The sequence below is a fragment of the Acinetobacter sp. CAU_H_S170_2 genome (assembly GCF_058890445.1).
On sequence record NZ_JBZYAE010000001.1, the window covers coordinates 3279530 to 3337200 of the forward strand.

Consider the following 57671-nt stretch of genomic DNA (forward strand, 5'->3'; position numbering starts at 1 on the left):
AAGTGCTGGCAAAAATAAATAGCGCCCCGAGACTCATAAAGACAGGATAGAGTTTAAGCCACGCATGATCTTTTAAAATCAAACTCAGCCCGCCACATAAAATGGCAAAACCTGTCAATGGCCACAGCAGGGCATTGCCCTTACTCAATAAGCGTAAAATGCCCAGTGCAATCAATACCACACTGACCCAGACATACTGTCCATGCGCTAAAGCATAAGCCACAAAAAAAGGATAGAGGATCAATCCGACCCCTGCTATCCCTTTTAAAATGTTGTTCATGCAGCCGACATATTCTGAATCACGAGCACCACATCTTGAACGGTACGCACGTTTTTAAAGTCTTCAGGATTAACTTGTTTACCTGTCAGCTCTTTAATTTTTACAACCAAATCAATGGCATCAATACTGTCGACATCGAGGTCTGAAGCTAGGTTTGATTCTAACTGCACATCTTCAGGTGCAATTTCAAACAGCTCTTCCATCCACTCACGTAATTTTTCTAACACGGTTTCTTGTGCAAGCATAGCAACCTCTTATGCTGTTTTCTGTGCTTCAACCAAAGCCACTAAACTTTGAATTGATTTAAAATGTTCTTTGGTCTCTGCAGATTCTGCATTCAAATGAATGCCATAACGTTTTTTTAATGCTAAACCTAACTCTAAAGCATCGATCGAGTCCAAACCCAGACCATCACCAAACAAAGGTGCGTCTGTATCAATGTCTTCAATACGGATATCTTCAAGGGCGAGGACATCAATAATCATTTGCTTTAATTCGTCAGCAAGATTGCTCATTTAGGGATAACTCTTGGTTAAAAAACCACTGTAATTGTTGATTTAATTGACGCACATTTTTTGGATTGACCGTTACATCATCCAATACGTCTTCCACTCGGATCGCATCCAACACCTTCACATGAATATGAAACGGCTGTTCAGGAATGTGATACCACTTTTCATTTTTGGTCAGGGTCGATGGCGTACAGCTAATCAGCACAGGACGAATTGGTACGCCTGCACGTAAGGCAATATTGGCCGCACCGCGCTGAAACTCGTTCAACTGCTCACCTTTTGCTGTTCTTGTTCCCTCAGGAAAGATCAACAAGGACGCGGCATGATCCTGCTGCAATTTGTGTACACAGTCCTGAATAAATTGTTCAGAACCCGCATTTAAAATATAGCCCGCACTTTGCACAGGACCTTTGGTAAATGGATTTGACCACAGTGCCTGCTTAACGACACAGTTTGCTTGCTCCATTAAACCAATTAAAACCACCACGTCAATCAGTGTCGGATGATTGGCAATCACCAACTCCTGTTGACTGTTTTTTAATTTCTCTAAACCTTCAACCGTGTAAGTCATAATGCCCAGTTTCACCATCATTTCGGTGAAACCTTTAAAACTGTGTTTAATCACCTTTTGAGTGCGCTGTTTTCGGACATCCAGATCAGATGAACTCAGCTTAACTAGCGGCGCAACCAAACCACCAATCGCCACGCCGCCTAAGCCAAAGCTGGCAAAGCTAAATCCTGTCGCTCCAACCCGCCATGCATAGTTAGCTTTTTGCTTGATTCGATTTAATTTCAGCATTTCGTCCACGCTTCAGATTCAGTTTGCTCAGGATTAGTCCAAAACGTGTTAAATGCTAAAGCTTGCTGATAGGCTGGCGTTGCATTCGTATGCTTTGGCGTCAATATCAAATTTGCAGGCGCTAATGAAATCATCGCTGCCATCGCAAAAGCAGAAAATGGCTGATGCTCGATATAAATGTCCGGCAAGGCTTCATCATAATACACCAGCAAAACCTGACGAGCTTCTGGCCTTGTTTTTAACCATGCATAGGCTTCAATCAACCCATCATTCCACGAACCCGCCAAACTGGTCGCAGGTGTCGCATCCTGACATAAAATAGAATATAAGCCTGAAATTGCATTATGTACCGACGTTGAAAATTGAGTCGGTGAAGGGGTTTGCTCGCGTAACACATCTGCTAAAATATTCAGTGTTTTTGCTTCATCGCCATATTGCGACACCCACACAATATAATCGACTTTGTGGGTATCTAAAGTCTGCATTGCGCTATTCAAAGCCAGCTTTGCCAGACGCGATAAGCGCCGGCGTTGCATCGCAGGAATGTACTCTATAGCTGATAATTCTTGATCAACCAAGCTCATATTCAAGCGGGATACGTGGAGTTGCATCATCATGATCAGTGTTTAAAAGTTGACAAATTATCAGGCGCGCAATTATAGCACTGAGCCACATTTTTCACAAAAAATAACAAGCGCTGATAGGTTCAAAAAAGGAGGATGCAGCAACACTGATCCCCCTCCTTAAAACAAGAGCAACTAGATATAATATTGCGTTCTTTTCTTGGCAAATTTATCCAGTTGTTTTAAAAAGCCTTCGAAATAATCCTTCTCTTTTTCCTCAGTACGATAGCCTGCATAAAGAGTACGACGCAAACCTTCAGGCGCTACGCAGTCCAAACGACGCGAAGTCACCCAACCCTTTTGTTCATATTCGTTCACCACCCAATCGGGTAATGCCCCAATACCACGCCCACTTGCCACCAGTTGAATCAACATTTGGGTGAGGTCGGTGGTGCGGATCTGTTTCGGCAGGATATTGGCCGGAATAAACAGACGCGACATAATATCTAAACGGTGCTTATCCACTGGATAGGTCACCAAGGTTTCTTCTGCAAGTTCTTGCACGGTAATGTCTTTGGCACGAACCAAAGGATGGGTATTGGATAAGACCAAACGTGACTCGTACTCAAAAATCGGAAAATACTCCACCCCTTTTAACGCAATCGGGTCGGCTGTAATCAATAAATCAAACTCACCCGTCTGCAATAACTCATGCGGGTTCGCCTCAAAGCCTGAAGCAAAGTCCAAATCAACATCAGGATATTGCTGACGATATTGATTTAATAACGGCATTAACCAATCGAAACAGCTATGACACTCTGAGGAAAAAGTAATACGTCCAGTTTGACCATGCACAATACGGGTGATGTCGCTTTGTGCAATTTGCACCTGCGGCAACACTTCATCAGCCAGTTTTAACAAACGCTGTCCCACATTAGAAAAGCTAACGGGACGGCTACGACGGTTCACCACTTCAACCCCAAACCACTGGTCTAACTCACGCAACTGGTGCGACAAAGCTGAAGGCGTTAAGCATAGGTCTCCCGCAGCAGCCACCAATGAGCCATGCTCTCTTAAAGCGGTTAAGGTTTTTAAATGGCGGAGTTCTAACATCTGGCGCGGCCCAATTTTTTAATCTTGATGAATACGGTATAGCTTAACCTATAAAAGTGAGATTCACTTATTTTTTTTCACCTTAATATATTTTTAATTAGTTTATTTCATTTTAATATCTATGATCTGCAACAAAAACACTCGCCCCATTTACAGAGAATGAAAAAATTTAAGCATTCAAATTCACAATCTTCATGATCCGTACATGTGCGCCAATCGAGAAGTAAGGCTTTCTTTTATAACTGTGGATGACTTTTAAGCCCATCTCTTAATCATGCCTAGGTTGAAGCGTGATTCCTTCAGTTTTTTGAGAGGTACAACGACCGAATCCAGCCCACCAACTGTCCTATTTAACTCGTGGCTATGCATCGAACTCTTGTGATATCTCTACTTTGATACAACGAAATCATGTGAGAGCAAGCAGCATGCTCTTGTACCTGAGTTAAATTCAGCTCAAATATTGAGAACTGATGATTCTGATCTTCTATCCAAATTGAGCAGGCTAAAGCGCTGAAAAAGCATACAGTGCTGACAGCAGAACTTCTCACCACCCTAGTCTTCAGGCTTTTTTATGTTCCACGTGAAGCATTATGTAAATATCGAATCAAAGTCGCTTGTCTCTCAAACTGGTGCGATACAAAACAGAACATGTAAAAACAAAAAAGCTTCCGACTAGGAAGCTTTTTTTAGATCTTAGATTTAACCATCAATCGTGAGCTTTAAAATCTCAGCTTTGGTATAACCCCGTTCTTTTAAAAGATGTTGAATGGCTTTTTTCTCATCTTGATCTTCAAGGAATTTACAGCGTTGGATCAAACGCATATCGGTCTCATACTGAAAGTTATGACGACACTCCAATTCCTTATTGGAAGGCGTAGTAAAAAAATGAAGCACAGCTAGATACTCTCTTTCTTGCTGTTGAAGTGGCCCGCCTTCAACGAATACCTATCTAACACAACTGTTAAACACCCTTTGTGTAAATGATGACGAATCTCGCTCCATTATGCAAGTTTGGGCCTCTCAAATGTTCTCTCTCTACTCATCTACAGCACTCAAAACAGCTCTTAATCATCTGCCAAAGTCGATTTTAATCATGAAAATTCATCAGCTCATCCTGAGAATTCTTCATCCAATCGCCGTTGATCCGCTCGTTAGACGTTTTAAACTGTCTGGTTTAAATAGATAAAAACCATTCAATATGTCGAAGCTCGAACGTCAGAAACTTAGCCTCCCCACAGGTCATGACAAACTGCTCTTGCATTCCTGCTGCGCGCCTTGCTCAGGTGAAGTCATGGAAACCCTGATTGAATCGGGTATCGATTTTTCTATCTTTTTCTATAACCCCAACATTCATCCTGTAAAGGAATATCTGATTCGCAAAGAAGAAAATATTCGCTTTGCAGAAAAACATCACATTCCATTTATTGACTGTGATTACGACACAGACAACTGGTTTGCACGTGCTAAAGGTATGGAAAATGAGCCAGAGAAAGGCATTCGTTGCACCATGTGTTTTGATATGCGGTTTGAACGGACAGCGTTATATGCGGCAGAACATGGCTTTAGCCTGATCAGCAGCTCTCTCGGTATTTCCCGTTGGAAGAATATGCAGCAGATCAATGAGTGCGGGCACCGTTCTGCTTCACATTACGCAGGCATTCACTACTGGGACTATAACTGGCGCAAACATGGCGGTGCGGTACGCATGCTGGACATCAGCAAACGTGAAGAGTTTTATCAACAAGAGTACTGCGGCTGTGTGTATTCACTGAGGGATAGCAACCGCTGGCGCATGAGCCAAGGCCGTGAGCGCATCAAACTCGGAGAAAAGTTCTATTCAAATGCTATGGATCAGGACAGCTGATTTTAGTCTGCAGACTCCACATACCAATTTTTCCAAGAGCTGGTTCCACGTACCGCAATCGACACGGTCGGAATCAGCTTTTCTTTTAAAATCGCTGTTTGTCCAACCGCTTTGGCTAAGCGTGCTTTGACGGAATGAATGCATTCACGGTCACCAAATTCACAGCGGTCTAAGCTGGTTCCACCACAAGGCCCATTAGCCAAGCCTTTGGGGCAAGTTTCTGGGCAAATGTACAGGGTCTCGCCTAAACGGCATTGACCACAACTCTCACAGCCCACCACCGCATGCTTACTCAAATGTTCCGTTTTCAGTAATGCATTGTTGGCTTTCGTTCGATCCCAAACATTAAAATTAAAAATAAACCGCCCTACTCCTTTAGCCAGTTTAGATTCAAATAAAGCATCGTGCATCAAATGCAGATGTTGGTATTTAATAATCTGACTTGAAGTCGCAGGCCGTGAATAATAAGCCAGCTTTGGATGAAACTCTGTACTGGTTTGCACCTGCCAAAGCGTATTCCAAAGTTGTTCACACTCAGCAAAACTCAAATGCCGATATTCTTCAATATAGCTTTCTAGCAACACTTGCTCTTCAGGCTGATGGCAAGCCGATAAATGCACCCCCGCAAAACCCAAATGTCGACACATTAGAATCTGCAATGCACAGCGCACATAAACACGATCACTTAAACCCTGTTCTTTTTCCTGTTGCAACACCTGCAACATATGCGGGGTGATCACAATGCCAGCCACTTTATGTTTCAGCATAAACTTAGCCCGTGCCAAGGTCAGTGGCATGACACAGGCTAACATTTTTTGAGCATACTGATGCCGCGCTAAAAATGCATGTGCATCTTGTAAAGCAGCCATGTCATAGCCCAATTGGGTAATCACATAATCGGCCCCTGCTTTCATTTTTTTATGCAGTTTTAAATATTGCGCCTCTTTTTCCGCTTCCGCATATTTAAACGGGTTAAACGCGACACCGATATGAAAACCGCCTTGGCGTTTGGCTTCCATGACAGCATTCACCGACTCCAAATAACGTGTTCGGGGTTCTAGGTCGTGGCTATAGCAGTGCTGTTTTAATTTATCACCTGTTAAAAGCAACAAGTTCTTTTGACCCCGTGTTTTTGCATCTTGCAAAAACTGCTCAAAGTCTTGTATATCGCGTGCCTTCCCCGAAAAGTGAATGACTTTCTCAATCTCTTGTGGATACTGTTTGGCGACTTGCAAAGGCGCTTCATCATCATCCGCATGCACCCGATCAGCCAGAGTCATAGCCGCAGGAAAACCTGCAAATTGAGCTTTCACAGGCCACTGGGCTTGGTGCGAGCTTAAGTATTCAACCAATACGCAAAATTGTTGCTGTGCAAAATATTGAGCAAGTAAGGACATCACAGAAGAAATAATCCAGAGGATTAAAAAAGAAGAATTATAGTACAAATCAAAAATAGATGACGAATCGTCTGATTATTCACTCGGCATATTCAATATTTTTTGACTCATCCTCCACCCGATGAGTGAACGCAAATATCCACCCCGGTCTGATTCATTAGTTGCAGTACCCTGCTAAAACTGAACCTGATGGTCAAATTCAAAAAAGAAGGTACTCCAACGCTCAACCACTCGCCATCAATAGCGCAACATTTGTCTAGACCCCTTATTTACTACACCGATTGACTTATTTTCGATAAGATTGTTCTTTTTTATGCTTTTCAATCGCTTAAAGACTAAGCACATTTCAGCTTTTTAAAATAAAGGCATCTTTTCAAGCTGGGACTGACTGTGTATAACAATGGACGACTCAAGGAAATGATTCGCACATAGGCAAAAGCCTGAAAAAAGCTTAAACTATGTGCCAATGAAAACAAATGATATGTCGTCCATGGCGACAACGATGAAGGTGAAGGTTGATGCCGCTCAATACCGTTGAAGAGCTAGTTGCAGATATCCGTGCAGGTAAAATGGTCATCCTGATGGATGACGAAGATCGTGAGAATGAAGGTGATTTAGTTATCGCAGCGACCCATGTTCGCGCAGAAGACATCAACTTTATGATCACCCACGCACGTGGTTTGGTGTGTTTAACGCTCAGCCGTGATCGCTGTAAACAATTGAATCTTCCATTGATGGTCGATGCCAATGGCGCACAACATGGCACCAACTTCACGCTTTCAATTGAAGCGGCAGAAGGTATTTCTACAGGGATTTCACCTGCGGAACGTGCGCATACCATTCAAACGGCTGTAGCGGCACATGCCAAACCATCAGATATCGTTCAACCAGGACATATTTTCCCATTGATGGCGCAGCCTGGTGGTGTTCTACACCGCGCAGGTCATACCGAAGCAGGTTGTGATTTATCTCGCCTAGCAGGTCTAGAGCCGGCATCGGTCATCTGTGAAATCATCAATGAAGATGGCACGATGGCGCGCCGTGCCGATCTTGAAATTTTTGCTGAAAAGCATGGTTTAAAAATTGGCACCATCGCGGATCTGATTCACTACCGTATGACCAATGAGCAAACAGTTGAACGCATTGATCAGCAAAGCATTGATACCGAATATGGGACTTTTGACTTATATCGTTACCGCGAATTAGGCAATCCAGATATACACTTGGCTTTGGTGAAAGGCGAACCAAAAGAAGGTGTAACGACCGTCCGTGTCCATGGTTTCAACCCTGTTCGCGACCTGCTCAAGCTCAACAAAAAAGACGGTGAGCCAGCATGGAATCTCGACAAAGCCCTGCAAGAAATCGCAAGTAGCGATCGTGGTGTTTTAGTCTGGATTGGTCAGCGTCATTTACAAGACTTAGGCCCAGCCCTAGACAGCCTTACAGCACCAAAACCAACCAAATCCAATGCTGCTTTATCTCAGCAGTACCAAACCATTGGGGTAGGCGCACAAATTTTACGTGATTTAGGCGTAGAAAAGATGAAGCTTTTGAGCTCACCTTTACGCTTTAATGCACTCTCTGGGTTTAATTTAGAAGTGGTGGAATATATCACCGCACATCAAACAACTTAAAAAATCATCGAGGTTGCTATGGCAATTCGCCGTATTGAAGGTATGTTACATCTCGCTAGCGAAGGCCGTTATGCGATTTTAGTGGGTCGTTTTAATAGTTTTGTTGTCGAACATCTATTAGAAGGTGCAATTGATACATTGAAACGTCATGGTGTATCAGAGGATAATATCACTGTTGTTCATGCACCAGGCGCGTGGGAACTTCCTGTCGTGGCTAAAAAATTAGTGGCGTCTGAACGCTTCGATGCCATCATTGCACTGGGTGCTGTGATTCGTGGTAGCACACCGCACTTCGACTTTGTTGCAGGTGAATGTGCCAAAGGTTTAGGCGTGGTTGGCCTAGAATCTGGTCTTCCAGTGATTAATGGTGTATTGACTACGGATAGTATTGAACAAGCGATTGAACGCTCGGGTACAAAAGCAGGTAATAAAGGTGGCGAAGCTGCTCTTACTGCAATTGAAATGGTTAACTTGTTAAAGGCTATTTAACGCTATGTCGCAAACATTGCAAGCAACTTATGCAGCAAAACGTAAAGCACGTCGCTTTGCTGTACAAGGAATTTACGAATGGCAAATGAGCCACAATCCAGTCCATGAGATCGAAGCACGTACGCGTGTGGAAAATGCCATGCACAAAGTGGATCTGAGCTATTATCATGAATTGTTAACCCAAGTGGTTGCCAATCATGAAGCATTGGATGCGCTCTTAATCCCTGTGCTTGATCGCGAAGTTTCTGCGCTTGATGGCGTTGAACTTGCGACCCTTCGTTTAGGCGCATATGAACTCAAGGAACACCTTGAAATTCCATATCGTGTGGTTTTAGACGAAGCGATCGAGCTTGCTAAACATTTTGGCGGTGCAGACAGCCATAAATACATCAATGGTGTATTAGATCGTTTAGCAACAACTTTACGTGCAGCAGAAAAGCAACAAGCGAACTCACAGTAGTAGATTTGTTGTATGGCTGAGTTTTCGATCATTGATACCTATTTTAATCGTAAGAGCCCTCATTCTGTCGATTTAGGCGTCGGTGACGACTCAGCCTTGCTCACCCCACCACCGCAGCAACAATTGGTCATTTGTGCCGATACCTTGGTTGCTGGACGTCACTTCCCGCTTGATACCAGCCCACATGCGATTGGCTGGAAATCTGTCGCAGTCAATTTATCTGATATCGCCGCAATGGGCGCGAAACCTCAGAGTATTTTACTGGCCTTGAGCTTACCCCAAATTGATCATGACTGGCTCAAAGGCTTTAGTCAGGGTTTATATGATTGCTGTGATAAATTTGGAGTGAGTTTAATTGGTGGAGACACCACCCAAAGCCCACATCTCACCATTTCCGTGACTGCACTGGGCTGGGTCAATATCGGTCAAGCCGTCACCCGTTCTGCCGCTCAAGTGGGTGATTTGATTTGTGTCAGTGGTACTGTCGGCGATGCTGCTTTTGCCCTGCAGCACTTAGGCCACCCTCTCCAACACCGTTTGGACTACCCTACCCCACGCTGCGAACTGGGGCAAGCACTCAAAGGCTTAGCGCACAGTATGATTGATGTGTCGGATGGCTTAGCACAAGATCTCGGTCATATTTTAAAAGCATCCCATGTGGGCGCGACCCTACAGCTTGATCAATTGCCCATCAATACCACGCTACAAGATTTAACACGAGAACAACAATGGCAATATGCTTTGGCGGGTGGCGATGACTATGAATTATGCTTTACAATAAGTCCGCAGAATTATGAAAAACTTTTGCAACAACAAAACCATAGCAGCATCAGTGTGATTGGAAAAATTGATGCCGAAAGTGGTCTGCGTTTTCAACAAAATGGCTTAGACCATTCCTTGCAATTTAATGGATATCAACACTTTGCATAAGCCCCCTATCCTCTTTCGTCAGATGTCTTGGTATGACCGTTTCATCGTATTTTGTGGTGTAGGGTTTGGCTCAGGGCTAGCACCCAAAGCACCAGGAACGTTTGGTTCTGCATTCGCACTGCTGTTCGTCCCGATTTGGCTTGCAATTGGCTTATCGAACACCATTATTGCCATCATCCTCATGTCTCTAATTGGCATTTATATCTGTGGGCATACTGCCAAAGTGATGGGCGTCCATGATGATGGGCGTATTGTATGGGATGAGTTTGCTGGCCAGTCCATCACCTTTTTGCCTGTCCTGTATTTAGGGCAAATGAATTGGCTCTGGCTGCTGCTGGGTTTTATTTTATTTCGTATTTTTGATGTGTGGAAACCGTGGCCGATTCGTGTCATTGACCAAAAAGTCGAAGGTGGCTTTGGTATTATGCTCGACGACCTGATTGCAGGACTTTGGGCTGCACTTTGTATTTGGATTTATTTTTATTTCACTGTGGCTTAGGCCATTTTTAGGATTAGAACATGTCAACGACTGTTATTATTCTTGCTGCAGGTAAAGGAACACGTATGCGTTCTTCTTTACCCAAAGTACTACAACCACTTGCAGGACGTCCTTTACTTGGTCATGTCATCGACACTGCAAAAAAATTAAATGCAGCCAATATTATTACAATTTATGGGCACGGCGGAGCACGAGTTCAAAAAACATTTACTCATGAAAAGATTGAATGGGTGGAACAAACTGAGCAACTCGGAACAGGTCATGCAGTGCAAATGACACTCCCCGTCCTTCCACAGGAAGGCAGCTCACTGATTTTATCAGGTGATGTACCTTGCATCTCTCAAAACACGCTACAAAAATTACTCAATGCGACAGCCGAGACAGGCATTGGCTTAGTGACTTTAACTTTAGCCGATGCAACTGGTTATGGCCGTATTGTGCGTGAGAATGGGAAAATTCAAGCGATTGTTGAACATAAAGATGCAACCACAGAGCAGCATCAGATTAAAGAAATTAATACGGGTATTTACTGTGTCAGCAATGCCAAATTACATGAGTGGTTACCTAAACTCAGCAATAATAATGCGCAAGGTGAATATTACCTGACTGATATTGTAGCAATGGCCTTAGCCGATGGGATGCAAGTCGCATCGGTTGAGCCTGAACAAGCCTTCGAAGTTGAAGGAGTGAATGATCGTGTTCAGTTCGCCGCATTAGAGCGTCAATTCCAAACCGATCAAGCCAAAAAGCTGATGCAGCAGGGTGTTCATCTGATTGACCCAAGTCGCTTTGACCTTCGTGGAAATTTAACCGTTGGGCAAGACGTACGCATCGACATCAATGTGATTATTGAAGGCGAATGTGAATTTGGCGACCATGTAGAAATTGGTGCAGGTTGTATCATCAAAAACACCAAGATCGCAGCAGGTACAAAAGTTCAGCCGTATAGCCTCTTTGATAATGCTATGGTCGGCGAAGATGCGCAGATTGGTCCTTTTGCTCGTTTACGACCAGGTGCAAAACTGGCTGCTGAAGTGCATATTGGTAACTTCGTTGAAGTCAAAAACACCAGCGTTGGCTTCGGTTCAAAAGCCAACCACTTTACCTATTTAGGTGATGCTGAAATTGGTGCAGGCTCGAACATTGGTGCTGGGACTATTACCTGTAATTATGATGGTGCAAATAAATTTAAAACCATCATTGGTGATGCTGCATTTATTGGTTCCAACAGCTCATTGGTTGCACCTGTCACCATTGGCAATGGGGCAACCGTCGGTGCGGGCTCCACCATTACCCGTGATGTTGCAGAGAATAGTTTAGCGGTAGAACGCTCTAAACAAGTTGAAAAAGAGAACTATCAACGTCCACAAAAGATGAAGAAATAAGAGGATTAGATTATGTGCGGTATTGTCGGTGGCGTTGCAGAACGTAGTATTACAACTATTTTAATTGAAGGTTTAAAACGCCTTGAATATCGTGGCTATGACTCTGCGGGTTTAGCGCTGGTCAATCAAGGCCAAGTTTTACGCGAAAGACGTGTCGGTAAAGTTTCAAATTTAGAAGAAGCCGTTAATCAATCCAATATTCTCGGTTCTCTGGGTATTGCGCATACCCGTTGGGCAACCCATGGTAAACCCACTGAAGATAATGCACATCCGCATATTTCTGGCGATGTTGCTGTAGTCCATAACGGCATTATTGAAAACTACCAAGAACTTAAAGATGATCTTGAAGCTTTAGGCTATGTATTTACCTCACAGACCGATACCGAAGTGGTCGCTCACTTGGTTAAGGATGCCCTAAAGTCAACTCCAAGCTTGCTGGAAGCTGTGCAACAAGTCGTGCCTCAGCTTAAAGGGGCTTATGCACTGGGTATCGTACATACCGACCATCCAGATGAACTGATTACCGTGCGTGAAGGTTCACCTTTGGTCATTGGCGTCGGCATTGGTGAAAACTTTATCAGTTCAGATCAATTGGCTTTACTGCCTATTACCAATCGTTTTATTTACCTTGAAGAAGGTGATATTGCTCGTTTAACCCGCAATAGCATTGAAGTTTTTGTCGCTGGTCAACTGGTCGAGCGCCCAATCAAAGAATTAGATGCTGCCGTCAGCAATGCATCTAAAGGTGAATATAAACATTACATGCTCAAAGAAATTTATGAGCAACCTGAAGCAATTCAACAAACCATTTCTCAAGCTCTAGATGGCAATGCACTGCGTGAAGACTTTCTTGCCAATGCAGTTGCTGATTTCCAAAAAATTCAGCAAATCCAAATCATTGCCTGCGGGACAAGCTACCATGCAGGCATGATTGCCAAATATTGGTTTGAACAACTGATTGATTTACCGTGCCAAGTAGAAATTGCGAGCGAATTCCGCTATCGCAGCCCTGTCATTGTCAATCACACGCTTTATGTCTGCATTTCACAATCTGGTGAAACCGCTGACACTTTAGCCGCACTGCGTGATACCCAAAAGCGTGCTGCAGCAAAAGGTGCTGACATTACCACCATGACTATTTGTAATGTCGCAACATCGTCTATGGTACGTGAGACCAATCATAGTCTGCTTACACTGGCGGGTCCTGAAATTGGTGTAGCATCGACCAAGGCATTTACCACACAGCTTGCAGCACTGATGTTATTGGTACTCAAAATCGGTACAGTTAAGAAAAGCATTTCTGTACAGCATGTGGCTGAGATTACGTCTGAACTTTGGCATACCCCTAAAGTAATTTTAGATACCTTACGTAATGACCCTGAAATTTTACGTTTATCTGAACTTTTCGTAGAGAAGCAGCACTGCTTATTCTTAGGTCGTGGCACGAATTTCCCGATCGCACTCGAAGGGGCGTTGAAACTCAAAGAGATTTCATATATCCATGCTGAAGGCTATGCCGCAGGTGAACTTAAACATGGTCCGCTCGCTTTAGTCGACAATGACATGCCTGTGGTCATTCTCGCACCGAAAGATGACATGCTCGATAAACTCAAATCGAATATGGAAGAGGTTCAAGCTCGTGGTGGTGAACTCTTTGTCTTTGCCGATGAAAATAGTGGCATTAAAGCCAAAGACCGTCAGCATGTGGTTTATGTACCAAGCATTAGCCCAATATTGGCTCCAATTGTTTATAGCGTACCTGTACAACTGCTGTCTTATCATGTTGCAGTTCTTCGCGGTACGGATGTCGACCAACCTCGAAACCTCGCTAAATCGGTCACCGTAGAATAATTATTTAAATAAAGGCTGGGTATCCTGTTTTTGGACAATATAGTTTTAAACCTACCATTAAAGTTCTAAACTGTAACAATATAGTTCTAAACTATACATTAAAGTTGTAAACTGGATAAACCCAGCTATACTGATTAAAAAGTAGGCTGGGTTTTTCTATGAGTAGAGCACCGAGATTCTTCACACAAGAACAAATTAGCAAAAGAATAAAAGATGGTCGTGGACAAGGTATGGGAAAAGATTACCAACCATGGCTGACTATTCAGGATGTACCCTCTCGTGGGGTCTCTCATCGTATTTACTCTCATAAAACTCAAAGAGTTCATCATTTACTTTCTAATTTAGAACTGTATGTTTTTTTGATTTTAGATTGGTCTAGTTCTGTTCAGGATATTCGGGAACAATTTCCTTTGAATATAGATGACACAAGAGAAATCTGTTTAGAGCATGGTTTGAGACATCCCAGCATACAGGGCTCAGAACAAGTCATGAGTTCCAATTTTCTGATTGATACAAATGATAAGAACAAGCCTCAGTTTGCGATTCAGGTAAAGCCTTTAAAAGAGCTATTAAAAGAAAGGACAATTGAAAAACTTGAAATTGAACGTCGTTACTGGAAACTCAAAGAAATCCCGTGGAGTATTGTGACGGAACAAAATATTCCTATAACTGCCCGAAAAAATCTCGAATGGTTAAGTCCCTTTATTGTAGAACATTTAGATCCTGATATCTGGGATAAACTACATTCAATTTTCTATTATTTTTCAAAAAAGCCAGGGATTTCTATCATTAAACTTTGTAAAGAGGTTGATATTCAGGAAAGAACTACGGCTGGAATGACCCTACAATATTTAAGAACACTTATAGCAAATCGTTCAATTAAATTTGATATCCAACAGCCATTCGATAAATTAAAAGGGTCTGACCTAGTGTTTGATTTAGAGGTGTCTTATGTGGCAAATCAATGAGGTCGTTAAATTTGATGAAAGCCACTATCGGGTTTTATTCTTTCAATCTGGCGAAATCATATGGATTCATATGGAGGAAGCCAAAGGCGTTCCCTCTTTAGTTCTTGAAGAGCAACTTTCAAAATGGATTGATGAAAAACGCTTATTTAGAAGTTCAGACCCTTTTGAGTATCTTAAGTCTCTAGAGCCACCTGTAAACTCAGTCACTTTTGAAAAACGTGATCAGGCTTACCGAATTATTGAACCAATTGTATATGATACAGGCTGTTTTGATGAAGAGATTAGGGCTAAGCGGATTCGTTTGGTAGAACAGACAAATATTGTAACTAAAGCCACAATATACAAATACCTACGCCGCTATTGGCAAAGAGGTCAAATTCCAAATGCTTTATTACCAGATTATAGAAATGCTGGTGCACCAGGTAAGCCAAGAACCTTGGTAGGTTCTAAAAAGTCAGGGGCAAAGCGTAAATTTGGTGACGGAACTGGTATTAAAATTACGCCAGAAATTGAAAGGCTCTTTAGGTTAATAGTTGAATCTGAATTATTAAATGACAAGAAAATTAATATCACATCTGCTCATCGACAATTTGAAGAACTTTTTGTCCAACATTACCCATGTATAAAACAGGCAGATATTCCAACACGTAGACAGTTTGATCATTTCTACAAACGTGAATACAAGCTTCCGCAAAGAATAGAGGCCAGAACATCTGTCCTAAACTTTCAAAAAGATGTACGACCATTAAGTGGGACTGCTACAGCGAATACAATTGGACCTGGTAGTCGTTATGAGATTGATGCAACTATTGCCGATATCTATTTAGTTGCTGATGATGATCGAAGCAGAATTCTAGGTCGTCCTATCCTATATGTAGTGGTTGACGTTTTTAGCAGAATGGTCGTGGGATTCTATATTGGGTTTCATAATCCATCATATGTTGTTGCCATGCAGGCAATTGTCAATGCTTGCAGTGATAAAGTCAGTTTATGCAAATTACTTGGAATTGATATCCAGCCAGAACAATGGCCGACCATAGGTTTGCCTGATACCATTCTTGCTGATCGTGGTGAAATGATGAGCCATCAGGTCGAGCGCTTAATCCATGGTTATAATATACGTATTGAAAATGCACCTGCTTATCGAGGGGATGCGAAAGGTATTGTTGAACGTTATTTTAGAACATTACAAGCAGAATTCAAACCTTATGCCCCTGGTGTAGTAAAAGGGAATCGTATTCAAAAACATGGCGAAAGTGATTACCGTCTTGATGCGGTTGTACCCATTTCTGCCTTTTCCAAGATGATTTTAAAGACAATACTTTATCGGAATCAGCATCATGTATTGGATACTTATGACAGAGATGCAGATTTTCCACCAGACTTACCCTCTATCCCATTACACATATGGAACTGGGGAATTCAAAACCGTACAGGCCATCTTCGTACTGTAAATCCAGATACTTTACGGATCATGATACTGCCTCGTAAGAAAATTTCTATTTCCACTTCTGGCGTCAATTTATGGGGACTGTATTACATTGGATCAGAGATACTCAAAGAAGGCTGGTTACATCGTAGTAAAGAAGTCACTCGCCCACAGGATCTCCAAGCTGCCTACGATCCCAGTTGTGTAGATAAGATATATTTATTCCCAAAACATGATAGTACGATCTATTGGGAATGTTCTTTATCAACTAAAAGTCGTCAATTTACAGGTATGTCATTTTGGCAAGTCTGGGAAATACAAGATCAAGAAAAAAATCTACATGCAATTGAAAAAGATAATAGTAAAACTGCTCGTAGAGAATTAGATCAATTTATTCGTGACACCATTGCAGAAGCCAAAAAAATGGCGACCAACTCTGGTGTATCCAATCGCCAGCGTTTATCTGAAATTAAATCGAATAAAAATTCTGCTCGTGAAAATGAAAAACTTTCTAATACTTACTTGAAACCTGATAAGCAGCCTAAAAATCAGGGAACAATTATTTCATTTAAGCCGAAACAAGATGAGTCAAGCTACCCACAGTTCGTTCCAGGGCTTTTTGATGATGAGGATGATCAATCATGACAATTGATATAATAAGAAATGCAGAATATCAGGACACAGGTGTTCAGGCTTATAAAGATAACCCGCTCATCGAAGCTTTACCTCCTATTCAGGAACCTTTTGAAGATACAAAAAATCTCATCTCAAAAGTAACGCCTACCCTTGACGATCTAAAGCAAAAACGAGTTATTCGAGCCCATAATATCCATCAGATTACAGGCTCATTTTTCCAACCTTTAGCAATGCATATGCTACTGAGTGAGCGTATTTCTCTCATGATTCGTGGAGGATATGTCGGCCGTAATCCAAACACAGGAAAGTTGCAACAGCACCTACAAAATGGTTATGAAAGATTGCAAAAAGGTGACTTAGATGCCAAACGCTTTGATGGAGCTGAATCAACTGCTCATAGCATGGCCATCATTGGGTGTTCAGGTAGTGGTAAAACGACATCTTTACGAAGAATACTAAACACATATCCTCAAGTCATTTTTCACCCTACATTAAATCGTCATCAGATCGTCTACTTAAAAATAGATTGCTCCCATGATGGATCGCTTAAAGAGCTTTGTCTCAATTTTTTCCGAGCAATTGATAAAGTCATCGGTTCAAATTATGAGAAAAAGTATGGTATGAAAAGACATGGCGTAGAAACCATGCTTGCACTTATGGCTCAAACAGCTAATATGTTTGCTTTAGGTCTCTTAGTCATTGATGAAATTCAACATTTGAGTCGGGCAAAGTCTGGTGGTTCAGAGAAAATGCTCAACTTTTTTGTCACCATGAGCAATACCATTGGTATTCCTGTACTTTTTGTGGGGACACCTAAAGCAAGAGACATTTTTGATCTTGATCTACGTTCCAGTCGACGTGCTGCTGGCTTAGGATCTATTTTTTGGAACCCAATATCACAATACCTACCTGATCAAACTAGTCAAAATCCTGAATGGATTGGATTTACCAATACGCTTTGGAAATTGCAATACTTGCAGAAAAGAAACCCTATTTTAAGTGATGAGATTCGTGATACTTGGTTTGATCTAAGCCAAGGTATTCTCGATATTGTAGTGAAAATTTTTATTTTAGCTCAATTACGTGCTCTCGCAACGGGAGCAGAAACGATTACTGTAGAGCTACTGAAACGTGTTTATGAGGATGAACTGAAACTTGTACATCCTATGCTCAGTGCATTACGTTCAGGAATACCTGAGCGAATCGCTCAATTCTCTGACTTGGCTGTACCCGATATGGATAAGAAAATTATTCATCTTATTCAGAAAATCTCCGCAACTACCGTTGAATCTGAAGAAGACCGAGCCTTAAAACAGCTTAGTAATGATGATCAACGACGTGTCTATCTGATGCTAAAAGATGAGTTTCCATCAGACTCTATCCTCTTTGCCATTCAACAAATTGTAGCGTTAAAACCCCAAATATCCAGACAACAGCTCTTAGCTGATATTATTCAGACAATGGAGATAGATAATACAACGTCTCAAATTCCAGTAACCAAAAAGAAAAACCAACGGATTAGCTTAAAACACTGGAATGAGCTGGAGGATATAGATCTTCGTCATATTTTTTCGATGAATCAAACCAACTCAGAAAATATTTATACCCAATTAGACCATCACGGTTTAATTCTGCAAATGTCAGACCTATTGTCATAGCATGGGATAAGAATCATGTGGAATTTTCCAACACCGCTCCCCGATGAACTAATTTACAGTACCATCGCCCGTGCTGGATTACACCATGGTATTCAAAGTCCTAAACAGCTACTTGATGAGGTCTTCAAAGATAGAAAAGTCGTTGCTACATTAGATTTGCCTAGTCATTTAAATGCTATCGTACATTTATTACAGCGAACTGGTCATTTTAGTTTAATAGACCTAATTTATAAACACACTATGTTTGGCGTATATGCTCCCTTTGTTCAGGAATCCCATCGACAGAAAGCAATCGCTTTAATGGCTGAGCAGGCATCTGGATCTATTCATCTTATGCTTGGTCTGAATGCTTCCCGAGTCCCCAACAACACCAAACTCCACTACTGCCCAATCTGTATACAGCAACAACGAGAAACTTATGGGGAGTATTTCTGGAATAAGGTCTGGTTTCTACCCAACCTTTCAATATGCCTGAAACATAATTGTTCACTTCTGTCTCAGGATTATATTCAACAACAGCATCGACATCTTTTCTTACCCTTATTACCCAATCAAAATCAGGACACTCCTCATCCCTATTACAAGGAAGATTTCATACTAGGGCAAATGGCTGTAGAGTTATTACGACTTGATCCTCAACCAACTCCAAGCCACGAAAAATGGACTAAATTCTATTTGGAAATGGCTGATGCAAAGAATTTTCGTAGAGGGAATCATGTTTGTCATGAGCAAACTTATGAGCAAGTGATTAAGAAATTTACATGCGATTATCTTGATTCTAAAAATTTAGGTATTGATCCTGATCAAGATTCTTCTTGGCTCAAAACTATTTTTAGAAAGCATCGTAAAACCTTTAGTTTTTTAGAACATTGTATTGTATGGTCCTCGTTTATACCTGAGATGGCACCTAAAGACATTCTGCAATATGTCAGCTCGATTCCAGCAAATCTATATTTTGTAAAACGACCTATTTTTGCTGATGATGCCCCCTCTATAAAAAAAGAAGAGATACGACAGAAGTGGCAAGATATCGTACTACTGCAGGGTGTAAAAACTGGCCGTAACATTAAACCAGGTTCAGCAATTTATATGTGGCTTTATAGAAATGATCGAAATTGGCTATTGGCATTTAATTCAAAACATATATCATGCCCCCCAATTAGAAAAAATAAAATAAATTGGTCCATACGTGATTTTTCAATAACCAAAGAATTATTTAAAGTTTTATACCGTTCAAATGATGACTTAGCTTGTCCGAGAATGTCAAAGAGTTGGTTTCTCCATCAATTATCCAAAGGAAATTCCATTTCCAAAAATTTGCACCAACTACCTTTAAGCTCCAAATTTCTTTCAACTTATTCTGAAGATACAATTGCTTATCAAATACGGAGAATTACCCATGCTATGATCAGGCTTGGTTATACAGAATCCAGTACTAAAGATAAATGGCGGATTTTGCGACTTGCAGGATTAAGTAAAGAAAGGATTACGCAAGAAGCCCAAATTTTCCTAAATATGATTTGTGAGAAGAAGATTTATGCATATTAAAAGCTTTCCTTTAGATACATTGATTACAGGCATAGGACAACTATTTAAATATGATGATAAACCCTGGTTTATTAATCTGTGGGGAGAGACCCAAGAGTCTAAAGCAAAATATAACACCTCATTTTCCCACATGCATTTGCTGGCCAAACGTCGAATTATCAACTCCACCAAAAATGAGCATCGAAAGTCTGGATTTCACCTAAAATTTAGATGTCCTTTACCAGCAGAGTGGATGTCTTTTGCCCAGTCTAAATCAAAATTTCAGTTTTTCGGGTTTGATGCTCTGGCAACCTTTTCAAATGAAGCACAAACTGTCAAGCAGGTCCATATTCAATTGCCACAGCTTGAGTTAGCAAGAGCTTTGTTCTTCCGGAATGCTTACCTCACTCGATCTGCGCTTGAGTTGAACGTGCTGGAAGACGACTTTGATATTCAGAACAAGACTGATCATTACCTAATTAATGTTCTTCCATCATGTGAACGTTCACTTGCACTTTCTCATTTTAATAAACCTGGGTTTCGTCGATTCATTGCATATCTACTTCTAAATAAAAATATAAGAGCTTCATATGAAAGCATCGCTCAACAGTGTCAAGCCTTTGAAAGCATTAATAATAAGGTAAGAACATGGAACTTTAGTTTCATTCCTCCAAATTTAACAGACGTAAACATCGAGGCACATGGTTATTACGACAGTTTAACCAATACATTTAAGATTGATGAAATCATTGGCTTTTCTGGGCTCTCTACCCATATTAATAAACCAGTTTATTTTCATAATGATAAATTTTCTAAAGCAGCAAAAAAATCGGGTAATACCAGTACCATACCACCGAAACCGAATCATGCAGAACCCAAACTCAATGATGAGGAAGAAGCAACGCCTAGCAATAAGCCTACTATTGTAGATGGTCCAACCACTTTACTTGATTTTGATGATCCATTTGAAACTGGGAAAGTTGCAGATAAAACTGGCTCAAAAAATGCTGTTATCGTTGATGATGCCCAAGAGTATATTGATGAATTGATCGGCGATGTTAATGCAGATGAACCAGTGATAGGTGGTTCAGTTAAAGCTGGTGATTTTGAGGGTGCAAAGGATCAAACCAATGATGCTCATTTATATCTAGACCGTTTCTCAGCTTTTATACAGATGCTTTATAAACTTGAGGAAAAGTACGGAATTCAATACACACTAACTTTAAAGGTTTTGCCTGAAGTAGAAGGATTTACCAAACATCTAAAGGTTGATGATAACCCACGCTGTATTGCTGAAGTGCATTTTCTTCATCAAGGCCAGCACTTCATTTTACTAGAGGTTGATACATCTGATAATGCGACTCGTCTTTCAACCCAATTATTAAAGCTAAAAGATCTGAACTGTTGGGAAGAAGATTATAAAAAAATTCGTAAATTTGTAGTTCAAAAAACCCTTAATTGGCCGAATAGCTTTATCAAAAAAATAGCAATTCAACACGTCAGATTTAATCATCCACGTATTGATGAGGGTCAAAAAGTCGCTATTGAAGATTTAGAAAGATGGGCAAATCGCATTTATAAGCATCTACATTCTTAGTCTAACTATAACCAAAATTATCTCCGGACATAGATGAAATGTGTTATTTATTGATTTTACTGTATAATTTTTGATAATTAGATTTACTGGAAATCAAACGAGTGTAATTGTAGCTTTAAAAAATTCAACTAGAAAATGTCAAAGGTATATCTAATCGAACTTTTGAACCTGACATCTTACCTAATAAGGCCTAGTTTACTTGTTGTTCCAAACGGTTTTGGAAAGAGCTCTTTTGCTTGCGCCTTTATTAGCTTATTATGAGCCTGAAAGTGAGAATGATATTGCTCTTAGTTGTTCAAATCTTAAGGAGATGTTTTATGTTTACCTTATAAAACATCATAGAACTAATAGCCAGATTATTATTGAGAACCAACATCCACTATTAAATGTTCAACGCCAAATATCATTGACTGTTTTCACAAAAAATCCACATGAAGGGTGCTTTGGTCTTCTTTAGTTTACAACTTTATTGTCTAAAAAAGAATTAAAACCTTGAACTTAGTTTAAGACTTTAATGTAAAATTCTTAATGATCTAATTCTTTAACTCATTGATTTTATTAAATCATAAGTTTAAAACTTTATTGTTCAAACACATCAAGCGACAGGATTTATCTAGAACCAAATATAGAAGGAAAAGTGAGGTTCAGCAAATGCTTACCATATGTTTAAATACCTTAAAGTTGGAAATTATTTTCAGGAATCTCGAGAGATCACATGACTAAACTCACATGCTTTAAAGCCTACGATATTCGTGGAAAATTAGGTGAAGAATTAAATGAAGACACTGCCTACAAAATTGGCCGGGCTTATGGACAGATCTATCAACCTATAACAGTAGTAATCGGTTGTGATATTCGTCTCAGCAGTGAGGGCCTGAAACAGGCCACTATTTGCGGTTTAAATGATGCAGGTGTGAATGTCTTGGATTTAGGCATGACCGGTACGGAAGAAGTTTATTTTGGAGCATTCCACCTGGACGTTCAAGGCGGTATTGAAGTCACTGCCAGTCATAATCCAATGGATTACAACGGCATGAAACTGGTGCGTGAAAATGCCCGCCCGATCAGTGCCGATACAGGTTTAAAAGAGATTCAAGCGCTGGCTGAAACGGGCACTTTCAAAGAGGTTGCAGAAAAAGGCACAAGCAAAAAATATAATATCCTGCCTGAATTTGTCGATCATCTAATGACCTATATTGACCCGAAAAAAATCCGCCCATTAAAACTGGTCGTCAATGCCGGAAACGGTGCTGCAGGGCATGTGATAGATGCAATTGAAGACAAATTTAAAGCTGTAAACATTCCGGTTGAATTTATCAAGATTCACCATGAAGCGGATGGTAACTTCCCAAATGGTATTCCGAATCCAATTCTGGTTGAGAACCGTAATAGCACCCGTGAGGTGGTCATTCAGTATAGTGCGGATATGGGGATTGCTTGGGATGGCGACTTTGACCGCTGTTTCCTGTTTGATGAAAAAGGACAGTTCATTGAAGGTTATTATATTGTTGGCCTTTTAGCACAAGCCTTCTTACTCAAACAATCAGGCGAAAAAATTGTCCATGACCCACGTCTAATTTGGAACACCTTTGATGTCGTAGAGAAATATCAAGGTATCCCTGTTCAGTCTAAATCAGGACATTCCTTTATTAAAGACAAAATGCGTGAGCACAATGCTGTTTATGGCGGTGAAATGTCTGCACACCATTATTTCCGCGATTTTTCTTATTGCGATAGTGGAATGATTCCATGGTTGTTGGTTGTTTCCGTACTGTCTGAAACTGGACAATCATTGTCCTCATTGGTTGAAGAGATGATCACTAAATTCCCTTGCTCTGGGGAAATCAATTTTAAAGTCGCAGATACTCAAATCACGATTCAAAAGCTTTTTGACCATTTCGCAGATCAAAATCCAAGTATTGACCACACAGATGGCGTAAGTTTAGATTTTGGTGCTTGGCGCTTTAACGTACGTGCTTCAAACACAGAGCCCCTGTTACGTTTAAATATTGAAACTCGTTTAGACCAACATCCAAAGCCGATGCAAGACTATGTTGATGAATTGACTCGGTTGATTCAAAATTAATTTCTCGGTTTTAAATATAAAAATAGGCACCTTAAGTGCCTATTTTATTGTGCGGAAAAATATTATAGAAAATTATGCTTTGTAGCCTGTGGGATTCTGCTTTTGCCAATTCCAACTGTCTGCCAACATATCTTCTAGTTTATATTTTGGTTTCCATCCCAGTTCACTCACCGCTCGAGCATTATTCGCAAAAGATGTTGCCACATCACCTGAGCGGCGTGGTGCAATTTCATAAGCAACAGCAATGCCGTTCACTCGCTCAAAAGTATTCTTCACTTCCAGAACAGACGAACCATTACCGGTTCCCACATTCCAAGCTCTACAACCTTTAGCTGCCAAACGATTATTCAATGCACATAAATGCGCATTTGCCAAATCTACAACGTGGATATAATCACGAACACCAGTACCATCAACCGTATCGTAATCATCGCCATAAATTGAAAGTTTTTCACGACGACCAACCGCAACTTGCGTCACATAAGGCATCAAATTATTTGGAATACCTTGTGGGTCTTCGCCAATACGACCACTTTTATGCGCACCAACTGGATTGAAATAACGTAAAAGTGCGATTGACCAACGCCCATCAGCAATAGAAAGCTTTTCTAATAATTGTTCAACAATCAGCTTGGTATAACCATAATTATTGGATGGCATACCTGTTGGCATTAATTCATCCAAAGGAGAAATATTCCCTTCATCATAGACTGTTGCTGAAGAACTAAATACCAAATTAAATACATTGGCACGTTCCATTGCTTGAACCAGCTGTATTGATCCTGAAATATTATTATCAAAGTAAGTCAGTGGTATTTGCTGGCTTTCACCTACCGCTTTTAACCCTGCAAAATGAATCACAGCATCAATAGCATACAGAGAGAAAATTTGATCTAAATCACTTTGATTACGTATATCGCCCTGAATAAACTTAAGCGTTTTTCCAGTTAACTCCTGAACACGTTTTAATGACTCTTCCGAGCTATTTGAGAGATTATCTAAAACAATCACATCATGTCCAGCTTCAAGGAGTTCAACACAGGTATGTGAACCGATATAACCTGCCCCACCAGTCACTAAAATATTAGCCATCTAATTTTCCTAATAAAATTTTTAACAAACCCTGAGTCGAAACATCTAATGCCGATAGATCTTGTTGTTGACGATTTAAAATGGGCAATAACTGGTTGGCAATTTCCTTGCCCTTTTCAACACCCCATTGATCGAAAGGGTTAATATTCCACAGCACCGATTGTACAAATACTTTATGTTCATACATCGCGATGAGCATACCTAAGCTATAAGGATTCAGCTCCTGCATTAAAATTGTTGTGCTTGGTTGATTTCCATCATATTTTTTATATTCAGGCAAAGAGGCTAATTCGCTCTGATCTAGTGCTTGATTGCCAAACGCTAATAAACGTGACTGTGCTAAACAATTGGAAAGTGCCAAATGATGTTGTTCAATTAATGCCTCAGCATTATCCACATAGGTAAACTGATTTGCGTTATAACGTTGTATTGGTGCAATGAAGTCACAACTCACCGAATGTGTCCCTTGATGCAACAGTTGATAAAATGCATGTTGCGCATTCGGTCCCACCTCGCCCCATACAATCGGACAGGTATCCCATTCAACTTTTTCACCATTGCGTTGGATCGACTTACCATTCGATTCCATCTCAAGCTGCTGTAGATAGGATGCAAAGTACTTGAGGCGACCGTCATACGGTAAAACAGCATGGGTTTGAATGTCTAAGAAATTATTATTCCAAGCGCCTAAAAGCCCCATCAAGACAGGAATATTCTGCTCAAAAGGAGCATGTTGAAAATGCTGGTCAATGGCATAAGCACCCGCTAAAAACTGCTTAAATCCATTAACTCCAATAGTTAAAGCAATTGGAAGTCCAATACACGACCATAAAGAATAACGACCACCCACCCAATCCCACAATAAAAATTGATTCTCTGGCGCGATCCCCCAAGCAGTCATTTTTTCAGGCTTGGTCGAGACACCAATAAAATGGTGCTTTAAGGTTTGAGCCTCTTGACCTAATGCTTTTTCAAGCCACAGACGTACCGTTTGCGCATTGGAGAGGGTATCAATCGTACCAAATGACTTTGACGAGATAATAAATAATGTTGTTTCTGGACGCAGCTTATGCAGAAGTTCTGAAAGCTGACTGCCATCTATGGTTGAAACAAAATGCAGATTTAAAGGCTTTTGTGTCGATTTTTTAAAGTCAGATAATGCATGGCTGACCATCAGTGGTCCTAGGTCAGATCCCCCCACACCAATATTCACCACATCTTGAATCACTTCACCCGTCGCACCCCGATATTGGCCCTCGTGAATTTTGTTGACCAATGCATACATTTTTTGCAGTTGTTCATGAACCTGATCGGCAATAGCTTGATGCTGTTGATCACATTTTGGTAAACGTAACGCCCAATGCATGGCTGAACGGTGTTCAGTATAGTTAATCGCTGTACTTGAAAATAAGGTTTTAATCCAATTGGTTAAATCTCGTGCCTGCGCCCACTGTACTAAAGAATCAACTACGGTTCGATCAATACGATGTTTACTAAAATCAAAAATAATCGGCTCTAATACGACAGAGAGCTGCTCAAAACGAGTCGAATCATCTGCAAAAAGATCATTCAGATGATGCTGTTCAAAATGATCTTTCAAGCCCTGCAGTCGGGCAATGGCTGTATTAATATCTTCAACGGGATATGGTTTATTTTGATGCTTCATCGCCCTACTCCCTGATAGGCAAAGCCTTGGGCTTTGACATAGCATGGATCATAAATATTGCGACCATCTAGAATCAGTGGGTGCTGCATTTTTTTGAGTAGTTCTGGATAATTAGGGCTACAATACTGCTTCCAAGCGGTTAATAAGCACAAAGCATGTGCTCCCTCAACTGCTTCATATTGATCGGTACAGTAAATCAAATCTTCTCGATGCCCATAATGCTTTTCAATTTCTGCCAATGCCTGAGGATCATGCAATTTGACCACCATATTTTGTGCCCAAAGCGCTTTTAACATGGCATGAATTGGAGACTGCTGAATGCGAGAAGTGTTTTCTTTAAATGATGCACCCCAAATCGCAACAACTTTACCCGCTAAATCCCCATGATAATAATTCCATAATTTACGAAAGAGAATTTCTTTTTGCTGCTCATTGATATCCCAAACTTGTGCCAATAATTGGCTCTTCGCTCCAGTCCCCGAAACAGTATTTGCCAATGTTAAGACATCATGAGAGAAGTTTTCACCGCCAAAGCCAGCACCTGGATAAAGATATGAAGCCCCGATTCGACTATCCGCCGCCAAGCCTTGACGTACATACTCAATATCGATACCTAGCTTTTCAGCCACCACAGCTAAATCGTTAATATAACTGATGCGGGTTGCCAACATGCCTGAAACACTAAGTTTAGTAAACTCGGCATCTAAAACGGGCATAAACAAATATTGTTGTTCTCTTGGAAATAATGGGCGAAGTAACTCTCGAATTTTAATTTGACTCGTTTCACTTGAACAGCCCACTGTCAGTTGTTTTGCCTGCACTAGGCTTTGTAAAGCATTACCTTCTTGGATTACGTCAGGCAAATACACCCAATCATCGTCCGATAATATTTTTTCAAATTTTTCAGTGCCATGTAACCCTAAAGTCGAGGCATTGATCATCAATTTAGGATGAATAATAGGCCGCTGTTTGAGTTCTTTTAAAATTTCAATGCCTTGTGATTCTTCTGTCGGACTCAGACTAAAAAAGTAAGCATCGATATCGAGAGGAATCGCATTAAAATTGCAGTATTGCAGAAATCCACTTTTTTCTTGCTTATGGAGTAGATTGATCACAGCATCATCTTGGGTATAGGCTTGCTCTGAAGCCGACCTTTTTAAGATATCGCACCAAAAGACCTGATGTCCACATTCAGCTAGCAATGCCGCCATAACACCTGAATACAGGGTTTGTCCAAATACTGCAACTTTCATAAGAGTTTCCCGCTGATCATTAAAGCTCTTGGATAAGCGCTTTAAATGCCTCACCCAAAGTCGGGTGATCAACCCCATAATGTAGAACGGCTTTTAAATAACCCAGTTTACTACCACAATCAAAAGTTTGACCTTTCATACGATAGGCTTCAACCGTATTGGTCTGTTGTAGCATGGCAATTGCATCGGTTAATTGAATTTCGTTACCTGCACCTTTCGGTGTTTGTTCCAAAAGTTGCATAATCTCAGCGGGCAAAATATAGCGTCCGACCACGGATAAATTAGACGGTGCTGAACCCACTGCTGGTTTTTCAACAATACCTTGCATCACTACACTTTGACCTTCATTGGGTACAGAAGCTACATCAACAATACCATACTGATCAACCAAATGGTCAGGCACCGCTTCAACCATAATTTGTGAAGCATGTGTTTCATTGAAACGCTGAATCATTAAGCTCAAATCATTAGTTAGATCAGCATCTTTAACTAGAACATCAGGTAACAGCACAGCAAAATCATCATTTCCCACAATCGACTTTGCACATAAAACTGCATGTCCAAGTCCTAAGGGTTGCGGCTGGCGCACACTGACTACGCTGACATGTGCGGGCAGAATATCCTTAATCTCTTTGAGTAAATCAAATTTTTGCTTCTGCTCGAGCGTTGTTTCAAGCTCAAAGTTACGATCAAAATAGTTTTCAATCGATGCTTTAGATGAATGCGTGACTAAAATGATCTGCTCAATACCCGCCGCTACAGCTTCTTTCACAACGTACTCAATCGCTGGGCGGTCAACGACTGTCACCATCTCTTTCGGAATAGACTTACTTGCAGGTAAAAAACGGGTGCCAAGACCCGCAACAGGAAGAATGGCCTTTTTAATTGTCATCATAAATCCAAATATGTAAGTTCATAAACTATTAAATTAAGGCTTAGTTTACCTTAACTTCTCGACTTCGGTGATACCCATCGACATAATGCTCAAGTTGAGACAATGCCCAGTCAATGTCTTGATCAATTGCAGTTAAGCCATAAATGCGTTCGAAAATCGGCAATAATTCATCTAAAGAGAAATGCTTTTCAAATGAACGTAAGATTCGACTATGCTCAGTTAACTGTGTATCTTCATGATCAATTAGTAACTCTTCATATAACTTTTCACCTGGACGTAATCCAGAGTATTCAATGGCAATGTCGCCAATATCCGACCCTTCTTCACGCATTTTTAAGCCACTCAACGCGATCATTTGACGTGCTAAATCTTGAATACGAACAGGCTCTCCCATGTCCAGTAAGAATACATCTCCGCCAGCACCTAGAGCACCAGCCTGAATGACTAACTGTGATGCTTCTGGAATAGTCATAAAATAACGCGTCACTTCAGGGTGTGTCACTGTAATTGGGCCACCTTTTGCTATCTGCTGTTTGAACAGAGGAACAACTGAGCCTGAAGAACCTAATACATTCCCAAACCGGACAATACTAATTTGAGTTTGCTGCTGTGCTTCTGCCATCGCTTGACAGTACAGCTCAGCCATTCGCTTAGACGCTCCCATTACATTGGTCGGACGAACAGCCTTGTCTGTTGAAATCAGTACAAAAGTCTCTACACCTTTTTTAATCGCAGCATTCACACTAAAGGCTGTACCAATAGAGTTATTTTTTAGTCCCGCAATGGGATTACACTCGACCAATGGAACATGCTTATAAGCCGCTGCATGGTATACAGTTTGTACATTATACTGCTCAATCACACGCTCAAGTTTAGCTTCGTCGAGGACTGTTCCTAAAATCGGAATAATTTCTACTTGTGACTTAAGACGTAACTCTTTATCAATACTATACAGCGCAAATTCACTAAGCTCATAAATAACCAATTTCTGCGGGTTATTCTTTATAATTTGTCGACAAAGTTCTGAACCAATAGAACCACCTGCCCCTGTGACCATCACTACTTTATGTTGAATATTTTTGGCCAATAATTCAGGGATCGGCGGAACAGGGTCACGTCCAAGTAAATCAATAATGTCTACTTCTCGGATGTCTGAGACTTTAATGTCGCCATCTACAAGCTTGGTAAGGCCAGGAATTTCGGTAATTTTAATATGTGCAGGTTCAAGAAATTGAACTATTTCACTTTTGCGCGTACGCCCTACAGATGGTAAAGCAATGAGAATTTCATCAACTGTTTCTCTTTCCAGACGTTTAAGCGCATGTTCAGCATTATAAACTTTTAAACCACCAATAATTTGCCCTGATAACGACTGTTCATCATCAATAAAAAATAAAGGAAAATGTTCATCTGAACGATTCAACATTGCCGCAATTTGTTGGCCTGCATATCCAGCCCCATAAATCACGATTTTTCTTTTTGGAATATCAGTCTGCAAACATGCCCGCACAATAAATCGAATAACACCACGACTGAACCAAACCCAAGAAAACATAAAGAAACCAAACATCAAAGGAATTGATGTCGGAATAAAAGCCTCTGTACAATATGCCAGCCCGAAAAGTCCAAGGACGGTTAACCCTGTTGCAATCGCTAAGCGTGTAAAGAACACCTCATTGAATGTACGAACAATAAAATTATATGTTCCACAAATCAATAACATAGTTATTGCTAAAACACTTACCCAGAGTGATCCGAATGAGATATTAGGAACAACTTCTGCCCCTAGGTTAAATTCACGTAATGCGTAGCTCAACCAAATCAAGACAGGAAAAACTAAAAAATCCAAAAGGATTAAAAATAATTGTTTGGCATATCGTGGCGATGTAACCAAAGGCAGAATGACTGATTTCACAGGGTGAGTCTTCTCTATGCTATTTATATAAGTAAACTAAATGTGTTTTTAAGTTATTTGCTACCCACAAACAAATGTAAAAATGTAAAGTGAATGCAAAACCGAAGCATTCACTTTACATCAGAGCATTTAAATTCTAGTAAGTACTTGTTCAATAGCAGAAATAGTTTGATTAATACTATCTTCACTCAAAGTTGGATGAACTAAAAACATTAAACTATTTTCACCTAGTTTTTGTGCGTTCTGAAGTCGTTGAGTAGGGCGCCAAGGCGTATTGTCAAAAGCATGCTCTAAATACACTTCTGAACAAGAACCACTAAAGCAAGGAACACCTAATTCAGCAATTTCATTCATAATACGATCACGAGACCACCCTTCCGGTAATTGATCTACATTTACTTGAACATAACACTTATAAGCAGCATGTACATAATCATTCGAAGGCTGAAAAAAGGTTATATATGGGGTCTTTTCAAATGCTGAATAAATGCGCTGCATATTTTGATTACGAATTTCAGTCCATTCAGTCATTTTTTTCAATTGAATGCGACCAATAACCGCTTGCATTTCCATCATACGCCAGTTGGTACCAAAAGAGTCATGTAGCCAACGAAAACCTGGTGGATGCTGCTTGTTATAAATACTATCGAAGTTTTTGCCATGATCTTTATAAGACCACATTTTTTTCCACAACGCTTCATCATTGGTGGTGACCATGCCGCCTTCACCACCCGTTGTCATAATTTTATCTTGGCAGAAAGACCAGGCAGAAATATGCCCAATAGAACCCGCAGGTTTGCCCTTATATTGTGCGCCATGTGCTTGCGCACAATCTTCAATCACATATAAACCACGCTCAGCTGCAAGTTGCATGATTGGATCCATATCACACATCCAACCTGCCAAATGGACACAAATAATCGCTTTAGTATTGGGCGTTAGTACAGCTTCAATTGTCCGAGCCGAAATATTTTGTGAATCCAACTCAACATCTGCGAATATAGGATTAGCACCAGCAGTCACAATTGAGCTGGCAGAGGCTAAAAATGTCCGCGAAGTAACAATAACATCATCACCGGCACCAATATTTAAAGCCTTTAATGCAACATCAAGCGCTACTGTCCCATTTGCTAAAGCCACTGCATATTGTGTTCCTGCAAATGTTGCGAATTCTTTTTCAAACTCACGGCATTCTTGCCCTGTCCAGTAGTTGACTTTATTCGACAATAAAACCCGGGAAACCGCATCCGCTTCTTTCTGGGTAAAACTTGGCCATGGTTCAAATGCAGTATTTAACATGATGTTTCCTGAATTTTTAAAATTTAAAAGCTTATTTTTTCTCTAAAATCCGTGCCGGATTACCAACGACCGTCACGCCCGGTGGCACACTTTTGGTGACGACAGCGCCCATGCCCACCACTGCCCCCTTACCAATCATTAAAGGTTGGTCTGGTGTGCCCTGTTTAATCACGGCACCTGTACCAATATAGGCATGGTCTTCAATATGGATATTGCCATTGCATTTTACACCTGGCGCAAAGGTAACGTAATCTCCAATCACACAGTCATGCTCAACATAACTATATAAATTGGCATGAAAGCATTTGCCAATCTTAATATTAGAAGTGAGAGTCACAAACGGACTTAAAGCAGCACCGGGGGCAATTTCTATTGCATCCATACGCACGACATTATCTGCCTGAACCGTCCATAGCTCAATTGCATCTTGTTCAAGTTTTTTAGCTATTTTTTCACGAATCTGACTATTGGCAATCGCAATGAGAACTGTCTTTTTATCCGCCTTTAGATTTTTAAATGCTGCATAATTTAATGCGATATGACCATTGATCATTATTTCTTCGATCAAGCTGTCATCAATAAAATAGATTTCGGCATTTATATTCTGACGCTGTAATTGCTGGCGGGCGACTGGCATCAAACTGCGTCCACAACCTGAAGCACCATACACCGCATAGATTTCAGTCATGAAGATTATCCGTCTTTGTACCGGTAAATTTGGTCATGGTCGCTTCACCCTCGGCACTGATATCATCTTTTGCTAAAACTTTATGTACGGTTTTAAACATGATTTTAAAGTCGAGCCAAGTGGATCGATTTTCCACATACCAGGTATCCAGCTTGAATTTTTCTTCCCAGCCTATGGCATTGCGGCCATTGACCTGTGCATGACCGGTCATACCCGGGCGCACGTCATGGCGTTTGGCTTGTTCAGGGCTGTAAAGCGGCAGGTATTCCATCAGCAATGGGCGTGGGCCGACTATACTCATATCACCTTTAATCACATTCCATAGTTCCGGCATTTCATCCAGACTGGTAGAACGCAGCATTTGTCCAAAAGGCGTTAAGCGTTCACTGTCCGGCAGTGGATTGCCCTGTTCATCCACAGCATCTTTCATAGTTCGGAACTTGATCATTTCAAAAGGCTTGCCATGTAAACCGGGACGCACCTGACGGAATAAGAGGGGAGATCCCAGATTTTTTTTCACCTTGTAAGCGACAAAAGCATATAAAGGTGACAATAAAATTAAAGCTGTAGTCGCAATTATAATATCGAGTAAACGTTTTAGCATTTAGATCAAACCCATTTCTTGCATCATATGTGTGTTTACCTGATGTACATCGTATTTATGAAGTGCGATTTGTCGGGAGCGACTTCCCATTTTAGCGATAAGCTCTGGCTGAAGAATGAGTTTCTCCATTGCTTTTACTAAACTTTCCACGGATTTTACTTCAACCAGAAAGCCGTTATCGCCATCGGTAACAGTTTCACGACAACCTGGTGCATCCGTGGTTATAATTGCCCGACCCATTGCCATGGCCTCTAAAACGGTACGGGGTGTGCCTTCACGATACGATGGCAACACATACACCGAGCTTTCTGCAATTGCAGGGCGAACATCGGATAGTTTACCCCAGTAGTTTAATGTATTACCGGCTATCCATTGATCCAATTCTTGCTGGCGAATGGCCGACGGATTTTCATCAATCCAACCTACCAGATTAAATTCCACATGCGGATATTTATGTTTGATGATTTTTGCTGCTTCGGCATATTCACGGATACCTTTATCTACCAGTAGACGAGCAATCAGTAAAAAGGAGATTTTTATTTTTTGATCAGCCGTGACAGGTAAAGGTAATACATTAAAGTCGGCAACATTAACCCCAGAACCGTTCACTACCACTGTAGGTATTTGAGCTTTTAGAAGCTTTAAATCATGAAAAAGTTTTAGGTCATCCGGGTTTTGGAAAAATGCCTTATGACTGCATGATAATGCCTGCTGGTATAAACCATGAACCACTTGCTGAAAAATACTACGCTTACTCTGAGTTTCTACATTTTGAAATGCATAACCTAAACCTGTAATTAAAGCGTACCGATTTGGCACTTTTGCCAGCCACGCAGCCAGTGTTCCGTAAATCACCGGCTTAATCGTATAAGATAGAACATAATCAGGTTTGATTTTTTTTATAAGCGTATATATGCTCAATAAAGTTTTTAAATCGGATGCTGGATTGGTACCTGTACGCTGCATGGAAACATCATGTACGAAATAACCTAAAGCTAAAAGTTTTTCATGCTCGGCAGAAAAAGAAATCAGATCAGGTGCAATAATATGAATTTCATAACCTTGTTGATGGATCGCTTCAAGCAACTTTCCACGGAAGTTTAAGACTGAAGGGAGGAAGCTAGAGATAATTAAAAATTTCATTCTATTACTCAATTTTCAAATTATTTTTTACAATTCTAAACTTACCACTTTTTTCTTTTGCAATATTGTCAACATAGGTAATATTAATACCAATTTTTTCCCCAACACGTTCGCGTAAAGAAGAAATAAACTTATTTTCTTCCAATTTGTTGAATTTATTATTTTTTACAATAAATAAATCAAGAGAATCATAATTATCTTGTAAAATTTGAAAACAAATTATTCCTTCAACATCTTTTGTTGAATTACTAAGATTGCCTAGGTTAACTTTTCCACATTCTTCAGAATAAATATAATCAGTTGTTCGTCCTTGAATGCTTTCAATAATTGGAAATTTTGAACCACAAGCACAAAACTCCATACTAGAACCTAATTCTACCGAATCCCCTATTCGGTATCTTACTAAAGGCGTTCCATGTGTAGTAAAGGAGGTAACCAATAATTCACCTTTACTAGAAGGTTTTAATTCACTATCTACTACTTCAAAAATCCCTGTTAAAGGATGTAAATGCAACTTTCCTTGATCGCATTCGAGTATAAAGGGTGCACCTTCAGAAGAGGCATATTGATCAACTAATTTACACCCCATAATCTCACCAATGACCGTACGATGTTCCTGTAATACAGTTTCAGCTGTTGGGAAAAATACCTTTACAGGTGTTTCAAGCTTTAATCCCCTAGACTTAGCTATTTTACAAAGCTCATATACACTTGAAGGAAATCCTACAATAAACTCTGGTTTAAATTTATTTAAATCCTGCCAATAAATATCAAAATTTTCTACATTAATAGGACTTACGCACTGTTATTTATAGACTCTCTGTGGTAGCAGATGATTTTTATCGAGAATAAAGTCATCAATGAAGTTTTTGATCATTGGTCTAAATAATTTCTTCTGCCAACGATATACATTTGCAAAGATCCCCTCAAACTGGTTCTTTTGTATCTCAACGTAGGCCATCAAGGCTGAAAAAATATGATTCAAAATCAGTTTAGATCGTCTTACTTGAAACTTTTCAATATGACAAACCTGTTTAATCACTCGGTGATATTGTTCTATTTTCCAATGACTTGAATGTAATTCATGAAAACCCTCAAAGGACAATAAATCATCTTCATCTTGATGCACAATATAAAACCTCTGCTGTTCTTTTAACTGAGTCTTAAATAATTGTACAAAGCCAAAATCTTTGAGCCAGACCACTTGACCCTGATGGAAATTCGGCAATAAACGCAGTTGAAACCATTGTCCTTTTTCTGGGGAAACCTTACGGTTACAGTCGATACCAAACATAAATCGAATACCATGTTTTCTTATGGTTTTTAGATTTGCAGTCGATGAATACCAACTATCACCTGTAATAAATTGAATCTTTGCACCCCAACTAAGTACTTCACTTAACATATCCATAAAGTAATCATTCTTGGTTTTACCCTCAGATTTGTCATAAATTCGGAAATTAATTGGAATATTTTGACCATTCTGATCTGTCGCATACAAGGTAATGAGATTAATCCCCTTGACGGATCGGTGGTGTTTGCCTGACCAAAAATAGCCAACCAAGTCCATATGTTGACTATATGGTTTATCTAAAACAGTATCATCAATACTGACTATAAGTTTATTATTATCAATATGTTGAATTGCTTCTTGATATAGGTCGTGAGGTGTGTAGTCTTCACGCTCTAGAAAGCGATTTACACTATCATGCGAGATATTATAAGTCTCGGCAAGTTGTGTGCAGCTAATAGAGTTCGGTTCTGTCATGAGAAAGCCCATATAAATGGGTAGAGTACAAGTTGCTGTAGAAGCATTTTTAATTCGTCTGATCACAGATACTTTATAAAGTATTTTAATACTTTTTTGAATCCGTCAATGCGTAAGTCCTAATTAATTAAAAAAGTTGAATAAAACCTAATTTTATTTATAAAATCATAATGAAAACAACGGCTTTTTCGCAAGTCCGATTTTGTAATAAGATTTTTCCCAGAAAACCATGCCGTTTTTTTCCCTAAAGTATAACCATGTTTAGCACGAAAATGATCAAGTATTGCAAAACGCTCCTGCATATCTTCTTGAGTATAAATCACTTTCATAGAAGCACCCGTAGTACCTCCTGTTAAGCTAATAATACCTTTAGCCTCGTCAATAGTTTTTATATCATTTAAATTATTAATAAGATCAACCTTATTTAAAGGTGGAATATCACTAAAATTCATATTTTTATATGTAGAATACCACTTAGATTTATTTACAGAGTAATTTAGGAAATTATCCTTTTTTTCATTAATAGCCAATTGCAAATCATTACTATTTAAAAAATCAGCCTTTTTATAATACTCTCTAAACTCGTCGTATTTTCCACCATGTCGCATAATATAATTTTTATTATTTAAAAAACTTATAATGCAATTCTGCAAAAAATGAGGAATGAACGAAAAAAACTTATACTTTAAACTCATATAATGCACCTTTAATTCTTACTAGAATTAATTCTCTTTGCGAAATAAATAACAACAAAAACAATACTTAACATAAACCAATATTCTCTTTTCCTAAGATGATTTGTATAAGACCAAGAAACCATCAAACCTATAAACAAGGGAAGAAAATAATAAAAAAAATCTCTATATTGACTTTTATGCAAATATTGTGTATTAAAAATGCTATACAAAATAAAAAACATTGAAATAAAATAAAAAATAGCTCCTAATAATCCTGACGTTGCGATTATTGACATATAACTTGAATGTATTTCAAAACCAAAATCAGTGAGCTCCACATTTCCAAGACCAATTCCTACTAATGGAGACTCATTAAAAGCATCTTTTAATGCTAAAATATTTTCACTTAGAAAACCAGTTTTAAAGTCTTCAACAGAATCTTGAGAAAATTTACTTTCAGCACGCCAACTCAAACCTTCTACATTCTCCTTAGCCCAAAGGAATAAGATGTAAAAAATAGGAAAAAAAATACCAACAATAAGACTTGAATATAAAAATAATTTCTTATTTAAATAACTTTTAGAGAAAAATAGCTTAAAATAGAGCAAGCCATAACCTATTAAAAATCCTAAAATTGCAGCTCTTTTAAAAGTTAAAATAAGTGCAGAAAAAATAATAAGAGTAAACAATATGTTTCTAGAATTAAAACTAATTATTTTTGACAAAAGCAAACTTAAAATTATTGCTAAATGCACTCCCAAAAATGAGCCCGCTTGACCAGTATTTCTGAAAGTTCCAGTTAATCCCCCAATGTTTCTAGAAAACACATTAAAAAATAAAAAATCCAATATAAATACTAATGATAAACAACCTAATAAAAAAACATAAGAATTAAAAAAGGACTTCAATATACTGTCTGGAAAATCCTTTAAAATATTCATTATTGATATGGATAACAAAACTCCTAATAGAATAGCTATTATTTCAACTACAGACCTTTGTGGTGAGAAGGCAAATATGGCACTTAATAAAAAAATAAAAAACAAAGGCAATAATGTTATATAATATTTATTTATATAAATATTTTTTTTTATCCCATAAAAAGAAAAATAAATAAAGATTAGTAATGCCGCTATACCATCAGCTAAAGCAATCCTATCAGCAGAAGACTCTATCGCCCCGCTACCTGAAGTTCTTAAAATTGATGACATTAAAATATATAATAATATCATCCCTGAAAAAAAATAATATTTTTGCATATATTAATTACTTAGAAAATTATTCCACATATTGAGCCCATTTAATGATAATTCAGTCATATTATTAGACTCAATTACTCCTAGATTTAATGAATAATTAATTGCCTTTTCAAAAGAATACGGGCTAATAAATTTTAGATTTGCCTCATCAAAAGAATAATTAATATCAGTTAAAAAGTCTTTGCATTTTTCATGATGAACAGACATTAGAAATGGAATATTTAATTTATGACTTAATATTGCTCCATGAAGCCTATCAGATATTATAAATAAATTTTCCGACAAACTACATATTGTTTTTTCAACAGTCTCATGAATAAATACTTCACAAGTAAAATCATACTCATTAATTTTAGAACAAATTAGATTACCTAATGTTATATCTTGCGGCATTATTGATTGAAATATATACACATTAATAACTATATCTTTATCAAAAAAATCTTTAATACTATGCATAATTTTATCTAAATTGTGAATATTAGAACCCAAGAAACCTACTTCTGTTATAATTATTCCTAAAGATTTCTTTCTATTATTTTTTATATCCTTTATATCATACGCATATGCTAAATCTGAAGTATAGTAGCATTGAGAATTAAGCTTCTTAACAATATTATAATCTTTCTTACTACGGATACCTATAAATCCCATCTTAGCTATTAAGCCAACATCAATATTATCTGAGTTATGTAAACCCACACCAATAGCACTGTATTTATTTTTTTTAAAATTATGAATTATTTTTTCAAAATTTCTAACACTCAAACCGCCTACATTTCCTAAAATTGACCCACCAGCTAATGTAATACTTGAGCTTTCATCTATCTTAAATATTCTTGTTACAAATTTAGAAAATTTACCATTATTTGATAATTCAATATGATAATTTATATTATTAGCAGTACAATAATTTTCCATTACTGCAACAAATAAGTCATCACCAAAATTCTTAAATCCATAATAACCAGTAATAAGATTCATAGTATTTTTCCCATTTTTCTAACTTCTCTAAATATACCCTTTATCAACCCAAAAATTAACCCTATTATACAATAAATTTTTATTTTAATAGTGGATCTCCTATTTTTCAAGATTTTAAGAAGCGAGTAATTAGCACCTTTTGTCATCATTAGAGTATTTGAGCTAAGACCATTTCCACTTAGATATGCATGTTTAAATAGATATGAACCACTTTTAGAAAGTTTTGCAGCCTTCCCTTCAAGCATAATAATCCTTCTCCAACAATCAACATCTTCAGCATATCTCATATTTTCATCAAATAAATGTTTTAATATTATCTCTTTTTTAACACATACTGAAGATGTACTATAAGGGTTAAAAAAAATCGCATCTTTAATACTAATAGGCTTGATATAATTTTCTTCCTTTATATTTTCATATCTTTTCTGTTTAAATTCAAATTTATCACAAACTTCAGCATGCCCACCTATTATATTTAAGTTTCTTGATTTACAAATATTATAAATTTCATATGCTCTATTTTTACACCACCCATCATCTGCATCTAAAAAAAATAAATATTCACCTAATGCTTCTTTAATTCCATTAATACGAGTTCTTGCTGGGCCAGAATTAATATTATTCCTAAGCACCTTTACATTAGAAATTCCATTAACCCTATTTAAAAGCATGAAATAATCCCCATCATTACCCTTATCTTCTATAAATATAATCTCTACTTCAGGATCATCTTGGTAATCATTTAAAACTACATCCAATATACCCAAAGACTCTCCATTATTATAAAATGGAATTATGATGCTAAATTTCACTCAACTCTCTCTACTAAATAACGTGAAGAAAAAAAGAAACATATACTTAATAAAAAATAACTAAATACAGTTACATAAGCAAAAACCTCTACACCATAATATGGTTGAAATGAAAATATTAAAATTACATGCAATATTGCAATGAAAAGCATTATGTACACCTTGGTATAAAGATCCTTTTTTCTAATATGAATGGATGACATTGGGGTAATAACAAATGCAAATGGAATAAGAAATGCGAGTATTTTTATTAACTTTATACTTTCAAAATAATTTTCCCCAAAAAAATATTTTACAATAAGTGGGCTTAATAAATAAAAACACAATGTCGTAAAACATCCAGAAAAAAACATTATAATATTAGATTTTTTTATTATTTCTTTTAATAATTTCTTATCATTATAAAAAACCTCATTAATTCTAAGCGCAAAAACTTTCTGAAACAGAATTGTTGGAAACATTAATACCACAGTGATTAACAATACAGGAATATTAAAAAGACCAACATACTTAATATCATAGAAATAAGGTATGATTAATGAATTACTTTGTAAGTAAACCAAATATAAAATTCCAGAAGCACTATACATCCAACAATTTTTAAAAACATCTAAACTATTATAGATAGTATCTTCACTTTTATATTTTTTTATTTTTTTGAAAAAATAGTAGACAGGAAAAATACAAGATACAAAGTATACTAACCCAATATACAATAAATCAATAAGCCCTAAAACAATCAAACCTAGCACAAGCAGTAATCTTAAAAATGGTGCGAAACACCTCCAAAATATATAATTTAATGTATCTTTATTAATAATATTAATAGAATTAATTAAATCAATTGCCACCTGTGATAATATAAAAAATGTGATTAAAAAATAAACTAAATAACTTCCTTCTACATAAATAACACAAAACAATACATGAAAAATCAAAGATATTAAAAACGTTATTTTTATGAAGTTTAAAGATGGCACAACCCAATATATAAAATTTTCTGGTTTTTTAGCACTACATTTAATCCAAAAATTTTGAACTCCTGCTCCTACTACTGGCATGATTAATAATATAAAATTTAAATATAAAGAGAGTTGACTGTAATCCTCTATACTTAAATTTCTCGCATATATTATTTGCAATATAAAATTTAAAAAAGCAGCTCCGACTGTTGAAAAAACAATTAAAGCTGCTTTTAATATATAGCTTTCTTTCAGTCTATTCATCTTATTTATAAATATACCAATATACTGCTAATAAGATACTTTCATTAATTCTAAACTGTGGTTTATAACCCAAATAGTACTGTATTTTAGCAATACTGGCTTGAGAATGTCTGACATCTCCAGTACGGAAATCACGATATACAGGTTCCTTAGTATAAGTCACACCATTTTCATTTAAAGCTGCTTTAATAGCATTAAACAAATCATTGAGTGTTGTACGATCTCCGACTGCTACATTATAAACCTGATTTTTAGCTTCATCATTTTGTGTGGTGGCTGCCAGAATATTGGCCTGAACAGTATTTTCAATAAAACAGAAATCACGACTGGTTTCACCATCACCATTAATGAACACATCATCACCGGCAATCATGGCCGCCGTCCATTTTGGAATCACCGCTGCATAGGCACCATTCGGGTCCTGGCGCTTGCCGAACACATTGAAGTAACGCAAACCGATGGTTTTAAACCCATAAGTCCGTGCGAATACTTCAGCATAAAGCTCATTTACGTATTTGGTGACAGCATATGGCGAAAGTGGCTTGCCGATATTTTCTTCAACTTTAGGCAGTGCCGGATGGTCACCATAAGTTGAACTGCTGGCGGCATAGGTAAAGCTTTTTACTTCTGTATCACGTGCAGCCGTCAGCATATTTAAAAAGCCGGTAATATTGGCTGCATTGGTGGTAATTGGGTCGGCAATCGAGCGCGGCACAGAACCTAAAGCAGCCTGGTGCAAGACATAGTCCACTCCTACACATGCTTTCTGGCAATCTTCAAAATTACGGATATCCCCTTCATAAAACTTGAAGTTTGCCCACTGGTCAGGCTTGACCAGACTTTGCACTTCATCCAGATTATGCTGATGACCTGTAGCAAAATTGTCCAGACCCACCACATTTTGATTTAACTTTAGAAGAGTTTCCAGTAAATTTGAGCCAATAAAGCCTGCCACACCGGTAATTAACCAGGTTTTAGGTGCTTGTTCTAATTGCTCACATACAGTTTGATATTGGCTCATGTATAGAATCCCTATAAATTACAGACGAAGGTCAGATTCAGATTGATCCAGTACATATTTCAGATCATACAAAATATGTGCTGATTTACCCAAGGCATGTAATGCATCGGCCCCCATAGTTTTAAATTGATCATGGGCAACAGCTAAAATCACCGCGTCATACTGACCCTGTTCAAGATTTGTGACTGGAGTAATTCCATATTCATATTGAGCTTCGCTTGTATCTACCCATGGGTCATACACATCGGCAGCAATATTGTATTCTGTCAGTTCATTAACAATATCAATAATTTTGGTGTTACGAATATCCGGACAGTTTTCTTTAAAACTTAAGCCTAAAACCAAAACCTTGGCACCTTCGACCTGAATTTTTTTCTTGATCATCGCCTTGACCAGCTGGGTAACCACATAAGCGCCCATACCGTCATTTAAACGGCGACCTGCAAGAATAATTTCAGGGTGATAGCCAATAGACTGTGCCTTATGAGTCAGATAGTACGGATCGACACCAATACAGTGTCCACCTACCAAACCTGGACGGAACGGTAGGAAATTCCATTTGGTACCGGCAGCTTGCAATACGGCTTCGGTATCAATTCCCATTTTATTAAAGATCACGGCCAATTCATTAATCAAGGCAATATTGACATCACGCTGAGTATTTTCAATCACTTTTGCCGCTTCAGCCACTTTAATACTGGTTGCTTTATGCGTACCTGCTTCAATAACTAAGTTATAAACTTGATCAATAAAGTCAGCAACTTCAGGTGTTGATCCTGAAGTAATTTTTAAAATATTCGTGACTCGGTGTAATTTATCACCCGGGTTAATTCTTTCTGGGCTATAACCTGCAAAAAAATCCTGGTTAAATTTTAAATTAGACACTTGTTCAAGTACTGGAATACATGTTTCCTCAGTAGCACCTGGATATACCGTTGATTCATATACTACAATGTCACCTTTTTTAAGCACCTTTCCAATACTGGTTGAAGCCTTTATAAGGGGTGTTAAATCAGGTTGTTTAAACTCATCGATAGGTGTTGGTACGGTTACAATAAAAAAATTGCAACTATGTAAATCAGCCAAATCAGATGAATAACTTAAATAAGTTGCGTCTTTCAACTCATCTGAAGAAACTTCTAAAGTATGGTCTTGGCCACTTTTTAATTCTTCAATCCGTGTTGTGTGTATATCAAACCCAACAACCGGCACTTTTTTACCAAATTCGACTGCCAATGGCAAACCAACATAGCCTAAACCAATCACTGCTATTTTCAGATCAGAGAGTTGTAGCATTTTAACGCCTTATTTATTTCTGTTATGAACATGAATCTTATCGGCGGCCATACTACCAGAAAAACATGAATTTTCTGTTATGATTTTTTACCAAACACTAAGCATGGTCTTTCATTTTTCCATTTTTCCATTTTTCAGTACGATTTAGCAATGTATTTACCTATCTTAGTACGATAAATTTCACAAAATGTATAACATTGATAGGCCGAGAAGAACCTTTACTATAAAATTGATTACAATTTGTTATATACCCCAAAGCGAACTTCGGTAAAATGTTGTTTAATTGAAATGATTTTAAAAAATCTAAAATGGGAATTTTTGTGCGACATTTTAAATCTATAATTCTATTGTCCTTTATCATGACATCTACTGGATGCGCTCTTACATCTGGACTACAAACTTATGATTTACCTGATGAAGGTATGTATCAAACAGAGTTAGGTACACAAGTCAATGTTGTGAAACTCACCCAAACATCATTACCAGCTGTCCAACTTGCCCAATACAATCAAGAATATTTTGCTCATTTGTTCAGCATTCCTCAAAAAAATTACAAGCTCAGTGCTGGAGATATTCTTTCAATTTATCTATGGGCTTATCCTGAGATTACACCTCCAACAAGTGCCATCAGTAATGAAGAAGCTATTAAATCGAATGGTTATCAAATTGATCAAAGTGGTTATATCCAGTTCCCTATTATTGGTCGCTACAAAGCCGCAGGAAAGCCTTTAACACAAGTCAACCAAGAATTACGTAGCCAGCTTTCACGGTATTTAAAAACTCCCGACGTCATTGCTCGCGTTCTATCTTACCAAGGACAACGTTACTCTGTACAAGGCAGTGTCATGAAAGGTGGACAGTTTACTTTAACTGACCAACCCACCAGTGTTTATACTGCATTAGGTTTAGCTGGCGGTGTTAATACCCAACTAGGTGATAACACCTCTATTACACTTGTCCGCCAAGGTAGAACTTATAATTTGAATAGTATTTCGCTTGAAAAAGCTGGGTATTCACTACACAATTTATTGATTCAACCTAACGATACTCTTTATGTAAACTCAAAAGAAAATCAGAAAATTTATGTTATGGGTGAATCTGGACAAAACAAACCGATCCCGATGCGAGATCAGGGTATTAGCTTAAGTGATGTCATTGGGGAAAGTCTCGGTTTGAATCCACTTTCAGGAAGCCGAAGCAAAATTTATGTGGTTCGTAGTCATCGTGATGCAGGGATCACTGATGTCTATCACCTAGATTTAACCAGTATTGGTGATTTTGGATTGGCAAATAAATTTCAAATGCAAAGCAATGATATTGTGTATATCGATGCCTCAGGTTTAACGCGCTGGCAACGTGTCATCAATCAAGTCATTCCATTCTCAAACGTGATTTATAATATTGATCGTGTGGGGCAATAATGCAGTTCAAAAATATTTTGGTCGTTTGTATAGGTAATATCTGTCGTAGCCCTATGGCAGAGTACCTACTCAAACAAAATTACCCTCAACTCACCATTCATTCTGCAGGCATTTCTGGCATGATTGGATATGCGGCTGATGACAAAGCAAAGCTTTGCATGGAGCGAATTGGAATTGACATGAGTCCACATATTGCCAGAAAACTTAATGCTGAACTGATTAAGCAAGCAGATCTCATTTTAGTCATGAGCCAAAATCAACAGAAGCATATTGAGCAAACATGGCCATTTGCGAAAGGAAAAACATTTCGCTTAGGTCATTGGCAAGGAAAAAATATTCCTGACCCCTATCAACATGATCAAGCTTTTTTTGATGAAACTTCCCTGCTTATACAAGCCTGTGTAGCAGATTGGACTAAACATATTTAACTTTGATGTACGATTATGAGCCAAACTACAAATACAGAAGATACTATTGATTTAAAAGAATTATTTTTCTCATTGATCGCACAATGGAAGTTAATTGCGCTGTGTATCCTTTTGAGTCTAATTTGCGCCCTACTATACTTAAGAGCAACTCCGGATACCTATTCGGTCGACGCCTTGGTACAAGTAGAAGAAAATAAAGGCGCTTCCGCAGCTCTATTAGGTGATCTCTCGAGCATGGTTGAGCAAAAACAACCCGCTCAAGCAGAAATCGAAATTTTAAAATCGCGTTTGGTATTAGGCAATGTTATTCAACATTTGAATTTAGATCTTAAAATTTCGGGCACGCAAAATTCATTTACTGATCGTCTATTATCTCCACACCATTATCAAACAGAGTACCAGCCGAAATCGGTGTTGTTTAAAGATGATGAAAAAGCATTCGATATTCGCCAGTTTAATGTTCCATCAAACTTCCGTGATAAAAACCTTGAACTTCGCTTTAAAGATGGTCAGTTTAGTTTAACGAATACACAAACTGAACAAGTCATTTTAACAGGAAAAACGAACCAATCGAATACCTTACGTACAGCGGATGGCTTGTGGAATATTTCTATTTATACACAAGACCAACTGAATGATGTTTATCTCATTCAAAAACAATCTCTACCAGCTGCTGTCAATAATATCTTGACAAATTATTCAGTCGCAGAAAAAGGAAAGTTAACAGGTATTCTTGGGCTCAATTATCAAGGTACAGACAAAACTCATATTACCCAAGTACTCAATGCTATTCTGGTTTCTTATAGTCAACAAAACATTGAACGTCGTTCAGCTGAAACAGCGCAAACACTTAAATTCTTAGATGAACAACTACCAGAGCTGAAACAACAACTTGATGTAGCAGAGCGTGAATTCAATAAATTTCGCCAACAATACAACACTGTAGATGTCACGAAAGAATCTGAGTTATTTTTAACCCAAAGCGTAACCTTAGAGACACAAAAAGCACAACTTGAACAACAAGTGGCTGAAGCTGGTGCCAAATATACTTCTGAACATCCCGTCATGCAGCAAATGAATGCGCAACTAGGAGCTATTAATAAAAAAATCGGGGAGTTAAATGCGACATTAAAAGAACTGCCAGATTTACAACGTCGTTATTTACAGCTTTACCGTGAAGTTGAAGTCAAACAGCAATTATATACTGCCCTACTTAACTCTTATCAACAGCTACGTATTGCTAAAGCAGGTGAGATTGGTAATGTTCGTATTGTCGATACAGCTGTTGAACCAATTGAACCAATTGCACCCAAAAAACTACAGATTTTAATTCTCTCTATTTTCTTGGGTGGTTTCCTCGGTACACTCTTGGCATTATTACGTAATATGATGCGTTCAGGGATCAAAGACTCCACACAAATTGAAAATGAATTGGATCTTCCCGTGTATGCAACGGTTCCACGTTCGCCTGTACAAGAAAGCCGCATTAAGATTTTAAAGAAGAAAAAGAATATTCCTATTCTGGCTGTTAAAAATAGTGATGATATTGCTATTGAAAGCTTAAGAAGCATGCGTACAGCCATCCATTTCGCGCTAAGCTCTGCCCGAAATAATCTGATTACGATTTCAGGTCCAGCACCTGAAGTTGGTAAATCCTTTATCTCAACCAACTTAGCCACAATTTTGGCACAAAGTGACAAACGCGTATTAATCATAGACGCAGACTTACGTCGTGGTTATTTACACAAGTATTTTAATCTCGACACACAACCTGGCTTAACAGAGTTACTCAATGGTCAACAAAGTTTAGACACGGTTATTCGTCCTACAGAAGTGCCAGGTTTAAGTGTAATTTCTCGCGGGAAAAGTCCTACCAATCCTTCTGAATTACTAAGCTCTAACCAGTTCAAAAATCTATTAGAGCAAATGTCAGAGAAGTTTGATCATGTGATTATTGATACCCCACCAGTCTTAGCCGTGACGGATGGCATCATTATTGCTCAATACACAGGGGTTAACTTAGTGATTGCCCGTTATGCGAAAACGCAGATGAAGGAGCTTGAATTGACCCTGAATCGCTTCGAACAAGCTGGTGTGAAAGTGAATGGCTTTATCCTGAACGATATTCAGCGTTCAAGTGCAGGCTATGGCTATGGCTATGGCTATAACTATGCTTATGCCTATAAAGCGAATAAAGAATCAGACTAAATACATTCTCTAACCGATAAAAAGCCAGAACTTGATTTCTGGCTTTTTATTTTGTATGACAAACGTTTATATATTCAAATCCTTATAGTTTTTTTAAGGACTTCGGCATATATTAATTTGAAAATGTACTGGTGGTACAAAACACGTCATTCATGAAGTCTGCTAAGATGCTAAAAAACTTTTTGAATGTAATAGAATTAGGAAAAATTTCACATGAGTAAAGCCTTACCCATTGCTGTAGCTGTTATTCTAGGCGGTGCTGCACTTGTTCCCGTTTATTATGCATCTCAACACCCAGCTTCAGCCGAAGCCCAAGTTTCAAAAAATGCATCTGCCGTAGAAAAAATTAGCTATGCACTAGGTTATGAGGTTGCTCATCAAACTCCACCAGAACTCGATATTAACAGTTTTGTAACCGGTGTCCGTGCTGGTCATGCCCGTAGCCAACCCGCCTATACCGAAGAAGAATTAAAACAAGCCTATGAGGAGTTCCAACAAGAAATGCAGCAAAAGCAGGCCAATGATGCGAAGCAAGCACAAACAACCAGTGACAGCTTCTTAACTGAAAATGCGAAAAAACCTGGGGTGAAAACCACAGCGTCAGGCTTACAGTACAAAATTACGCAAGAAGGCACAGGCAAGCAACCCACTGCCAGCTCTGTCGTGACCGTGCATTACAAAGGCCAATTGGTCGATGGTAAAGTCTTCGATAGTTCGCTTGAACGTGGCGAACCGATTGAGTTTCCTTTAAACCAAGTGATTCCGGGTTGGACTGAAGGTCTACAACTCATGAAAGAAGGTGGGAAAGCGACACTTTACATCCCTTCTAACTTAGGCTACGGCCCACAAGGTGTACCCGGCATGATCCCCGCCAACAGCACGCTTATTTTTGATGTTGAACTGATCAAAGTAAAATAAGACAAGTCAATCAAAGGAGAGCTTTTGCTCTCCTATTTTTATTGAGAATACAATATGAAAATTCAAACAACATTACTCTGTGGCTTGTTACTTTCTACACCTGTTTTTGCTGCACCGATTAATAATAAAAGCAGCATCAACCAACAAGTCGGTTATAGCTTTGGCTATCTCATGGGTCGTAGCAATGCCGAATCAATTCAAGATTTAGATCTCGATGCTTTTGTGCAAGGGTTACGTGAAGCATCTAAAGGTCAAGCTGCTTCATTAAGTGATGAAGACATGGCGCGAGTACTCACCCAATATAAACGCCAAGCTGAGGCAAAACAGTTATTAGAAGTTAAGCAACTGGCTGATAAAAATGCCAAAATTGGTGCAGCCTTTTTAGCTGAAAATGCGAAAAAAGCAGATGTAAAAACTACGGCTTCAGGCTTGCAGTATATGGTTTTGCAACAAGGCCAAGGCAAGTCACCTAAGGCCAACAGCAAAGTCAAAGTCCATTATGAAGGACGTTTGATTGATCAAACTGTTTTTGACAGCTCGATTGCACGCCAACAGCCTGCGGAGTTTCAAGTCAGCCAAGTGATTCAAGGTTGGACTGAAGGCTTACAACTAATGAAAGAAGGTGCAAAATATCGTTTCTTTATTCCCGCTAAACTGGGCTATGGCCAAATTGGTTCAGGTGATGTGATTGAACCGAATAGCACCTTGATTTTTGATGTGGAACTGATTGAAGTGTTGCCAAAATAAGGTAGCAATGCAAAGGTAATGCTATTGTCTTGTCCTGAAATAGATTGACAGTATTCCACTTCAAACCGAGTTAAGCAATTAGCTCGGTTTTAGTTTGCTCATACATCTGATTCGGGGTGTTCATATTTAAACTTAAATGTGGTCTATAGTAATTATAAATCATGATAGATTCCGTAATTAAGTGATCTAACTCCTTCATGGTTTGACATCGTGTAGTTAAAAACTCCTGCTTTAATATTCCATTAATCCGCTCTGCTAATGCATTTTGATATGAGAAACACTGTTTCGCAAGGTATCCATCTGTCATGGAAGGACATATCCCATAATGGCGCAATGCCGATTGATATAGCTCAGAGCAATACTGAGAGCCTCTGTCTGAATGATGAATCATCCTAGTCGCTCGATCCGTCACATGCTGCATCGCCATATGTAGAGCCTGCATAACATTCTCCGCACGCATATCATTCGATAACTTATAACCTTTAATCTGACGGGTATAAGCATCTGTCACCAATGATAAATAATGTACGCCTTCAGCACTCTCAACATAAGTAATATCACTAACAAAGACTTCGTTGGCTTGCACTGCTGAATAATCCTTTAATAAATTTGGATGCTTCTTCATCCAATGCTTGCTATCCGTAGTTTTTGTATAGCGACGCTTGGGGCGAATCAATAAATTATGCTCTTTCAATATTTTAAATAACTGATCCCGTCCACACTTTAAACCACGCTGCAACAATTTGCCTTTAATAAGCCAATACAACTTACGTGTTCCGATACTTGGCATGAGACAACGATATTCCATAACCAACTCAAGTATTTGTTCAGTTGCTTGTGCAGTCATTTGAGCACGTTTTTCTGCTTGATAATAAGCTTGTCGGGTGATTCCCAACCACTGACAATAACGTGAAACGCTTAGTCCTCTTTGGCTTTGCCAATCTTTGAAACGTGCTCGGTATACTTTTTTCCAAGATCAGTCCCACATTCTTTATCAATGTGATAAATCACATCCTGAATAAATTCAGTTTTAAGCTTTTCTGCGGCTAACTGCTTTTCTAATTGGCGGATTCGTTGTTGGGGTGTTAATTGGCGTTTAGAAGAAGGCGGCATATTCGAAGTCCAGTCCTGTTGTCCGTGCTTGCGTAACCATACCAGCACAGTTGATCTTCCTTGAATACCATATTTTGCCTGAGCTTGTTTATAAGTAATTTGCCCTTTTTCTACTTCATGTACCACCATCATTTTAAAGGCAAAGCTATAATCACGTTGTGTACGCTTAACTCTTTGTTCTCGTTCATGTTCCATAAAATAAGCCTCTTAAAGGTGTAAACTTATTTCAGGACGGGACATATATACAAAATAAAAAGCCTGATCTTCGTGATCAGGCTTTTTATTAATTTCAATCTATTTTCAAATCAAGCACTGCTTATTTTTAAGCTACGTGCTTCGCTTGTCTTTTGAAGCATAAAACAAAGAAGTACCTTGTTTTAGGCTTCATGTTTGAGGTGACGTGGCCTAAAGCCTGTAAGATGCAAACCAACCGCATAAGCCACAACGCCGACTACGCACAGCCCGAGCACTTCTGCAACACGGATCCATTGTGAAACATCACCATTATACCAAGTCAATGCATACCACAATGCCGCAATCATCATGGCGTTAGCAATACCAAACTGGATAAATAGTTTTTTCCAGTGTACACCAAAACGGAAAATATCGCGCTTGTGTAAATAGAAATACAGCATCCCCGCATTCACTAGAGCAGAGCCCGAAGACGCTAAAGCCAGCGCCATATGCTCTGCCTGCCAGTCAATCAGTTTAAAGAAGCCAATAAACACCACGTTTAAAATCGCATTTGCGGCAACGGCCATTAAACCGACACGGACTGGCGTTTTGGTGTCTTGCTGCGCATAAAATCCGGGTGCAAAGACTTTAATCAACATAAATGAAATCACCCCAGCACTCATACATTGCAGCGCTAAAGCCGTCATTTGTGTATCTTCAAGGGTGAATTGACCGCGTTGGAACAGGGCCTGAATAATGGGGGTCGATAACATAAACAGCGCGATACTGGCAGGTACCCCCACCAGAACAATCACCTTTGCAGCCCAATCCATCATGCCACGGAACTTCGACATATCTTGCTCTGCATGACGGGTCGACAATGCAGGTAAGATCACCGTACCAATCGCTACCCCAATCAAGCCCAAAGGTAACTCAGTCATACGTTCCGCACTGTACAACCATGACACTGAACCGTCTTGCATAAACGAAGCCCAAATGGTGTTCAGGAGTAAATTGATTTGCGTGACAGAAACACCAAATAGCGCAGGCAGCATCAATTTCATGATGCGATCCACCCCTTCATGTTTAAAATCAACTTTCGGCGGAATCAGTAATTTTTTATGCCAAAGTTCAGGAATTTGGATCGCCAGTTGCAATACACCCGCAGCAATCACCGCCCAACCGAGTGCCATAATCGGCTCCGCCATATACGGCGTCAACCACCATGCTCCTGCAATCATCGCAACATTCAGCAATACTGGTGAAAAGGCGGGTGAAGCAAAGGAACCATAACTATTTAGAATACTGCTGGCAAAGGCTGTCAGCGACATAAACAATAAATAAGGAATAGTGAGGCGGAACATCGAAACTGCAAGATCAAACTTTTCGGGGTCAGCATGGAAGCCCGGTGCATAAATATACAATACGGCAGGCGCCGCAACCATAGCCAAGAAAGTCAGAGCCGTCATAACCGTCATTAAACAACCAAAGACACGGCTAATCAGAATTTGAACTTCCGCATGGGTACGGCCAGTTTTATATTCGGTCAGAACTGGAATAAACGCCTGTGAGAATGCTCCCTCAGCAAATAGCCGACGGAAGAAGTTCGGGATACGAAAAGCAACCACAAAGGTATCGAAATCTTTCCCCGCACCAAAGACATTCAGTAAGACAATGTCTCGTACCAAACCCAAGACCCGAGAAAGCATGGTCATTGCACTTACAATTACGGTTGACCGCCACAGCGCCATCGTATCCACCTAGTTTTTCATTTGCCGCTATTGTAATGAAACTTCAGCGAATATTTGATTGTTTAATGTTGTTGTCGACTCTCAATTCATTGACTTTTTAACTGCTGCAAACGATTTCGATAGTCTAACCAATCAAAAAATGTGCCTGGGTCGGTCTTACGTCCTGGCGCAATATCGGAATGTCCTGCCAAATGCTGTTGAATTTGAGGATAGGCCTGTTGTAAACAAGCCGTCACGTGTACCAATGTTTCATATTGGGCATCTTCAAAAGGCAAGTCATCACTGCCCTCAAGCTCAATGCCAATCGAATAATCATTACACTCTTTCTTGGCCAAATAGCTTGAACGCCCTGCATGCCATGCACGGTCGTTAAAATTGACAAATTGTAAGACTTCGCCACTTCTTAAAATCAGTAAATGCGCTGAGACTTGCATGCCTTGAATGGTTTGAAAATATGGATGTACTGACCAATCCAATTGATTTTGAAAAAATTGTTCAATATAACCGCCACCAAACTGTGAGGGAGGCAAACTGATATTATGGATGACAATCAGTTGAATCTCAGTATCCACAGGACGTGCGTTAAAATTAGGCGATGGAATTTGTCTTGCTCCCAGCAGTTGCCCTGCTTGCACTTGAAACGACGGAATGACCTGCATATTTTTATTCCTCAAACCCATTACGCCCTTTGGACAATCTTTTTTAATGTCTCTCATGCTAAATCTTTCCCCGTCATTTCTCAAATTGATCAGCGTTTGATTCTGAAATTTTCACGCCTTTTTCAGGAAAAATGCTAATATATTGCGCAATTTTCATGGCTTCTATAAAGATACGGACAATCGGATGAGCATATCGCAACAACTGCTTGAACAATCTATTCAACTGAATATTCAACAAGCATTACAAGAAGACATCGGTGATGGCGATATTACGGCACTTTTGACGCCTGAAGATGAACAAGCGACTGCGACCATTATTAGCCGTGAAGACATGATTCTTGCAGGTCAGCCTTGGGTCAATGCATTAATTGCAGCTTTTGATCCAAGTATACAAATCACGTGGCTCAAAAACGATGGCGATCTGGTTCTTGCCAATGAAACCATTTTTAAATTGGCAGGTTCAGCACGCAGCTTACTTACGGTTGAACGCCCTGCGCTCAACTTTGTACAAACGCTATCTGCTGTGGCCAGCAAAACGGCGGAATATGTCAAACAACTCGATGGCTTAAACACCAAATTGCTGGATACCCGTAAAACCCTCCCGGGTCTGCGTATTGCCCAAAAATATGCTGTCGCTGTCGGTGGCGGTCAAAACCATCGTTTAGGTTTATTCGATGCTTTTTTAATTAAAGAAAATCACATCATGGCGGCAGGCGGCATCGCACAAGCCATTACCAAAGCACATCAAATTGCCCCAGGCAAACCTGTCGAAGTCGAAGTTGAAACCTGGGCGGAATTAGAGCAAGCATTGGAAGCCCAAGCCGATATCGTGATGTTAGATAACTTTGGCCAGCAACAAATGATTGATGCGGTCAAGCATGTTGCAGGACGGTGTAAATTGGAAGCGTCAGGGAATATTACCATTGCCAACTTGCGCGAAGTCGCAAGCACAGGCGTGGATTATATTTCGATGGGTGTATTGACCAAAGATGTCAAAGCAGTCGACCTTTCTATGCGTTTTAATGCTTAATTCCAATAGTTCGCATTCAATCCACACCCAATAAAAAACGCACTCTCAAGTGCGTTTTTTATTGGGTTAAAACTTACCAGCCCAGTGCTTGCTGCTGTTTTTTCACCAATTCTTGAATGCCCTTTTCCGCCATTTCTAACATGGCATTGCACTGTACACGGGTAAAGGGTTTATCTTCTGCCGTGCCTTGAATTTCAATAAACTCGCCAGCTTGAGTCATCACCACATTTAAATCCGTTTGGCAGTTTGAGTCTTCTTCATAGCATAAGTCTAAAAGCACTTCGTCTTGGAAAATACCGACTGAAATTGCAGCCACTAGGCCTTTTAATGGATCTTGCTTAATTTTCTTTTTCTCAAGCAACGTGTTCATCGCATCAATCAGGGCCACGGCAGCACCGGTGATCGCAGCAGTACGTGTACCGCCATCCGCCTGAATCACATCACAGTCGATGGTGATGGTGTTTTCACCGAGTTTTTTTAAATCCACCATGGCCCGTAGACTACGGCCAATCAAACGTTGGATTTCTTGCGTACGACCACTTTGCTTACCACGCGCAGCCTCACGGTCACTACGGGTATGCGTCGAACGTGGCAACATGCCATATTCAGCGGTTACCCAGCCCTGACCCTTGCCTTTTAAAAAGCGTGGTACGGAGTTATCAATACTTGCCGTACAAAGAACTTTGGTATGACCAAACTCAACCAATACCGAACCTTCCGCATAACGTGTGTAGTTACGAGTAATGGTGACATCACGTAATTGATCTAATGTTCGTTGGTCGATACGCATAATACGCCCTTCATCTGACTAAATAGGTTGGCGCATAGTATAGCAGAAGCAGACCCAAAGCATTTGTCTGACTGCATTGCATTTGTAATTGATCGCCTGTTTCCCTACCCATCCATATTCTTTGTTAAACTGAAGCTTAAAAGAGGCTGAGGCAATCATCTATGTCGATTCGAAAAGAACGTAAACAACAAAGCCGCCAAGCTTTGCTGAATGCTGCATTACAACTCAGCACCTCGGGACGTTCCTTTGCTCGCATTAGTCTCCGTGAAGTCACTCGCCAAGTGGGTTTAGTACCGACCGCGTTTTATCGCCACTTTAATGATTTGGATGAGCTGGGACTTGAACTGGTCGACCAAGCGGCGCTCCACATCAAAAGTATGTTGACCCAATTGGGACAAAGCTATGTTTATGGTCCACATGCCACGATTGAGCATAGTTTAGATCTATTTTTTCATGCTGTAGAGCAACATCCTGAACAGTGGATTTTCTTGATTGGAGAACGTTGGGGTGGGTCAGCCTTGATCCGTGCAGCCGTTGAGCGAGAAATTGCCTTTTTAATCGATGACTTCGCCCATGAATTAACCCGTATTGAAAGCATGCAACATATTCATGACAGCGAAGACCTCAAAGTTTTGGCCAATATTCTAATGGATGCCTCCTTTAACTGGGCCATGTGCTGGATTGGTTTGAGTCGAGATGTGGCTCCCGAGAAACTACGCCAGCAGCAGACTGAATTTAAACTGCAAACCATCGTGCAGATTCAACTCATGTTCCGCGGAATCTCCAATTGGCAACGACCATCTACTCAAACCAAACACGCCAATCCGACTTTGCATTAAGCCGCTCGCAGACGTAATTTTTGCTGTATTACAAAATTTTTAATGCGCTTTGCTCAAACTTGGATGCTTTTTCACTATCATAGAGCCAGTTTTTTCATCTGTAGCTCCTATGCGTTTTTTTCTTTTTTTAGCGGCGAGTGTCTGTATTGTCTTGGCATGGCTATTGCCCATTCATTATCGACCTTGGGTCACCTATACAGGTGAATTGTTTGCATTTTTATCTTTATTTGCACTCTCTGCCTTATTTTTAAAAGAAAAACTCTTGCTCCCGAAAGTGAGTCTGCCACTATTGCTATTGAGTCTGGTGCCCTTCATTCAGTACGGTTTTGGCGAGCTGTTCTTTTTCAGCAAAGCACTGATGTGTGGCTTATATATCTTTGCATTCTGGCTGAGTATGGTTTTAGGTTTTAACCTGAGCCAAAAACCCTTAGAACGTGAGCAATTATTTAGTGGACTGTGTACAGTCTTCTGGGTGGTAGGCATCGTCACAGCAATTATTGCCGTCTGCCAATGGCTCAATATTGAACAGTACATTCCTGGCATGACCGCTTTCAAAGGAATAAGGCCTTATGCCAACTTTGCGCAGCCGAACAATATGGCGAGCTTCTTAATTCTGGCCTTACTCGGCACACTGTACCTATTTGAAAAGAAAAAATTTAACTCAATTCTGCTGTGCGCAAGTGCGGCATTGATACTATTTGCGGTAGCCCTGAGTCAGTCACGCACATCATGGGTCGCTAGTATCTGTGTGCTGCTGTATTTGCTCTATCAGCAGCACAAAGGTGCTATTCAACTGAAGTGGTATAGTGCCCTAGCATGGTTTGTATTGTTTATTTCTTTTATTATCCTACTTCCCCAGTTGAACCAACTTTTGATTCAACTATCGAATGTCGATGTCACTCAAACGAAAGAGGTTATCGCTCGTGCAACAGGTGATATGTCACGTATCGCCATTTGGCAACAGATGCTCCATGCCATTGCTGAGCGACCTTGGTTTGGCTATGGTTGGCATCAAACCAGTGTAGCTTACACCCTAATCAGTGATCAATTCCAAGGCCCCGTTTGGGTAAAAAGTGCGCACAACTTCATTCTCGACTTTATTGTGTGGAATGGGTTAGTGATTGCGATTCCATTTTTTGCCTATCTCAGCTATTGGGGCTATCAACTGCAAAAGTATGCGACATCGCTCGAATCTGTGATTGGACTTCTGATGGTCGGCGCTTTACTGATTCACGGTATGCTCGAATTTCCGTTGTTCTACGCTTATTTCTTGCTGCCACTCGGATTGATTCTAGGCATTATTCAATCTCAGCAAAAAGTAAAAACATGGACTTTACCGAGCTTTGCCATGCCGATCACATTCACTGTCTGTGTGGTCTTGGTCGCACTGATTATTCGTGACTATGAGTTGATGGTACCGAAGCTGAATGAGGCTTCACGTTATGAACACACCCCTGAAAAGTTCACCAATCAAGATCACATTTTACTGCTCTCTGAGTTTAACCGCCGCATTGAATGGATTCAGTTAAATCCATACAGCAAAGTCAGCCCTGAGCAAATTCGTGACTATGAGGAAATGGTGCTGAACTACCCGATTCCCTATGATTTGACCAAATTTGCCAAACTCTTGGCCTTTAATGGCTATGAAGCCGAAGCCCGTCATGAACTTTGGCGCTTAAAAACCTTAAGAAAAATTGAGCTACGTTATGAGGATTTATTGCAGCCAGCATCGAGTGTGCAATAAACATCGTTAATCCATAAAAAAGCCTGCATCAGCAGGCTTTTTTAACTGAATAAGGACTTAAAACAGATTCAGCTTATTTGGCAGCCCGTTCTTTTTCAATCAAGTAATCCACGACTTGAGTCACTTTAGCATCTTCACCTTGCACAATATATTTACCATTCACCGTCACCGCAGGAACACCACTGAGTTGATAGCGCTTGGCTAAGTCTTGTGCTTGGGCAATTTTTGAAGTGATCGCAAATGATTTATAAGTGCTGTTAAATTTCGCTTCTGGAATACCAAACTGAGTATAGAACTTGGCTAAAGCAGGTTGCTCTAGAATCGGTTGATTTTGATCATGAATGGCATGGAATAATGTCAGATGAGTCTTTTTACGCACACCCAAGGCCTCAGACACATAATAAGCTCGCGCCGCTTGCTCCCACACTGGATTCATGGCTGCTGGCGTACGCACAAAACGCACATCTTTCGGTAGTTTTTTCAACCAAGTCTGCATATGGGGTTCAAGTTTAAAACAGTGACCACAGCCATACCAAAAAAATTCGCGGACTTCAATTTTTCCTGGCACTTCCAC

53 protein-coding genes (2 of these 53 running past the window's edge) are annotated in these 57671 nt (G+C 39.3%); 22 read left to right on the forward strand and 31 right to left on the reverse strand.

The features are described from left to right. The 7 genes from AC5EUN_RS16070 to AC5EUN_RS16100 all read right to left on the reverse strand — a co-directional run. Nucleotides 1-280: the 5' portion of a COG4648 family protein gene (locus AC5EUN_RS16070; protein ID WP_159153446.1), read on the reverse strand. The gene continues 275 nt to the left of window position 1, outside the view; only the first 280 of its 555 coding nucleotides appear in the window; its start codon is at nucleotides 278-280; the stop codon falls past the left edge of the window. Further along, nucleotides 277-525: an acyl carrier protein gene (locus AC5EUN_RS16075; protein ID WP_004684310.1), complete on the reverse strand. Its 249-nt coding sequence runs from the start codon at nucleotides 523-525 to the stop codon at nucleotides 277-279. The genes AC5EUN_RS16070 and AC5EUN_RS16075 overlap by 4 nt, the downstream gene beginning before the upstream one ends. Before the next feature lie 9 nt (nucleotides 526-534). After that, nucleotides 535-795 carry a phosphopantetheine-binding protein gene (locus AC5EUN_RS16080; protein ID WP_005012584.1) on the reverse strand — a complete coding sequence of 87 codons (261 nt, stop codon included), beginning with the start codon at nucleotides 793-795 and terminating at the stop codon, nucleotides 535-537. Continuing rightward, complete coding sequence (locus AC5EUN_RS16085; protein WP_159153447.1) at nucleotides 779-1591, reverse strand: lysophospholipid acyltransferase family protein; 813 nt, start codon at nucleotides 1589-1591, stop codon at nucleotides 779-781. Before AC5EUN_RS16085 ends, AC5EUN_RS16080 begins: the two co-directional genes overlap by 17 nt. Continuing rightward, nucleotides 1585-2205, reverse strand: coding sequence for a beta-ketoacyl synthase chain length factor (locus AC5EUN_RS16090; protein WP_159153473.1), 621 nt, complete (start codon nucleotides 2203-2205; stop codon nucleotides 1585-1587). Before AC5EUN_RS16090 ends, AC5EUN_RS16085 begins: the two co-directional genes overlap by 7 nt. Nucleotides 2206-2349: 144 nt before the next feature. Beyond that, nucleotides 2350-3267, reverse strand: coding sequence for a LysR family transcriptional regulator (locus tag AC5EUN_RS16095; protein ID WP_004684302.1), 918 nt, complete (start codon nucleotides 3265-3267; stop codon nucleotides 2350-2352). Nucleotides 3268-3966: 699 nt separating this feature from the next. Continuing rightward, a complete protein-coding gene (locus AC5EUN_RS16100; RefSeq protein ID WP_004684300.1) occupies nucleotides 3967-4089 on the reverse strand; it encodes a hypothetical protein in 123 nt (40 codons plus the stop codon). A gap of 376 nt (nucleotides 4090-4465) precedes the next feature. Between AC5EUN_RS16100 and AC5EUN_RS16105 the strand changes: the two genes are divergently transcribed. Further along, nucleotides 4466-5131 carry an epoxyqueuosine reductase QueH gene (locus AC5EUN_RS16105; protein WP_126038861.1) on the forward strand — a complete coding sequence of 222 codons (666 nt, stop codon included), beginning with the start codon at nucleotides 4466-4468 and terminating at the stop codon, nucleotides 5129-5131. Nucleotides 5132-5133: 2 nt separating this feature from the next. On the opposite strand, the gene AC5EUN_RS16110 is transcribed toward AC5EUN_RS16105, so the two are convergent. Continuing rightward, nucleotides 5134-6528: a methylenetetrahydrofolate reductase C-terminal domain-containing protein gene (locus tag AC5EUN_RS16110; protein WP_493352420.1), complete on the reverse strand. Its 1395-nt coding sequence runs from the start codon at nucleotides 6526-6528 to the stop codon at nucleotides 5134-5136. Nucleotides 6529-7046: 518 nt separating this feature from the next. On the opposite strand from AC5EUN_RS16110, the gene ribBA reads away from it, so the two are divergent. From ribBA to AC5EUN_RS16175, 13 genes are all read left to right on the forward strand, one after another. After that, nucleotides 7047-8162 (forward strand): bifunctional 3,4-dihydroxy-2-butanone-4-phosphate synthase/GTP cyclohydrolase II, encoded by a 1116-nt coding sequence (gene ribBA / locus AC5EUN_RS16115; protein WP_004983924.1) that lies wholly within the window; start codon nucleotides 7047-7049, stop codon nucleotides 8160-8162. A gap of 18 nt (nucleotides 8163-8180) precedes the next feature. Next, complete coding sequence (ribH, locus tag AC5EUN_RS16120; protein ID WP_004684294.1) at nucleotides 8181-8651, forward strand: 6,7-dimethyl-8-ribityllumazine synthase; 471 nt, start codon at nucleotides 8181-8183, stop codon at nucleotides 8649-8651. A gap of 4 nt (nucleotides 8652-8655) precedes the next feature. Then, the gene (gene nusB, locus AC5EUN_RS16125) at nucleotides 8656-9111 is read left to right on the forward strand and encodes a transcription antitermination factor NusB (RefSeq protein WP_004983920.1); all 456 of its coding nucleotides are present in this window, start codon (nucleotides 8656-8658) and stop codon (nucleotides 9109-9111) included. Between the two features lie 12 nt (nucleotides 9112-9123). Continuing rightward, nucleotides 9124-10041 (forward strand): thiamine-phosphate kinase, encoded by a 918-nt coding sequence (gene thiL, locus AC5EUN_RS16130; protein ID WP_493352421.1) that lies wholly within the window; start codon nucleotides 9124-9126, stop codon nucleotides 10039-10041. Continuing rightward, nucleotides 10019-10540: a phosphatidylglycerophosphatase A family protein gene (locus AC5EUN_RS16135; protein ID WP_004983912.1), complete on the forward strand. Its 522-nt coding sequence runs from the start codon at nucleotides 10019-10021 to the stop codon at nucleotides 10538-10540. The genes thiL and AC5EUN_RS16135 overlap by 23 nt, the downstream gene beginning before the upstream one ends. A 20-nt stretch (nucleotides 10541-10560) precedes the next feature. Further along, the gene (gene glmU / locus AC5EUN_RS16140) at nucleotides 10561-11925 is read left to right on the forward strand and encodes a bifunctional UDP-N-acetylglucosamine diphosphorylase/glucosamine-1-phosphate N-acetyltransferase GlmU (RefSeq protein ID WP_493352422.1); all 1365 of its coding nucleotides are present in this window, start codon (nucleotides 10561-10563) and stop codon (nucleotides 11923-11925) included. A 12-nt stretch (nucleotides 11926-11937) separates the two neighbouring features. Then, nucleotides 11938-13776, forward strand: coding sequence for a glutamine--fructose-6-phosphate transaminase (isomerizing) (glmS, locus tag AC5EUN_RS16145; RefSeq protein WP_493352423.1), 1839 nt, complete (start codon nucleotides 11938-11940; stop codon nucleotides 13774-13776). Nucleotides 13777-13934: 158 nt separating this feature from the next. Then, nucleotides 13935-14744: a TnsA endonuclease N-terminal domain-containing protein gene (locus AC5EUN_RS16150; protein WP_171355043.1), complete on the forward strand. Its 810-nt coding sequence runs from the start codon at nucleotides 13935-13937 to the stop codon at nucleotides 14742-14744. Beyond that, nucleotides 14728-16818, forward strand: a complete 2091-nt coding sequence (locus tag AC5EUN_RS16155; protein WP_493352424.1) for an integrase catalytic domain-containing protein — start codon at nucleotides 14728-14730, stop codon at nucleotides 16816-16818. Before AC5EUN_RS16150 ends, AC5EUN_RS16155 begins: the two co-directional genes overlap by 17 nt. Beyond that, nucleotides 16815-18467, forward strand: a complete 1653-nt coding sequence (locus AC5EUN_RS16160; protein ID WP_493352425.1) for an ATP-binding protein — start codon at nucleotides 16815-16817, stop codon at nucleotides 18465-18467. Before AC5EUN_RS16155 ends, AC5EUN_RS16160 begins: the two co-directional genes overlap by 4 nt. Nucleotides 18468-18482: 15 nt before the next feature. Continuing rightward, nucleotides 18483-20015 (forward strand): TnsD family Tn7-like transposition protein, encoded by a 1533-nt coding sequence (locus AC5EUN_RS16165; protein WP_493352426.1) that lies wholly within the window; start codon nucleotides 18483-18485, stop codon nucleotides 20013-20015. Continuing rightward, entirely contained in the window at nucleotides 20005-21591 is a 1587-nt protein-coding gene (locus tag AC5EUN_RS16170) for a Tn7-like element transposition protein TnsE (protein ID WP_493352427.1), read from the forward strand. Before AC5EUN_RS16165 ends, AC5EUN_RS16170 begins: the two co-directional genes overlap by 11 nt. Before the next feature lie 715 nt (nucleotides 21592-22306). Further along, on the forward strand, nucleotides 22307-23677 hold the full coding sequence (locus AC5EUN_RS16175; protein WP_493352428.1) for a phosphohexomutase domain-containing protein: 1371 nt from the start codon (nucleotides 22307-22309) through the stop codon (nucleotides 23675-23677). 72 nt (nucleotides 23678-23749) lie between these two features. Here the strand turns inward: AC5EUN_RS16175 and galE are convergent, their stop codons facing one another. From galE to tviB, 18 genes are all read right to left on the reverse strand, one after another. After that, complete coding sequence (galE, locus tag AC5EUN_RS16180) at nucleotides 23750-24769, reverse strand: UDP-glucose 4-epimerase GalE (RefSeq protein ID WP_291389331.1); 1020 nt, start codon at nucleotides 24767-24769, stop codon at nucleotides 23750-23752. Next, a complete protein-coding gene (pgi, locus tag AC5EUN_RS16185) occupies nucleotides 24762-26435 on the reverse strand; it encodes a glucose-6-phosphate isomerase (RefSeq protein ID WP_348924035.1) in 1674 nt (557 codons plus the stop codon). The genes galE and pgi overlap by 8 nt, the downstream gene beginning before the upstream one ends. Further along, nucleotides 26432-27688, reverse strand: a complete 1257-nt coding sequence (locus AC5EUN_RS16190; protein WP_279742787.1) for a UDP binding domain-containing protein — start codon at nucleotides 27686-27688, stop codon at nucleotides 26432-26434. The genes pgi and AC5EUN_RS16190 overlap by 4 nt, the downstream gene beginning before the upstream one ends. 19 nt (nucleotides 27689-27707) lie before the next feature. After that, nucleotides 27708-28580, reverse strand: a complete 873-nt coding sequence (gene galU / locus AC5EUN_RS16195) for a UTP--glucose-1-phosphate uridylyltransferase GalU (RefSeq protein ID WP_493352429.1) — start codon at nucleotides 28578-28580, stop codon at nucleotides 27708-27710. Nucleotides 28581-28623: 43 nt separating this feature from the next. Continuing rightward, complete coding sequence (locus AC5EUN_RS16200) at nucleotides 28624-30498, reverse strand: polysaccharide biosynthesis protein (protein WP_493352430.1); 1875 nt, start codon at nucleotides 30496-30498, stop codon at nucleotides 28624-28626. 129 nt (nucleotides 30499-30627) lie between these two features. Next, on the reverse strand, nucleotides 30628-31797 hold the full coding sequence (locus AC5EUN_RS16205; RefSeq protein WP_493352431.1) for a DegT/DnrJ/EryC1/StrS family aminotransferase: 1170 nt from the start codon (nucleotides 31795-31797) through the stop codon (nucleotides 30628-30630). A 31-nt stretch (nucleotides 31798-31828) separates the two neighbouring features. Continuing rightward, nucleotides 31829-32485, reverse strand: coding sequence for a NeuD/PglB/VioB family sugar acetyltransferase (locus AC5EUN_RS16210; protein WP_493352432.1), 657 nt, complete (start codon nucleotides 32483-32485; stop codon nucleotides 31829-31831). Further along, nucleotides 32478-33089 carry a sugar transferase gene (locus tag AC5EUN_RS16215; RefSeq protein ID WP_493352433.1) on the reverse strand — a complete coding sequence of 204 codons (612 nt, stop codon included), beginning with the start codon at nucleotides 33087-33089 and terminating at the stop codon, nucleotides 32478-32480. The genes AC5EUN_RS16210 and AC5EUN_RS16215 overlap by 8 nt, the downstream gene beginning before the upstream one ends. Continuing rightward, nucleotides 33090-34232, reverse strand: coding sequence for a glycosyltransferase family 4 protein (locus AC5EUN_RS16220; RefSeq protein ID WP_493352434.1), 1143 nt, complete (start codon nucleotides 34230-34232; stop codon nucleotides 33090-33092). Nucleotides 34233-34236: 4 nt separating this feature from the next. Further along, nucleotides 34237-34821, reverse strand: coding sequence for a hypothetical protein (locus AC5EUN_RS16225; protein ID WP_493352435.1), 585 nt, complete (start codon nucleotides 34819-34821; stop codon nucleotides 34237-34239). A gap of 216 nt (nucleotides 34822-35037) precedes the next feature. Continuing rightward, a complete protein-coding gene (locus tag AC5EUN_RS16230) occupies nucleotides 35038-36066 on the reverse strand; it encodes an IS701 family transposase (protein ID WP_074964441.1) in 1029 nt (342 codons plus the stop codon). Nucleotides 36067-36119: 53 nt separating this feature from the next. Next, on the reverse strand, nucleotides 36120-36695 hold the full coding sequence (locus AC5EUN_RS16235) for a hypothetical protein (RefSeq protein WP_493352436.1): 576 nt from the start codon (nucleotides 36693-36695) through the stop codon (nucleotides 36120-36122). 11 nt (nucleotides 36696-36706) lie between these two features. Beyond that, nucleotides 36707-37936 (reverse strand): hypothetical protein, encoded by a 1230-nt coding sequence (locus AC5EUN_RS16240; RefSeq protein WP_279742795.1) that lies wholly within the window; start codon nucleotides 37934-37936, stop codon nucleotides 36707-36709. Between the two features lie 3 nt (nucleotides 37937-37939). Further along, entirely contained in the window at nucleotides 37940-38920 is a 981-nt protein-coding gene (locus AC5EUN_RS16245; RefSeq protein ID WP_493352437.1) for a polysaccharide pyruvyl transferase family protein, read from the reverse strand. Then, nucleotides 38917-39732 carry a glycosyltransferase family 2 protein gene (locus tag AC5EUN_RS16250; RefSeq protein ID WP_493352438.1) on the reverse strand — a complete coding sequence of 272 codons (816 nt, stop codon included), beginning with the start codon at nucleotides 39730-39732 and terminating at the stop codon, nucleotides 38917-38919. Before AC5EUN_RS16250 ends, AC5EUN_RS16245 begins: the two co-directional genes overlap by 4 nt. Further along, nucleotides 39729-40958 (reverse strand): lipopolysaccharide biosynthesis protein, encoded by a 1230-nt coding sequence (locus AC5EUN_RS16255; protein WP_279742798.1) that lies wholly within the window; start codon nucleotides 40956-40958, stop codon nucleotides 39729-39731. Before AC5EUN_RS16255 ends, AC5EUN_RS16250 begins: the two co-directional genes overlap by 4 nt. A gap of 1 nt (nucleotide 40959) precedes the next feature. Then, on the reverse strand, nucleotides 40960-41979 hold the full coding sequence (locus AC5EUN_RS16260) for an NAD-dependent epimerase/dehydratase family protein (RefSeq protein ID WP_493352439.1): 1020 nt from the start codon (nucleotides 41977-41979) through the stop codon (nucleotides 40960-40962). Between the two features lie 18 nt (nucleotides 41980-41997). Continuing rightward, nucleotides 41998-43275 (reverse strand): Vi polysaccharide biosynthesis UDP-N-acetylglucosamine C-6 dehydrogenase TviB, encoded by a 1278-nt coding sequence (gene tviB, locus AC5EUN_RS16265; RefSeq protein ID WP_279742800.1) that lies wholly within the window; start codon nucleotides 43273-43275, stop codon nucleotides 41998-42000. Between the two features lie 320 nt (nucleotides 43276-43595). On the opposite strand from tviB, the gene AC5EUN_RS16270 reads away from it, so the two are divergent. The 5 genes from AC5EUN_RS16270 (at nucleotide 43596) to bamJ (AC5EUN_RS16290) (ending at nucleotide 48997) form a co-directional block, all read left to right on the forward strand. After that, on the forward strand, nucleotides 43596-44696 hold the full coding sequence (locus AC5EUN_RS16270; RefSeq protein ID WP_493352440.1) for a polysaccharide biosynthesis/export family protein: 1101 nt from the start codon (nucleotides 43596-43598) through the stop codon (nucleotides 44694-44696). Then, nucleotides 44696-45124 carry a low molecular weight protein-tyrosine-phosphatase gene (locus AC5EUN_RS16275; RefSeq protein ID WP_493352441.1) on the forward strand — a complete coding sequence of 143 codons (429 nt, stop codon included), beginning with the start codon at nucleotides 44696-44698 and terminating at the stop codon, nucleotides 45122-45124. The genes AC5EUN_RS16270 and AC5EUN_RS16275 overlap by 1 nt, the downstream gene beginning before the upstream one ends. 15 nt (nucleotides 45125-45139) lie before the next feature. Next, the gene (locus AC5EUN_RS16280) at nucleotides 45140-47332 is read left to right on the forward strand and encodes a polysaccharide biosynthesis tyrosine autokinase (RefSeq protein WP_493352442.1); all 2193 of its coding nucleotides are present in this window, start codon (nucleotides 45140-45142) and stop codon (nucleotides 47330-47332) included. Between the two features lie 213 nt (nucleotides 47333-47545). After that, nucleotides 47546-48250, forward strand: coding sequence for a BamJ family beta-barrel-assembly machinery protein (bamJ, locus tag AC5EUN_RS16285; RefSeq protein WP_493352443.1), 705 nt, complete (start codon nucleotides 47546-47548; stop codon nucleotides 48248-48250). 54 nt (nucleotides 48251-48304) lie between these two features. Next, nucleotides 48305-48997, forward strand: a complete 693-nt coding sequence (bamJ, locus tag AC5EUN_RS16290) for a BamJ family beta-barrel-assembly machinery protein (RefSeq protein WP_005401609.1) — start codon at nucleotides 48305-48307, stop codon at nucleotides 48995-48997. Between the two features lie 70 nt (nucleotides 48998-49067). On the opposite strand, the gene AC5EUN_RS16295 is transcribed toward bamJ (AC5EUN_RS16290), so the two are convergent. From AC5EUN_RS16295 to ampD, 3 genes are all read right to left on the reverse strand, one after another. After that, a protein-coding gene (locus tag AC5EUN_RS16295) for an IS3 family transposase (RefSeq protein ID WP_493352444.1) occupies nucleotides 49068-50305 on the reverse strand; the annotation gives its coding sequence in 2 pieces (ribosomal slippage) (nucleotides 49068-49969 and nucleotides 49969-50305; 1239 coding nt in all). 182 nt (nucleotides 50306-50487) lie between these two features. Then, nucleotides 50488-52044 (reverse strand): murein biosynthesis integral membrane protein MurJ, encoded by a 1557-nt coding sequence (gene murJ / locus AC5EUN_RS16300; protein WP_493352445.1) that lies wholly within the window; start codon nucleotides 52042-52044, stop codon nucleotides 50488-50490. Between the two features lie 77 nt (nucleotides 52045-52121). Further along, nucleotides 52122-52694 carry a 1,6-anhydro-N-acetylmuramyl-L-alanine amidase AmpD gene (gene ampD / locus AC5EUN_RS16305; RefSeq protein ID WP_151837034.1) on the reverse strand — a complete coding sequence of 191 codons (573 nt, stop codon included), beginning with the start codon at nucleotides 52692-52694 and terminating at the stop codon, nucleotides 52122-52124. Nucleotides 52695-52878: 184 nt separating this feature from the next. Between ampD and nadC the strand changes: the two genes are divergently transcribed. Then, nucleotides 52879-53724, forward strand: coding sequence for a carboxylating nicotinate-nucleotide diphosphorylase (nadC, locus tag AC5EUN_RS16310; RefSeq protein ID WP_151837031.1), 846 nt, complete (start codon nucleotides 52879-52881; stop codon nucleotides 53722-53724). Nucleotides 53725-53797: 73 nt separating this feature from the next. Here nadC and rph read toward each other — a convergent pair whose 3' ends face one another. Then, a complete protein-coding gene (gene rph / locus AC5EUN_RS16315) occupies nucleotides 53798-54514 on the reverse strand; it encodes a ribonuclease PH (protein WP_004684198.1) in 717 nt (238 codons plus the stop codon). A gap of 161 nt (nucleotides 54515-54675) precedes the next feature. Between rph and AC5EUN_RS16320 the strand changes: the two genes are divergently transcribed. Beyond that, nucleotides 54676-55353 carry a TetR family transcriptional regulator gene (locus tag AC5EUN_RS16320; RefSeq protein ID WP_493352446.1) on the forward strand — a complete coding sequence of 226 codons (678 nt, stop codon included), beginning with the start codon at nucleotides 54676-54678 and terminating at the stop codon, nucleotides 55351-55353. Nucleotides 55354-55462: 109 nt separating this feature from the next. After that, the gene (locus tag AC5EUN_RS16325; RefSeq protein ID WP_493352447.1) at nucleotides 55463-57097 is read left to right on the forward strand and encodes an O-antigen ligase family protein; all 1635 of its coding nucleotides are present in this window, start codon (nucleotides 55463-55465) and stop codon (nucleotides 57095-57097) included. Between the two features lie 73 nt (nucleotides 57098-57170). Here the strand turns inward: AC5EUN_RS16325 and AC5EUN_RS16330 are convergent, their stop codons facing one another. Then, on the reverse strand, nucleotides 57171-57671 hold the 3' portion of the coding sequence (locus AC5EUN_RS16330; RefSeq protein ID WP_004684194.1) for a thiol:disulfide interchange protein DsbA/DsbL. 117 nt of this gene lie beyond the right edge of the window; only the last 501 of its 618 coding nucleotides appear in the window; the start codon falls outside the window, past its right edge — the gene reads right to left on this strand; the stop codon is at nucleotides 57171-57173.

What these genes read in the sequence shown, in the direction of transcription:
- AC5EUN_RS16220 (WP_493352434.1), bottom strand. Translation starts at nt 34,232, where the DNA reads ATGAAATTTTTAATTATCTCTAGCTTCCTCCCTTCAGTCTTAAACTTC.
- AC5EUN_RS16105 (WP_126038861.1), top strand. Translation starts at nt 4,466, where the DNA reads ATGTCGAAGCTCGAACGTCAGAAACTTAGCCTCCCCACAGGTCATGAC.
- AC5EUN_RS16095 (WP_004684302.1), bottom strand. Translation starts at nt 3,267, where the DNA reads ATGTTAGAACTCCGCCATTTAAAAACCTTAACCGCTTTAAGAGAGCAT.
- nadC (WP_151837031.1), top strand. Translation starts at nt 52,879, where the DNA reads ATGAGCATATCGCAACAACTGCTTGAACAATCTATTCAACTGAATATT.
- galE (WP_291389331.1), bottom strand. Translation starts at nt 24,769, where the DNA reads ATGGCTAATATTTTAGTGACTGGTGGGGCAGGTTATATCGGTTCACAT.
- thiL (WP_493352421.1), top strand. Translation starts at nt 9,124, where the DNA reads ATGGCTGAGTTTTCGATCATTGATACCTATTTTAATCGTAAGAGCCCT.
- AC5EUN_RS16255 (WP_279742798.1), bottom strand. Translation starts at nt 40,958, where the DNA reads ATGAATAGACTGAAAGAAAGCTATATATTAAAAGCAGCTTTAATTGTT.
- AC5EUN_RS16190 (WP_279742787.1), bottom strand. Translation starts at nt 27,688, where the DNA reads ATGAAAGTTGCAGTATTTGGACAAACCCTGTATTCAGGTGTTATGGCG.
- AC5EUN_RS16275 (WP_493352441.1), top strand. Translation starts at nt 44,696, where the DNA reads ATGCAGTTCAAAAATATTTTGGTCGTTTGTATAGGTAATATCTGTCGT.
- rph (WP_004684198.1), bottom strand. Translation starts at nt 54,514, where the DNA reads ATGCGTATCGACCAACGAACATTAGATCAATTACGTGATGTCACCATT.
- AC5EUN_RS16100 (WP_004684300.1), bottom strand. Translation starts at nt 4,089, where the DNA reads ATGCGTTTGATCCAACGCTGTAAATTCCTTGAAGATCAAGATGAGAAA.
- glmS (WP_493352423.1), top strand. Translation starts at nt 11,938, where the DNA reads ATGTGCGGTATTGTCGGTGGCGTTGCAGAACGTAGTATTACAACTATT.
- bamJ (WP_005401609.1), top strand. Translation starts at nt 48,305, where the DNA reads ATGAAAATTCAAACAACATTACTCTGTGGCTTGTTACTTTCTACACCT.
- AC5EUN_RS16280 (WP_493352442.1), top strand. Translation starts at nt 45,140, where the DNA reads ATGAGCCAAACTACAAATACAGAAGATACTATTGATTTAAAAGAATTA.
- AC5EUN_RS16240 (WP_279742795.1), bottom strand. Translation starts at nt 37,936, where the DNA reads ATGCAAAAATATTATTTTTTTTCAGGGATGATATTATTATATATTTTA.
- AC5EUN_RS16165 (WP_493352426.1), top strand. Translation starts at nt 18,483, where the DNA reads ATGTGGAATTTTCCAACACCGCTCCCCGATGAACTAATTTACAGTACC.
- nusB (WP_004983920.1), top strand. Translation starts at nt 8,656, where the DNA reads ATGTCGCAAACATTGCAAGCAACTTATGCAGCAAAACGTAAAGCACGT.
- galU (WP_493352429.1), bottom strand. Translation starts at nt 28,580, where the DNA reads ATGACAATTAAAAAGGCCATTCTTCCTGTTGCGGGTCTTGGCACCCGT.
- AC5EUN_RS16210 (WP_493352432.1), bottom strand. Translation starts at nt 32,485, where the DNA reads ATGACTGAAATCTATGCGGTGTATGGTGCTTCAGGTTGTGGACGCAGT.
- AC5EUN_RS16135 (WP_004983912.1), top strand. Translation starts at nt 10,019, where the DNA reads ATGGATATCAACACTTTGCATAAGCCCCCTATCCTCTTTCGTCAGATG.
- AC5EUN_RS16170 (WP_493352427.1), top strand. Translation starts at nt 20,005, where the DNA reads ATGCATATTAAAAGCTTTCCTTTAGATACATTGATTACAGGCATAGGA.
- AC5EUN_RS16110 (WP_493352420.1), bottom strand. Translation starts at nt 6,528, where the DNA reads ATGTCCTTACTTGCTCAATATTTTGCACAGCAACAATTTTGCGTATTG.
- AC5EUN_RS16080 (WP_005012584.1), bottom strand. Translation starts at nt 795, where the DNA reads ATGAGCAATCTTGCTGACGAATTAAAGCAAATGATTATTGATGTCCTC.
- ribH (WP_004684294.1), top strand. Translation starts at nt 8,181, where the DNA reads ATGGCAATTCGCCGTATTGAAGGTATGTTACATCTCGCTAGCGAAGGC.
- AC5EUN_RS16150 (WP_171355043.1), top strand. Translation starts at nt 13,935, where the DNA reads ATGAGTAGAGCACCGAGATTCTTCACACAAGAACAAATTAGCAAAAGA.
- AC5EUN_RS16235 (WP_493352436.1), bottom strand. Translation starts at nt 36,695, where the DNA reads ATGAGTTTAAAGTATAAGTTTTTTTCGTTCATTCCTCATTTTTTGCAG.
- tviB (WP_279742800.1), bottom strand. Translation starts at nt 43,275, where the DNA reads ATGCTACAACTCTCTGATCTGAAAATAGCAGTGATTGGTTTAGGCTAT.
- AC5EUN_RS16155 (WP_493352424.1), top strand. Translation starts at nt 14,728, where the DNA reads ATGTGGCAAATCAATGAGGTCGTTAAATTTGATGAAAGCCACTATCGG.
- pgi (WP_348924035.1), bottom strand. Translation starts at nt 26,435, where the DNA reads ATGAAGCATCAAAATAAACCATATCCCGTTGAAGATATTAATACAGCC.
- AC5EUN_RS16085 (WP_159153447.1), bottom strand. Translation starts at nt 1,591, where the DNA reads ATGCTGAAATTAAATCGAATCAAGCAAAAAGCTAACTATGCATGGCGG.
- AC5EUN_RS16320 (WP_493352446.1), top strand. Translation starts at nt 54,676, where the DNA reads ATGTCGATTCGAAAAGAACGTAAACAACAAAGCCGCCAAGCTTTGCTG.
- AC5EUN_RS16325 (WP_493352447.1), top strand. Translation starts at nt 55,463, where the DNA reads ATGCGTTTTTTTCTTTTTTTAGCGGCGAGTGTCTGTATTGTCTTGGCA.
- ampD (WP_151837034.1), bottom strand. Translation starts at nt 52,694, where the DNA reads ATGCAGGTCATTCCGTCGTTTCAAGTGCAAGCAGGGCAACTGCTGGGA.
- AC5EUN_RS16260 (WP_493352439.1), bottom strand. Translation starts at nt 41,979, where the DNA reads ATGAGCCAATATCAAACTGTATGTGAGCAATTAGAACAAGCACCTAAA.
- AC5EUN_RS16160 (WP_493352425.1), top strand. Translation starts at nt 16,815, where the DNA reads ATGACAATTGATATAATAAGAAATGCAGAATATCAGGACACAGGTGTT.
- AC5EUN_RS16075 (WP_004684310.1), bottom strand. Translation starts at nt 525, where the DNA reads ATGCTTGCACAAGAAACCGTGTTAGAAAAATTACGTGAGTGGATGGAA.
- ribBA (WP_004983924.1), top strand. Translation starts at nt 7,047, where the DNA reads ATGCCGCTCAATACCGTTGAAGAGCTAGTTGCAGATATCCGTGCAGGT.
- glmU (WP_493352422.1), top strand. Translation starts at nt 10,561, where the DNA reads ATGTCAACGACTGTTATTATTCTTGCTGCAGGTAAAGGAACACGTATG.
- AC5EUN_RS16175 (WP_493352428.1), top strand. Translation starts at nt 22,307, where the DNA reads ATGACTAAACTCACATGCTTTAAAGCCTACGATATTCGTGGAAAATTA.
- AC5EUN_RS16245 (WP_493352437.1), bottom strand. Translation starts at nt 38,920, where the DNA reads ATGAATCTTATTACTGGTTATTATGGATTTAAGAATTTTGGTGATGAC.
- AC5EUN_RS16090 (WP_159153473.1), bottom strand. Translation starts at nt 2,205, where the DNA reads ATGATGCAACTCCACGTATCCCGCTTGAATATGAGCTTGGTTGATCAA.
- AC5EUN_RS16225 (WP_493352435.1), bottom strand. Translation starts at nt 34,821, where the DNA reads ATGGGGTGTAAATTAGTTGATCAATATGCCTCTTCTGAAGGTGCACCC.
- bamJ (WP_493352443.1), top strand. Translation starts at nt 47,546, where the DNA reads ATGAGTAAAGCCTTACCCATTGCTGTAGCTGTTATTCTAGGCGGTGCT.
- AC5EUN_RS16205 (WP_493352431.1), bottom strand. Translation starts at nt 31,797, where the DNA reads ATGTTAAATACTGCATTTGAACCATGGCCAAGTTTTACCCAGAAAGAA.
- AC5EUN_RS16215 (WP_493352433.1), bottom strand. Translation starts at nt 33,089, where the DNA reads ATGCTAAAACGTTTACTCGATATTATAATTGCGACTACAGCTTTAATT.